General features: G+C 43.2%; 45 protein-coding genes and 3 pseudogenes. 24 read left to right on the forward strand and 24 right to left on the reverse strand.

The genetic code is table 11. The features are described 5' to 3' along the window. Positions 1 to 240 precede the first annotated feature (240 nt). On the reverse strand, positions 241 to 579 hold the full coding sequence (locus H6F41_RS13540) for a XisI protein (RefSeq protein WP_190404006.1): 339 nt from the start codon (positions 577 to 579) through the stop codon (positions 241 to 243). Beyond that, positions 567 to 986, reverse strand: coding sequence for a XisH family protein (locus H6F41_RS13545; RefSeq protein WP_190404007.1), 420 nt, complete (start codon positions 984 to 986; stop codon positions 567 to 569). The genes H6F41_RS13540 and H6F41_RS13545 overlap by 13 nt, the downstream gene beginning before the upstream one ends. Positions 987 to 1,180: 194 nt before the next feature. Between H6F41_RS13545 and psbE the strand changes: the two genes are divergently transcribed. From psbE to H6F41_RS13565, 4 genes are all read left to right on the forward strand, one after another. After that, positions 1,181 to 1,423 carry a cytochrome b559 subunit alpha gene (gene psbE, locus H6F41_RS13550; protein WP_190404008.1) on the forward strand — a complete coding sequence of 81 codons (243 nt, stop codon included), beginning with the start codon at positions 1,181 to 1,183 and terminating at the stop codon, positions 1,421 to 1,423. 100 nt (positions 1,424 to 1,523) lie between these two features. Further along, positions 1,524 to 1,658, forward strand: a complete 135-nt coding sequence (psbF, locus tag H6F41_RS13555) for a cytochrome b559 subunit beta (RefSeq protein ID WP_094534729.1) — start codon at positions 1,524 to 1,526, stop codon at positions 1,656 to 1,658. Positions 1,659 to 1,737: 79 nt separating this feature from the next. Next, positions 1,738 to 1,854: a photosystem II reaction center protein L gene (locus tag H6F41_RS13560; RefSeq protein ID WP_071590099.1), complete on the forward strand. Its 117-nt coding sequence runs from the start codon at positions 1,738 to 1,740 to the stop codon at positions 1,852 to 1,854. Between the two features lie 67 nt (positions 1,855 to 1,921). Beyond that, positions 1,922 to 2,041 (forward strand): photosystem II reaction center protein J, encoded by a 120-nt coding sequence (locus H6F41_RS13565; protein ID WP_009625496.1) that lies wholly within the window; start codon positions 1,922 to 1,924, stop codon positions 2,039 to 2,041. Between the two features lie 61 nt (positions 2,042 to 2,102). Here H6F41_RS13565 and cobM read toward each other — a convergent pair whose 3' ends face one another. From cobM to H6F41_RS13580, 3 genes are all read right to left on the reverse strand, one after another. Beyond that, positions 2,103 to 2,858: a precorrin-4 C(11)-methyltransferase gene (gene cobM / locus H6F41_RS13570; protein ID WP_190404009.1), complete on the reverse strand. Its 756-nt coding sequence runs from the start codon at positions 2,856 to 2,858 to the stop codon at positions 2,103 to 2,105. Positions 2,859 to 2,904: 46 nt separating this feature from the next. Next, the gene (gene cbiD / locus H6F41_RS13575) at positions 2,905 to 3,945 is read right to left on the reverse strand and encodes a cobalt-precorrin-5B (C(1))-methyltransferase CbiD (RefSeq protein ID WP_190404010.1); all 1,041 of its coding nucleotides are present in this window, start codon (positions 3,943 to 3,945) and stop codon (positions 2,905 to 2,907) included. A 109-nt stretch (positions 3,946 to 4,054) separates the two neighbouring features. Further along, entirely contained in the window at positions 4,055 to 4,600 is a 546-nt protein-coding gene (locus H6F41_RS13580) for a hypothetical protein (RefSeq protein ID WP_190404011.1), read from the reverse strand. Positions 4,601 to 5,184: 584 nt separating this feature from the next. On the opposite strand from H6F41_RS13580, the gene H6F41_RS13585 reads away from it, so the two are divergent. Both H6F41_RS13585 and thrC read left to right on the forward strand, forming a co-directional pair. Beyond that, positions 5,185 to 6,027 (forward strand): Npun_R2479 family HD domain-containing metalloprotein, encoded by an 843-nt coding sequence (locus tag H6F41_RS13585; RefSeq protein ID WP_190404012.1) that lies wholly within the window; start codon positions 5,185 to 5,187, stop codon positions 6,025 to 6,027. Positions 6,028 to 6,263: 236 nt separating this feature from the next. After that, on the forward strand, positions 6,264 to 7,367 hold the full coding sequence (gene thrC, locus H6F41_RS13590; RefSeq protein WP_190404013.1) for a threonine synthase: 1,104 nt from the start codon (positions 6,264 to 6,266) through the stop codon (positions 7,365 to 7,367). 157 nt (positions 7,368 to 7,524) lie between these two features. Here the strand turns inward: thrC and H6F41_RS13595 are convergent. Then, positions 7,525 to 7,683: pseudogene (locus H6F41_RS13595) on the reverse strand (transposase); the annotation flags it as partial. Here H6F41_RS13595 and H6F41_RS13600 point away from each other — a divergent pair. The 3 genes from H6F41_RS13600 (at position 7,666) to H6F41_RS13610 (ending at position 8,938) form a co-directional block, all read left to right on the forward strand. Then, positions 7,666 to 8,010 carry a DUF29 family protein gene (locus H6F41_RS13600; RefSeq protein ID WP_242023045.1) on the forward strand — a complete coding sequence of 115 codons (345 nt, stop codon included), beginning with the start codon at positions 7,666 to 7,668 and terminating at the stop codon, positions 8,008 to 8,010. The pseudogene H6F41_RS13595 and the gene H6F41_RS13600 overlap by 18 nt on opposite strands. Positions 8,011 to 8,014: 4 nt before the next feature. Further along, positions 8,015 to 8,182 carry a hypothetical protein gene (locus H6F41_RS13605; RefSeq protein WP_190404015.1) on the forward strand — a complete coding sequence of 56 codons (168 nt, stop codon included), beginning with the start codon at positions 8,015 to 8,017 and terminating at the stop codon, positions 8,180 to 8,182. A 297-nt stretch (positions 8,183 to 8,479) separates the two neighbouring features. Next, a complete protein-coding gene (locus H6F41_RS13610) occupies positions 8,480 to 8,938 on the forward strand; it encodes a hypothetical protein (RefSeq protein ID WP_190404016.1) in 459 nt (152 codons plus the stop codon). 323 nt (positions 8,939 to 9,261) lie between these two features. Here the strand turns inward: H6F41_RS13610 and H6F41_RS13615 are convergent, their stop codons facing one another. The 8 genes from H6F41_RS13615 to H6F41_RS13650 all read right to left on the reverse strand — a co-directional run bounded on the left by H6F41_RS13615 (position 9,262) and on the right by H6F41_RS13650 (position 15,859). Further along, positions 9,262 to 11,409 carry a WD40 domain-containing protein gene (locus H6F41_RS13615; RefSeq protein ID WP_190404017.1) on the reverse strand — a complete coding sequence of 716 codons (2,148 nt, stop codon included), beginning with the start codon at positions 11,407 to 11,409 and terminating at the stop codon, positions 9,262 to 9,264. A 14-nt stretch (positions 11,410 to 11,423) separates the two neighbouring features. Beyond that, complete coding sequence (locus tag H6F41_RS13620) at positions 11,424 to 11,813, reverse strand: type II toxin-antitoxin system VapC family toxin (RefSeq protein WP_190404018.1); 390 nt, start codon at positions 11,811 to 11,813, stop codon at positions 11,424 to 11,426. Further along, entirely contained in the window at positions 11,810 to 12,043 is a 234-nt protein-coding gene (locus H6F41_RS13625; RefSeq protein WP_190404019.1) for a type II toxin-antitoxin system Phd/YefM family antitoxin, read from the reverse strand. The genes H6F41_RS13620 and H6F41_RS13625 overlap by 4 nt, the downstream gene beginning before the upstream one ends. Before the next feature lie 56 nt (positions 12,044 to 12,099). Further along, positions 12,100 to 12,891 carry a PP2C family serine/threonine-protein phosphatase gene (locus H6F41_RS13630; protein ID WP_190404020.1) on the reverse strand — a complete coding sequence of 264 codons (792 nt, stop codon included), beginning with the start codon at positions 12,889 to 12,891 and terminating at the stop codon, positions 12,100 to 12,102. Further along, complete coding sequence (locus H6F41_RS13635) at positions 12,891 to 13,553, reverse strand: vWA domain-containing protein (protein ID WP_190404021.1); 663 nt, start codon at positions 13,551 to 13,553, stop codon at positions 12,891 to 12,893. The genes H6F41_RS13630 and H6F41_RS13635 overlap by 1 nt, the downstream gene beginning before the upstream one ends. 137 nt (positions 13,554 to 13,690) lie before the next feature. Beyond that, the gene (locus tag H6F41_RS13640; RefSeq protein WP_190404022.1) at positions 13,691 to 15,208 is read right to left on the reverse strand and encodes a UbiD family decarboxylase; all 1,518 of its coding nucleotides are present in this window, start codon (positions 15,206 to 15,208) and stop codon (positions 13,691 to 13,693) included. Positions 15,209 to 15,316: 108 nt separating this feature from the next. After that, positions 15,317 to 15,505, reverse strand: coding sequence for a tetratricopeptide repeat protein (locus H6F41_RS19185; RefSeq protein WP_190404049.1), 189 nt, complete (start codon positions 15,503 to 15,505; stop codon positions 15,317 to 15,319). Between the two features lie 30 nt (positions 15,506 to 15,535). Then, positions 15,536 to 15,859 (reverse strand): tetratricopeptide repeat protein, encoded by a 324-nt coding sequence (locus tag H6F41_RS13650; protein ID WP_190404023.1) that lies wholly within the window; start codon positions 15,857 to 15,859, stop codon positions 15,536 to 15,538. 189 nt (positions 15,860 to 16,048) lie between these two features. Here H6F41_RS13650 and H6F41_RS13655 point away from each other — a divergent pair, with 189 nt between their 5' ends. Further along, the gene (locus tag H6F41_RS13655) at positions 16,049 to 17,410 is read left to right on the forward strand and encodes an IctB family putative bicarbonate transporter (RefSeq protein WP_190404024.1); all 1,362 of its coding nucleotides are present in this window, start codon (positions 16,049 to 16,051) and stop codon (positions 17,408 to 17,410) included. Here the strand turns inward: H6F41_RS13655 and H6F41_RS13660 are convergent. Further along, positions 17,346 to 18,614 (reverse strand): BaiN/RdsA family NAD(P)/FAD-dependent oxidoreductase, encoded by a 1,269-nt coding sequence (locus H6F41_RS13660; RefSeq protein WP_190404025.1) that lies wholly within the window; start codon positions 18,612 to 18,614, stop codon positions 17,346 to 17,348. The genes H6F41_RS13655 and H6F41_RS13660 overlap by 65 nt on opposite strands. Positions 18,615 to 18,757: 143 nt before the next feature. Here H6F41_RS13660 and H6F41_RS13665 point away from each other — a divergent pair, with 143 nt between their 5' ends. From H6F41_RS13665 to H6F41_RS13675, 3 genes are all read left to right on the forward strand, one after another. After that, on the forward strand, positions 18,758 to 19,867 hold the full coding sequence (locus H6F41_RS13665) for a sensor histidine kinase (protein ID WP_190404026.1): 1,110 nt from the start codon (positions 18,758 to 18,760) through the stop codon (positions 19,865 to 19,867). Next, positions 19,864 to 20,430: a hypothetical protein gene (locus H6F41_RS13670; protein WP_190404027.1), complete on the forward strand. Its 567-nt coding sequence runs from the start codon at positions 19,864 to 19,866 to the stop codon at positions 20,428 to 20,430. Before H6F41_RS13665 ends, H6F41_RS13670 begins: the two co-directional genes overlap by 4 nt. Before the next feature lie 170 nt (positions 20,431 to 20,600). Beyond that, the gene (locus tag H6F41_RS13675) at positions 20,601 to 21,575 is read left to right on the forward strand and encodes an alpha-ketoacid dehydrogenase subunit beta (RefSeq protein ID WP_190404028.1); all 975 of its coding nucleotides are present in this window, start codon (positions 20,601 to 20,603) and stop codon (positions 21,573 to 21,575) included. A 36-nt stretch (positions 21,576 to 21,611) separates the two neighbouring features. Here H6F41_RS13675 and H6F41_RS13680 read toward each other — a convergent pair whose 3' ends face one another. Beyond that, positions 21,612 to 22,187 (reverse strand): gamma-glutamylcyclotransferase family protein, encoded by a 576-nt coding sequence (locus tag H6F41_RS13680; RefSeq protein WP_190404029.1) that lies wholly within the window; start codon positions 22,185 to 22,187, stop codon positions 21,612 to 21,614. 120 nt (positions 22,188 to 22,307) lie between these two features. Here H6F41_RS13680 and H6F41_RS13685 point away from each other — a divergent pair, with 120 nt between their 5' ends. Together H6F41_RS13685 and H6F41_RS13690 are read left to right on the forward strand one after the other, a co-directional pair. Beyond that, positions 22,308 to 23,525, forward strand: a complete 1,218-nt coding sequence (locus H6F41_RS13685) for a chromate transporter (protein WP_190404030.1) — start codon at positions 22,308 to 22,310, stop codon at positions 23,523 to 23,525. A gap of 97 nt (positions 23,526 to 23,622) precedes the next feature. Continuing rightward, positions 23,623 to 24,348 (forward strand): Uma2 family endonuclease, encoded by a 726-nt coding sequence (locus tag H6F41_RS13690; RefSeq protein WP_190404031.1) that lies wholly within the window; start codon positions 23,623 to 23,625, stop codon positions 24,346 to 24,348. A 7-nt stretch (positions 24,349 to 24,355) separates the two neighbouring features. On the opposite strand, the gene dnaG is transcribed toward H6F41_RS13690, so the two are convergent. The 3 genes from dnaG to H6F41_RS13705 all read right to left on the reverse strand — a co-directional run bounded on the left by dnaG (position 24,356) and on the right by H6F41_RS13705 (position 28,909). Then, complete coding sequence (gene dnaG, locus H6F41_RS13695) at positions 24,356 to 26,320, reverse strand: DNA primase (RefSeq protein ID WP_190404032.1); 1,965 nt, start codon at positions 26,318 to 26,320, stop codon at positions 24,356 to 24,358. A 181-nt stretch (positions 26,321 to 26,501) separates the two neighbouring features. After that, positions 26,502 to 27,716, reverse strand: coding sequence for a 4-hydroxy-3-methylbut-2-enyl diphosphate reductase (locus H6F41_RS13700; RefSeq protein ID WP_190404033.1), 1,215 nt, complete (start codon positions 27,714 to 27,716; stop codon positions 26,502 to 26,504). Between the two features lie 98 nt (positions 27,717 to 27,814). Continuing rightward, positions 27,815 to 28,909: a patatin-like phospholipase family protein gene (locus H6F41_RS13705; protein WP_190404034.1), complete on the reverse strand. Its 1,095-nt coding sequence runs from the start codon at positions 28,907 to 28,909 to the stop codon at positions 27,815 to 27,817. Positions 28,910 to 29,419: 510 nt separating this feature from the next. Here H6F41_RS13705 and H6F41_RS13710 point away from each other — a divergent pair. Beyond that, a complete protein-coding gene (locus H6F41_RS13710; RefSeq protein WP_190404035.1) occupies positions 29,420 to 30,022 on the forward strand; it encodes a nitroreductase family protein in 603 nt (200 codons plus the stop codon). 59 nt (positions 30,023 to 30,081) lie between these two features. Here H6F41_RS13710 and psaK read toward each other — a convergent pair whose 3' ends face one another. Both psaK and H6F41_RS13720 read right to left on the reverse strand, forming a co-directional pair. After that, positions 30,082 to 30,354, reverse strand: coding sequence for a photosystem I reaction center subunit PsaK (psaK, locus tag H6F41_RS13715; RefSeq protein WP_190404036.1), 273 nt, complete (start codon positions 30,352 to 30,354; stop codon positions 30,082 to 30,084). A 167-nt stretch (positions 30,355 to 30,521) separates the two neighbouring features. Beyond that, positions 30,522 to 32,147, reverse strand: coding sequence for a transglutaminase-like domain-containing protein (locus H6F41_RS13720; protein WP_190404037.1), 1,626 nt, complete (start codon positions 32,145 to 32,147; stop codon positions 30,522 to 30,524). A gap of 534 nt (positions 32,148 to 32,681) precedes the next feature. On the opposite strand from H6F41_RS13720, the gene rpsN reads away from it, so the two are divergent. Continuing rightward, positions 32,682 to 32,987: a 30S ribosomal protein S14 gene (rpsN, locus tag H6F41_RS13725; RefSeq protein WP_190404038.1), complete on the forward strand. Its 306-nt coding sequence runs from the start codon at positions 32,682 to 32,684 to the stop codon at positions 32,985 to 32,987. 123 nt (positions 32,988 to 33,110) lie between these two features. Continuing rightward, positions 33,111 to 34,238 (forward strand): glycosyltransferase family 4 protein, encoded by a 1,128-nt coding sequence (locus tag H6F41_RS13730; RefSeq protein ID WP_190404039.1) that lies wholly within the window; start codon positions 33,111 to 33,113, stop codon positions 34,236 to 34,238. A gap of 123 nt (positions 34,239 to 34,361) precedes the next feature. Here H6F41_RS13730 and H6F41_RS13735 read toward each other — a convergent pair whose 3' ends face one another. Further along, a complete protein-coding gene (locus H6F41_RS13735; RefSeq protein WP_190404040.1) occupies positions 34,362 to 36,590 on the reverse strand; it encodes an NADP-dependent isocitrate dehydrogenase in 2,229 nt (742 codons plus the stop codon). A gap of 256 nt (positions 36,591 to 36,846) precedes the next feature. Here H6F41_RS13735 and H6F41_RS13740 point away from each other — a divergent pair, with 256 nt between their 5' ends. Further along, positions 36,847 to 37,095 carry a helix-turn-helix domain-containing protein gene (locus H6F41_RS13740; protein WP_190404041.1) on the forward strand — a complete coding sequence of 83 codons (249 nt, stop codon included), beginning with the start codon at positions 36,847 to 36,849 and terminating at the stop codon, positions 37,093 to 37,095. A gap of 44 nt (positions 37,096 to 37,139) precedes the next feature. Further along, positions 37,140 to 38,117 carry a DNA-methyltransferase gene (locus H6F41_RS13745; RefSeq protein WP_190404042.1) on the forward strand — a complete coding sequence of 326 codons (978 nt, stop codon included), beginning with the start codon at positions 37,140 to 37,142 and terminating at the stop codon, positions 38,115 to 38,117. Between the two features lie 28 nt (positions 38,118 to 38,145). Here H6F41_RS13745 and H6F41_RS13750 read toward each other — a convergent pair whose 3' ends face one another. Continuing rightward, complete coding sequence (locus H6F41_RS13750; protein WP_190404043.1) at positions 38,146 to 38,739, reverse strand: PDDEXK family nuclease; 594 nt, start codon at positions 38,737 to 38,739, stop codon at positions 38,146 to 38,148. 314 nt (positions 38,740 to 39,053) lie between these two features. Here H6F41_RS13750 and H6F41_RS13755 point away from each other — a divergent pair, with 314 nt between their 5' ends. From H6F41_RS13755 to H6F41_RS13770, 4 genes and pseudogenes are all read left to right on the forward strand, one after another. Beyond that, positions 39,054 to 39,275 (forward strand): hypothetical protein, encoded by a 222-nt coding sequence (locus H6F41_RS13755; RefSeq protein ID WP_190404044.1) that lies wholly within the window; start codon positions 39,054 to 39,056, stop codon positions 39,273 to 39,275. Continuing rightward, entirely contained in the window at positions 39,253 to 39,465 is a 213-nt protein-coding gene (locus tag H6F41_RS13760) for a ParE family toxin-like protein (protein WP_190404045.1), read from the forward strand. Before H6F41_RS13755 ends, H6F41_RS13760 begins: the two co-directional genes overlap by 23 nt. Positions 39,466 to 39,649: 184 nt before the next feature. Next, positions 39,650 to 39,856 (forward strand): hypothetical protein, encoded by a 207-nt coding sequence (locus H6F41_RS13765; protein WP_190404046.1) that lies wholly within the window; start codon positions 39,650 to 39,652, stop codon positions 39,854 to 39,856. Positions 39,857 to 39,873: 17 nt separating this feature from the next. Further along, positions 39,874 to 39,996, forward strand: a pseudogene (locus H6F41_RS13770) (type II toxin-antitoxin system RelE/ParE family toxin); the annotation flags it as partial. Positions 39,997 to 40,050: 54 nt separating this feature from the next. On the opposite strand, the pseudogene H6F41_RS13775 reads toward H6F41_RS13770, so the two are convergent. Next, positions 40,051 to 40,782: pseudogene (locus tag H6F41_RS13775) on the reverse strand (IS1 family transposase); the annotation flags it as partial.

A 40,782-nucleotide genomic window follows, 5' to 3' on the forward strand; every position in this document is an offset into this window, starting at 1 on the left:
GCTAAATATGGAATTTATCCCAATGATGGGCTGTCTGAATTTATATTTTCTGGAGAAGACAAACGTCCTTACGATAGAAATAAGGGAATATTATCAAAAGCAGATAAAACAAATGCAGTCATAAATTATAAAGTCGTACTTAAAGCCGATCAAAAATTTTGATAAGTTTATAGATAAAATGATAGATAAATAAAATCTAAAGTTGTTAAATAAATATAATTATTAGGCGATTTAAATGATCTAGAAAATCGCAAACTCTGTATATTGTCGAACTTCTGGTGGTTTGAATGCTAAGACAATCTGCTTTTTGGGTATTCCTGCCGCCACTAATTCATCGGCAATTCCCTCTTCTGTTCCGTCATGTTGAATCCAGAGCTTTCCATTAATTAGATCAATATGTAATAGCGTTCCATAAATGCGATAACCATTTTGCCATCCTGTCTCAACTAGCAAATAGCGATCGCGTTTTTCATCTAATATTAATTCAACTTGAACTTGGCGATCAGTGTCGAGAAATTTTGCATAGTCTTGGAGAATTTTTGCAATAATTTGTCGATATTCATGGGTTAAGGAATCCATCGTACAATCTCCTCTTGATTAGGATCAAAGCTAAATAATCGAATAATGCCATCCTCGATTAATGTATGACCAGCCTCTTCCTCAAAAACTGCTTTGCAAACGTTTTCGGTGACCGCTAAAAATAACTTATATTCAGGATAATAACGCATTAATAAATGAGCATACAAAACAAACTGTCCAACGGCTTCTTCAAGATCTTTCATCTCGGAAGGACGAGTAAAACTTTTTACCTCAACTGCTATTTTCTCTGTCCCTCGCTCTGCGGCTAGTAGCCTTTCTGCACCTAAGTCAACAAATAAATTTTTACCTCTGGCTAAGCGAATTCGCAAAGGATCATGGGTGACTTTCCAATTGTCTTTGATAAGTGCATTTTTTACAGCGTCATGGTAGATGTCTTTGGCTGGCATATAGATAGAGATAATAGCTAGCTAGAGCGATAATTTCTGGGAGGACGGTAACGGGACTAATCAACAATAATGACTTATATATGAAATTCTTTCACGGGTAGTGTATTGTTTTAGCTCTGCGATCGCAAGTAGGTACAATAGTAAATTATTATTTAAGATAAAGATTTTAAACATCGTACATTTAGAGGACTCTTATGGCAGGTACTACTGGAGAACGCCCATTTTCCGACATTATTACTAGCGTTCGTTACTGGCTAATTCATAGCCTCACCATTCCTGCATTGTTTTTGGCAGGTTGGCTATTTGTCAGCACAGGCTTGGCTTATGACGTATTTGGCACACCACGCCCCAACGAATACTACAGTCAAGATCGTCAGTCTGCCCCTCTTGTAACTGATCGCTACAATCCTTCCAAAGATATCCAATCTGGAAAATAGGACTTTTAACTTTGTTAATTTCTAAGCCCTAATTTTTGACTTGAAATTAATAAATCTAAGTTAACGCCCACAATCTAACGCATTCACTACCTAAATAACTATGGCAAGCAACAATCCTAATCAACCCATTCAATATCCTGTTTTTACTTTCCGTTGGCTAGCAGTACACGGTTTGGGCGTACCTACCGTATTTTTCATCGGTGCGATCGCCGCAATGCAATTCATTAGCCGCTAGTTTGAACTACTAATACTGAGATTTCAGATCTAAATCTTGCATAAACACAAAGTCAAAACCAAAATAAGAATCCTTAACTATGGCTCCTAAAAATCCTAATAGCCAACCCGTAGAGTTGAACCGTACTTCCCTCTTCTTGGGGCTACTTTTAATTTTTGTAACCGTTCTACTTTTTTCCAGCTATTTCTTCAACTAAATTTCGATTGAGCTAGTCTAACTAGCAACTCGTTTCATAAAACTATTTTTATCTGGAGGTTTAATTCATGCTTCAAAACGGACGTATTCCACTTTGGTTAGTAGCAACAGTTGCTGGGACTGGCGTACTAGTTGTTGTTGGTCTTTTCTTTTATGGTTCCTATGTTGGTCTTGGCTCAGCAAGCTAAAGATTTCTAAAAAAGAGAGGTCGCATTGCGACCTCTCTTTTTTTGTGGCAATAATTTGTGGTTAACGAAAAAGTCGATTGTAGTGGGAGCTGTATAACTGCGATCGCAATTTATCACTCTTTACATGCTTTAAGGCAGGACTAATCACAAATAGCGTCGTTCTGGTTAAGTTCTCTTTGATGGTGGTAGATGCCATATCTGCGAGGGGAACTGTCAAAATCTTTTCATCTTCCCAACCTAAGCGATAACAAATTGCCACTGTCGTATCCGATGGATAATGTTCCATTAACTTAGCTTGAGCATTCTCAACATGATGAGCGCTGAGATAGAGGCATAGAGAAGCTTGATGAGACGCAAGACTTGATAACTCTTCGCTTTCTGGAACTTGGGTGCGCCCACTAATGCGCGTGAGAATGATTGTCTGCACCAATTCAGGAACAGTGAGTTCTACTTGTAAACGAGCCGCAGCTAATTGGAAAGCACTCACCCCCGGAATTATCTCAAAGGGAATTTCCGCTTCACTGAGAGCGATCATTTGTTCTTGAATTGCGCCGTACAAACTAGGATCGCCATCATGCAAACGGACTACTAATTTTTGCGATCGCACCCTATCGATCATAATTTCTAAAATCTCTTCTAGGGATTTGCTTGCAGTAGGAATAATTTCCGCATCGGGGCGACAACATTGCAGCATTGTGTCAGGGATTAGGGAATTAGCATAAACGACCACATCGGCTTTGGCGAGCAAATTTCGTCCCTTAACTGTGATTAGTTCTGGGTCACCTGGCCCCGCACCGACGATATAAACTGGTTGCATTACAAAACCCTAAGATTAAAAACAACGCAAAGCGCTGTTTTTAATCTTAAACAACTAACTGCCCTAAGCGATCGCACAAAATTGTTTTGATTTCAATCTGGCGATCGCTGTACTTCTGCACATAGGCAATTGCCCTCTGAGTAATTTGATGAGCAATGTACTGAAAAATTTTGCGATCGCAGTTATGCGTCACTAGTAATTTATGGATGGATTCAGCAGTTTGAGAGTTTTCGATAGCCTGAATTAGTTCAACGGGTAAATGCTCATGTACGGCAGCCCTCACCAAAATGTCCACTCTGGCATCGGCTAAGTGACTAGAAGTATTAAAAATTCCCCCAGCTAATTTCAGTAATTTGCCATGATAGCCAACCAGTGTGAGCGAAGTCACACCTAAAAGTGCTGCTTCCACTAGCATTGCCCCCACCCAATTCGCGGTTTGGACTAGCTGGGAATCCTGAAATCCTAAATTGCGGGCAACTTGATAGCCATTTGCCCCAATGTAAAAGGCGAGTTCACGGCTATGAGCTGCCTTAATGCGGAGGTCTTGGCGAAATTCTTCAAGTTTATCTTCCACAGACAAAGGTTTAGAGATTGCCGAAGTTCCGAGTAATGACAACCCTTCTAAAATACCAAAAGCCTCATTAGAAGTACGTTTTGCCAAAGCTCGACCTTCGGGCAAAATAAATCTTATTCTTGCTGTAATCTCTTCTGACAACAATGGCAAAAGATTCACGGTTGCTAAATGTCGCGCTAGTTTATAGATTGCAGGCTCACCACTAGCAGTTCTGCCTAAACCTTCTCCTGCTTCTAAAATAATCTGCTCATCACTCAAGTCGCCCCGTTCTAGTCTGACCCATGCCCATACAGGTGTACCTGCGGTCAAATCTAGATTGTCTCCGGGTTCACTAATTGCGATCGCAAGGGCAGTATTTTCGTCAATAATTGCACTTTGCGAAATATCGACTTCGCCAATCCCAGACTCTAATAGATCAAGTTTGACTACCTTAGTGCTTTGTCTTTGAATGGTAAGAATAGCGGCTTTAGCGGCTGCGATCGCAAATATAGGAAGTGTGTAACCAGATTTCATATACTTCAATAATGATAAAAAAAGAGAGTCGAGGATTCTGCCCCGACTCTCTTTTTGGTTTTACAAATTTGTCTTTTACAAATCTTTTGCAAATCTTTTACAAGGAAGATTAAGACTTAATCTTGTCCTTGTGTTGTGGGCAGGAAATAACCACACTAGCACCAAGCACAAAACCTGTGTACTCTTTCAACTTGGTGAGTTTGTCAGCAGGAATGCTATCACCCTGTTTGTCAAATTCCTTTTCAAGAGTTTCAACTAAAGTATCAAGGGGAACACCTGAGTCTAAAGCTTTGCAAGATTCAGTCTCAACTAAAGCAATGTACTCAATACCTTTAGTTGCCTCATACATTTCCTTGTATTCAGCATTTTCTTTCACTACAGACTCAATAGCCTTGGTTTTTTCTGAAGCAGATGCAGCAGATGCAGTCGTATCACCTTCTTTTATTGCAGCAGATGCTTCAGGAGATGCAGAAGGAGATGCTGACGCAGTGGGGCTAGCGGTAGTAGTAGTGGTGGTTGTTGTCGTTGTTGTGGCTGGAGCTGAAGCTGAAACTGACGGCGAAGAAGTTGTTGTAGCACTAGGCTGCTGGCATGAGGCTACTGCCAAGGCAATGGATACAGGCAATAGCAAGCGACCAGCGAAGTGTTTAATCATATTTGATTTTTTGAGAGTTAAGATTTTATAAACATAGTCATATTACCCTAACTATATTGCTCATATATTACTTTTTAGCTTAACTTAAAAATATTAGATTTAGACACCTAAACTATCACAATCGAATGGGGATTAACTGAGCGCAAAAAAACTTGATAGTGTTAAACAACTAAGCTGTTTAAAGCTCTAGTCAAGGTTTATATAGATGCAGATCAATATTTTAAATCAATATTTTTTCAACTTCGAAAAGTTGTCTAATCTTATAGCAAAAAAAATTTTGCTTAAGACATAAAACCAGAAGACGATTGGCGGCGCTCCTCGCCGCCAATCGTCTTCTGGGGTTTTGATTTATACCAACTAACTCTTGCCTTGCTATACAAACAAAATCAGCTAATAGCACAATTTTTTGCGCTAAAGTTTCATCTGTGAGTCTTGTGTTTTTTAGGAAATTTATTTGCGATCGCATAAAATCAAAATTAAAACCTGTGGCGCACACGGGCAGCGTGCGCCATAGGTTTTATGTTTTTTAATTATGCCCAGCTACTTCGGCTTATTATTTAAGGTAGATAGTTACATGCTGATATATGTTTAACGCAACTGAGCTACTGATTGATAACTTTGTTGACCAACTCAAACAAGGATATCGCCGCACCTATGGCGGATCTCAACATGACTATGAAGAGATCATTGGCTGGGCTGGCAACATGGCTCTAGAAAATATTGCCAACAGCGATGCCCTCTACCACAACGTCGAGCATACGATTTTAGTAACCTTGGTGGGGCAAGAAATCTTACGCGGTAAACATATCCGTGAAGGTCGGATTGCCGCCGAAGATTGGTTGCATTTTATTATTTCGTTAGTGTGTCATGACATTGGCTATGTCAAGGGGGTCTGCCTTCAAGACAAGAATAATAAGTTTGCCACAGGCATTGGTGATGCCATGGTAGAGTTGCCCATCGGCGCGTCTGATGCAGCTTTGACTCCCTATCATGTTGATCGAGCTAAATTATTTGTCAATCAGCGCTTTGCCAACCATGCCTTGATTAATGCCGAAGCTATATGTCGCAATATTGAATTAACCAGATTTCCTGTTCCCAAAACAGGAGACCATCAAGATACAACGAATTTTGCAGGACTAGTCCGCTCCGCAGATTTAATTGGTCAGCTTAGTGATCCGCGCTATCTCAAAAAAATTAGTGCGCTATTTTATGAATTTGAAGAAACTGGCATCAATAAAGCTCTTGGCTATGCGAACCCCGGAGACTTACGCCGCAATTATCCCAAATTTTATTGGACAAACGTATACCCATACGTCAAAGATGCTTTGTACTATCTCTCGCTAACACAGCAAGGACAAGAAAGCATCGCCTATCTCTATTCCAATATGTTTGTAATAGAACATGAAAAAGTAGAATACAAGTTCTAACTAGCTAGACCTCTACTTACAGCAAAAAATCCGTAATCATGCAGAATCTTGTCTAGTTTTTATCACTGTGCTTTGCACTGTAAAGTAATATATAAGCTTATACTTGTTTGCCATTACCGAAAAATTTCCCAAAATTTTAAATCATTTAGCAAATTTCTAGATTGCTATTTAAAATTGGTATCAGGCTAAACTAGGTTTGACATTTTAATTAAGTATTTACATAGATAGAAGAAAGCGTGATTGATACCCGTCTCGATCTTTACCCTGCCTCTACAGTTCCCAATGGTTGGCCCGGACTGATATGTCGCTATGCGGATTATTTGCCAGTTACAGACCAGACCCCGATCGTAACTTTGCATGAAGGCAATACGCCGCTAATTCCCGCCCTTGCCCTCAGTGAAAAGCTTGGTCGGAATATCAAAGTCTTGCTCAAATATGACGGACTCAACCCCACAGGCAGCTTTAAAGATCGCGGTATGACCATGGCGATCTCTAAGGCAAAGGAAGCAGGATCTCATGCTGTAATTTGTGCTAGCACAGGTAACACCTCAGCAGCAGCAGCCGCCTATGCCAAACGTGGTGGGTTAAAAGCTTTTGTTCTAATTCCTGATGGCAAAATTGCATTAGGTAAATTGAGTCAAGCGTTAATCTATGGCGCTGAAGTAATTGCGATCGATGGTAACTTTGACCAAGCCCTAGAAATTGTGAGGGAAATGTCTGAAAAGTTTCCCATCACGTTAGTTAACTCCGTCAATCCCTATCGCCTTGAAGGTCAAAAGACGGCTGCTTTTGAGTTGGTTGAAGCAATCGGCGATGCCCCAGACTGGCTCTGCATTCCCATGGGTAATGCAGGTAATATCACCGCTTACTGGATGGGCTTTTCGCAATACTATGCTTCTGGCAAATCAACAAAACTGCCTCGGATGATGGGTTTCCAAGCAGCAGGTTCAGCACCTTTGGTGACAGGGCAAGTTTTTGAAAAGCCTGAAACAATTGCCACGGCAATTAGAATTGGTAATCCTGCGAACTGGGCAAAGGCGCTCAAAGTCCGTGAAGAAAGCGGTGGCGAGTTCAACAGTGTTACTGATGTCGAAATCTTATCAGCCTACAAGTTTTTAGCAAGTGAAGAAGGTGTTTTCTGTGAACCTGCGAGTGCGGCTTCGGTGGCTGGCTTATTAAAGGTCAGCGATCAAATCCCTTCAGGAGCAACAATTGTTTGTGTGTTAACTGGTAATGGCATTAAAGATCCTGATACGGCAATCGCCTGTGCTGGCGATGAAAAACTGCACAAAGGAGTTTCCCCTGACATTACTAGCGTTGCGAAGGTAATGGGATTCTAAATAAAGAAAGAACCTCACGCAGTGAGGTTCTTCCTTTTATGGTAAGTGTATCTTCCTCAAAGCCTGCAATGATGCGCTCTTCTCTTGTGGAGAGTTGATCACCTTGATCGAGTGCGATATCTTGCCCCAGTTCTTCTAACAAGGCTAGGGCGTGTCATCAATTAAGCCAGATAACGGAAGCAGTGAGATAAATAGCCCCCAGAAAATTCGTTGCCCGTTTATCGTAACGAGTAGCAATTGCTCGAAACTGCTTAATTTTAGCGAAAAAGTTTTCAATCAAATGTCGAGCTTTGTACAAATGCTTGTCATATTCCCGTTGAGGGGAGTTTCGCAAAAAAAAGAGTTGCTAAATCGCTTAATCACTTTGTTAGAGCATTTACTCAAGCGAATTTATGTGTCTTTACCCAATGATTACAACGGATGGGAAAGAACCATTCGCAACCAACGTAAAAAGTTAGAGGCGTTATTAGTGGAAGTACCGAGTTTAAAGACAAGATGGAACGTTAGTTTTAGTTCTGCTTGGAATATTGCGCTTAAAACTGTCAGGGATGAATATTCAAAAGTAGAGTTCCCTGATTCGTGGCAATTTTCATCGGATTTAGAACGAATGTTGGGTGATCGCTTTTGGCAAGAAGTCGAGTAATAAGGTGTCTGGAGTTAATGCGATTAGAGAGAAGCTGGCAAGTTTTGAGACGATGACTTGGCGGGAGATATTGCTGGATGCGAAGAAACAAAATCACAATGTTTCGGTGGATAAGTTAATTAAGGAGGCGCAGGAGCGTTTGCTTGAGATTTTTTCGGAGCAGTTTAGATGAGCTTACTTCTTTGAGTTTAACGGTTAAGGGAAGGGTTTGGGACAAGATTGATGAGGGGGGGATGGATTTGCTATGGTGGGACGCTGAAAATCAGATTTGTCCATCGCATAAGAAGCATACTTAGTTAATTAACTGCTTTAGCAAAGAGATGAGGCGCGTTACATCTCATTAAAATACCATACAAGGTTTGCTTTTATTGTAAATCTCCCCCAAGAGTGTTTTGTTAATAGTTACCCTGATCTACAATTACTTTCAAACATAAACATAAAATCAAACACTAATAGAATAGAGAAACTTATGACTTTATTTACGTTGAATAATTCCAAAATAAATGACTTAAATAGTATTGTATCTCAATGGAATGGAAAACTAATACTAAAAACGAACGTTACAAAAATTAGTTTAGATAAATTTGGAGATATAAGCTCTATTGAAGATGAGACTATTTATCAGCCAGATTCTCAAGCGGCATTTCCATCATCGGAGCCATTTCACATTGACTCTCCAAAGATAGATTCAAATAGTTTTACTTATTATAATACTGATAAAAGTAAGACTGAATCAGAACAAATTAGTGGCTTATGGTTAGACCCACAAGGAGATTTCATGATAACATCACCTCAACCCTTAAAAGTTGAAGTAGATGACGCTCCTTACTCAGGTGTTAGCAAAACACACTTGGTACATAGTTCTGGAATGCTAGTATTTAGGTCTGAAAAAATAGATCTTAAGGGAATAAATCAAAAGCTTCCTTAATCCTTGAGATCCTGATTTGCTACTAGATCCTGTTTAAAAAGTTCTAACCCTCTAAATCCACAAGCTCTGGAGGAATTTGAAAAACTTCTATGTTTTTTGTTCCCCCAGAATTGGGTATTAGAGGGTACTTAATTTCTGTCTTTGTTAGGTTTTATAACTTGTGTGGACACGGTAGTCAGACTAACGCAATGGCTATATCATTTAGCCCTATCAAAATTTCCAAACATTTTGTCCTATACTTTTGGAAGTAGTTTTGGGGTTTACTTGCCATCAACTTTCCATAATCTGCCAGTTGTGTCCTAACTCCCTGTAGCGATGCGACGCTATTGACATAATCCCCATACGCTATAACATTTGCCATCTAAAGACCACAACTTGATAGTTTTATCATCACTTGCGGAGGCGATAATCTTTCCATCAGGACTAAAGGCGACGCTCCGAACAGAACCAGCATGTCCTTCCAGAGTTTGCAGTTCTTTGCCACTTAAAGACCACAATTTGACGGTGCGATCCAGACTGGCAGAAGCGATAGTTTTTCCATCAGGACTAAAGGCAACGCTAGTGACAGCATCACCATGTCCTTTCAGAGTTTGCAGTTCTTTGCCACTTAAAGACCACAATTTAATGGTGCGATCCAGACTGGCAGAAGCGATAGTTTTTCCATCAGGACTAAAGGCAACGCTAGTGACAGCATCACCATGTCCTTTCAGAGTTTGCAGTTCTTTGCCACTTAAAGACCACAATTTAATGATGCGATCCAGACTGGCAGAGGCGATGATCTGTCCATCAGGACTAAAGGCAACGCTAGTGACAGCATCACCATGTCCTTTCAGAGTTTGCAGTTCCTTGCCACCTAAAGACCATAATTTGATGGTTTGATCGGTACTTGTGGAAGCGATAGTCTGTCCATCAGGACTAAAGGCAATGCTAGTGACAGGATTACCATGTCCTGTGAGGGTTATTCCTTTGCCATACTGATATCCCAATTGGATAGTTCCATCCCTACTCGCGGAGGCGAAGATCTCTCCATCAGGACTAAAGGCAACACTAGTGACAGGAGCATCATGCCATGGGAAACCTACAATTTGGAGTCGCTCTTTGCTATCTATAGAGTACAAATTGATGGTTTTATCATCACTTGCAGAAGCCATGATTGCGTAGTTTGGATTAAAGACAACACTATTGACAGAACCTTTATGATCTTCTAGAGTTTTCACAGATTGAAAACCTTGGATAGTTTTGACAATTTGAGGCTGTGAAAAAAGAACAATGAAAATAAGTACGATGGCTGCTATAGCTATGATAGCCAATTTTTTCTGATATATAATTAAACTCTTCCAATGGGATACCACTGAAACTGAATTCGTAGTAGTGGGTAGTGAGTTAAATTTTGCTTGTAATGTTGATTTGCTCAGTCCTTTACCGATCGCCGCAGGTTTCAGATGTTGCCCCGAACTAATCGCACCCAACGCAGGAAACGGATCGCGTCCGCCTAACTTCACAGCCCTCTCACACCAAGGACAAACACCCAAATGTCCACTGTAAAAATGCTGACCATTTACCCCACATCTCACCAAACCATCCTCAGCCTCACCCAACGCCTTACTCCAAACCTCCGCCGTAGGACGTGCCGCAGGATTGCTATGTCCCTCCTCAAAACAAAGCAGAAAAAGCTCCTGCAAAGCCACAGGTAACATCTGAAAAGAAGGAGCCAAAGGCATCGGCTTATAAGGAATCCCAGACCGACCATGAGGGAAATGTCCCGCCTTAATCCGCTCCTTTAGCTCAGGCGCTTCACCCTGCCCCGTAAACACTCCACCAAAAGGATGCGTCCCCTCCATCAACAACTGATAAATCAACACCCCCAACCCAAACAAATCATGCTTCACCGAGCGATCCACATCCCGAAAACTCATGCCCTGTAACTCAGGCGGCGTATACTCAGGCTTACCCACCGTACAGCGATAAACCGTATTTCCATCATTCACCTGAAACGAATCCGTATCCACCAAAGTCACGATCGCATCATCGGCAACCAACACATTCGACTCATTCACATCCCCAATCACATAGCCCCGTGAATGCACCGATCGCACCGCCCGTGCCAAATTTCTCGCAGTTCGCATCAAAGAAATATAGCTAAATCTAGGACTTTCCTTACGTCGAGTGGAAGGATTGTAATATTGAAAAATTGGCTTTGCCTTGCTCGTATCCAGTTTGGGCATCAAAAAGCCCACCACCCGATCCAAATCCGTTACCAACTCAGTCGCCCAAGCAATAGAAACCCTTCCCGAACTTGCCAAAGGATCGACAGGCGGATTTGCCACCATAAACGACAACTTTCGCGCATAGTCCCCATGCGGCTGATGATAAACCTTCGCTACCAGATCAGGTCTAATCCGCACTGTATAAATATTCGCCTCACCACCCGATCCAATGGGAGATTTTAAGAAAATGTAACTTTTATCCATGTGATACTGCGCTTCTAGCTAATGGCTTGTAACCAAGAAAACCCTGTCAGATTTTGATCCACAGTCGCCAACGTGAGCTTGTAGAAAATAGCCGTAGCCGCAATAAATCGATCTGCAGGATCTTGATGAGGCAATGCAATTTCACGACTCAAAATCGCAATTTCATGATTTAGCACAGCTTCACGGGTTTCTAATTTCTGAAGTGACAAGTTGATCCATTCATTCGTATTAGGTTGTAAAGATATTCGCCTTTTCTCAGCGAGAATGACCGTCTCCCAAATACTAATCGGACTTAACCAAAGCTCAGTGGTTGGGTTTGCAATCAGTGATTGTAGTTCACCAGATAGGCGATTATCTGCGAGTAAATACCATAGCCAAATATGAGTATCGAGTAAAAGTTTCATTGCAGCACTTCCCAAGCGCTTTCAGGTAATGCTGGAGCAACTATATCTCCCAAAATTTCACCACTGCCTTTCATGACACCAAAAGCAGGACGTTGATTTTGAATTATTTTAGGGTCAACATCAACCATCTCGCGTGATTTTTGCAAAGATTGAGCGATCGCACTAATTAATTCAAGGCGATCGCTTGGCGATAATTTATAAGACTGTTCTTTGAGTTCTTGTAACAGCATGAGAGTAACCTCAATCATTGTGAATATTTTAGTACAAGTGCTTGAGTATAATCACTCTAAGCCAATGAAGCCAACAGCAAAGTTAAATCATCATCTGTGCGATCGCAAACTCTCGGCGATCGCAAAAATCCTGTTAACTCCTGATGTGCCACATCCAAATCCTTTGCTTCCGCAATGAACTTAAATAGCGGTGCAAAAAATGGCGCATGAGCCACACCTTGAGGCATTTGCAAAGCAAGCATTTGCAACCCATCGGAAAACATCGCTAACTGAGCAGGTTCCCCTTCCCACAAACAAATTTGAGCCGAATCAATGCCATTAGCTGAAGTTATAAACGTGGCTAAATCTAGAGATTCCTCAATGGGAGGACTAGTTAAAGCGATCGCCGTTCCCTTTTGATTCGCAACCACAATCGCTCCATCTCCCACCTGAATCGCCGCTACAATCTCAGGAGTTGCTACTACGATTAACAATGTCGTTGATAGCTCACGCACATTCACTTGACGTGATTCCGCTTCCGTTTGAATAGCTACTAAAGCATCTTCTAAGCCACTATTAAGCAGCACTTTCCATCCTTCATCACTATCAGGAAGTGATGACTCGGCTATTTTAGAAGCAATTCCCTTTACCGCAGTCTGTACCGCCAGCAAAGATCCCACATCTGAGAGCGAGACTGATCCTGCTCCATCTGCAACACCCGCCACTAAAATCCGATCGCCTACCACTTGCCAAAAATGAGCATCCTGACAGGGCAAATCACGCTTTTGATGACTAGTTCCCTCAAGAGAAACTGCTACCACTGACCATTGATCGGCACTTTCTGATTTACAAGAATCATCAATATTCATCAAACTGACATCCAATCTGTAGGAGGTGCTAAAGGAACTTGTTCATCAGGCTTAGAATGGGAAACTCTCTGCATACTTGCCGATAGCCACACAAACATCTCGCGGAAACTTAATCCCTTCAGTTTAATCGGCGATCGCACAGACATCGTTTGCAACTGATTCATATCTGTACCTTCCACACCCACCGCAAAAAAGGCAACCCGTTTATTTGTCTCCTCTTCCTTCACCCGTTGCGCCGCCTGACTCAATACATAGGCATCTTCCCCATAGGGCGCACCATCGGTAATCAAAAACACCCAAGGACGATAGTAAGTAATTCCATTATCCTTATACTCGCGCTTACGTGCTTGCAACAAATCAAGAGCTTTATTAATACCCGCAGCCGTATAGGTCAAACCCTGTGCCGTTAAAGTTGGCGTATGGAAATGTTCAGCCGTAGCAAATTCATGCTCCACGCGCACCGTCGTATCAAAAGCCACGACTGCCACTTCCACCCGTTTACTCGCCAAATTATCCTGCAACAAGTCATCTCGAAAAGTTTGTAACCCTGCATTTAAGGCGGCAATTTTTTCCCCACTCATCGATCCAGAAGTGTCTAAAAGCAACACACAAGGGCAACGTGGCTCTGGATTCTCCGCAAACTCGATCGCATCAAGGGTCATAGCACTGAAATAAACCTAAAGTATTTATAATTAAAGCATATCTAGATAGCTGATTATCGGATAAATTTAGGAGTGCGATCGCAAATCTGTAAATCAAAAAGAGAAGAGAGTTGCGCCACAACTCTCTTCTCTTTAATTTAGCGAATGTCGTAACCAAATAAATTAGGATCGGCTCCATCTAGTTTAATATCTGCCAAACCATACTCCGCCCAGCGACGAGTTACCTTATCCGCCACCTCTGGATCACTCTCTAAGGGATCTCCCCAATCGCGATCGGTTTCAGGATAGATTTTTGTTGTCGCATCAATACCCATTCTGCCGCCCAGACCTTCCTTTTCACAGGCAAAATCGAGGGAGTCAAAGGGATTGTCGGGCAGGATAAAGACATCGCGAGTGGGGTCAACCTTAGAACTGAGCGCCCATACAACCATGCGTGGGTCGCGAATATTGATTGTATGGTCAACCACAATCACAAACTTGGTGTAGGTAAATTGCGGTAGAGCGCTCCAAAAGGCGAGGGCAGCGCGGCGGGCTTGTCCGGGATAGGCTTTCTTAATGGAAATAATTGCTGCTTTATAGGACAGCGCTTCCATTGGTAAAAAGAAGTCGGTAATCTCGGAAACCTGTTGCCGCAGAATCGGTGTATAGATTCGATTTAAGGCAATTGCCATCATTGCTTCTTCTTTGGGAGGTAAGCCGCTAAAGGTAGTCAGATAAATTGGATCTTTGCGGTGAGTCATGCAATGGAAACGGATTAACGGCGCTTGGTCATTAATGCCTCCGTAATAGCCCATATGGTCGCCAAAAGGACCATCAGTACCGACCTCATGGGGAGTAATCGTTCCTTCCAAAACATATTCCGCACAGGCAGGAACTTCCAAATCAAGGGTTTTGCATTTGGTCAGTTGTACGCCTTCATTACCATAGAGACCTGCAAAAATCCATTCCGATAAATCGACGGGAATCGGAGTTGCCGCCGCCATGATTAGCACTGGATCAACGCCGATTGCGATCGCAATTTCTAGTTTCTTGCCTGCCTCAGTTGCCTTGCGTAAATGTCTTGCGCCACCTCGCACCGATAGCCATTGAACCGTCATCGTGTTTTTTGATTGCTGCTGCAAACGGTACACACCAACGTTAGGAATACCATTCTCGACATCTTTGGTAATTACGAGCGCAAGTGTGACCGCCCTGCCACCATCCTTGGGATAGGGTTTGAGAATCGGAATCTGATCAAGATCGACATCATCACCTTGCAAAATTACTTCCTGACAAGGAGCATTGCCAAAGAGAATCTTTTGGGGACGTGACTTGACGACATCAAAGAGAATCTTGCCAAACTCGATCGCCTGTGAAATTTTCTTCGGAGGTTTAGGGCTTTGTAGTTTGCCCAATTTTGTACCCAGCACCTCTAATTCTGACTGTTCCTTCATCCCCATTGCCCAGCAGACCCGCTCAACCGTGCCAAGCAAATTTACGGCAACGGGTGTGTTATAGCCCTTGACATTCTCAAATAGTAACGCTGGCCCTGCCGATTGCAAAAGGCGATTGCTAATCTCGGCAATTTCTAATTCAGAATCAACTTGGGCTTTGACGCGATGGAGTTGTTTGCGTTCTTCGAGCAGCTTGAGAAAGGATCGCAGGTCACGGGTCATAAAAGTTTGGTGGCGCTTGGGCAATTGGTCAGTAACCTATTGTAACTAAATGTTACGTTGATCAAACCCAAAAAAGATTAGAGTCGATGCAATGCACCGACTCTAATCTTATAGCCCTAACCTCTTGGCATATTCACAGTCAGCATTTGCGCTCTCAGCATCTCCCAGTTTTGCCTTGGCTAAACCACGATTAAAATAGGCAGGAGAAGCGTCGGGGGCAAGTTCAATCACTTTGTCATAGTCGTTGATTGCACCTGCATAGTCCTCTAGCTCAGAGCGATCATACCCAAAAAAGATTAGAGTCGATGCAACGCACCGACTCTAATCTTATAGCCCTAACCTCTTGGCATATTCACAGTCAGCATTTGCGCCCTCAGCATCTCCCAGTTTTGCCTTGGCTAAACCACGATTAAAATAGGCAGGAGAAGCGTCGGGGGCAAGTTCAATCACTTTGTCATAGTCATTGATTGCACCTGCATAGTCCTCTAGCTCAGAGCGATCATAGGCACGGTTGTAATAGGCTTCGGCGTAATTAGGATCAAGAGCAATCGCTTCTGTATAATTTGCGATCGCACCTGCAAAATCTTCTTGCTCAGCAAGTTCCATGCCACGCTGGTTATAGGCTGATGCGGAATCAAGTTTGTCCGTCATTGCTTTCAAAAATAGTTACTGGCTATGATTTTCTTCTAAGATACAAGATGCGAGGTCTGTTAAGCAGTTTAGTATGAGTAAACTGAAAATCCAGAAGCTTGTGTCGCCCGCGTAGCGGGCGACACAAGCTCTGGTTGTTAACTATGCTGAACTGCTTAGACCAAATCCTTAAAAACCCCAGTTCTATCTATGAATTCCAAGCTCAAACTACCATTTGTCAATTTCTACCATAAATTTTTGCAACTAATTAGCCCATTACAGGCTTGGCGCGAAGGTAGTTGCTTGGTTAGTACAAGATTTCTGGGCGTTTTATTGGTTGTCCTCATTGCTAGTTTGCCCTTTTTAGAAAATGCTCAAACTGGTGTGATTGGCGCAGCCGTGGCGATCGCATGGCTGATGCTGTGGCTTAGCGATCGCCAAGAAGATCAATCAACACCGATTTGGACAGCGATTCATTTACCTCTAATTGGTTACTGGGCGATTGCCTTACTGGCTACCTTAATTTCACCTGTGCGTACAGCCGCCCTCGATGGCATGGTAAAGCTAACTATTTATATGTTGGCGTTTGTGTCGATGAGTCGAGTTATGCGTTTGGGTTGGCGGTCGATCTTGGTGAGTGCATACCTCGTTTCCGTCCTCATCGCCAGTGCCTACGGTGTGCAGCAATGGTATCTTGGCGCACCCGAACTTGCTACATGGACAGACCCTACCTCAGAGTCCGCAGGAATCACCCGTGTTTATAGTTTTCTTGGCAATCCCAATTTATTTGCAGGTTATCTAATGCCCGCCTTACCCTTGGGCGCAATCGCTGCATTGCGTTGGCAGGGTTGGGGGATGAAAGCATTGGGAGCAATTACGGCGATGATGGGCGCATTTTGTATTGTCCAAACCCAAAGTCGTGGTGGGTTATTGGGGCTAGCTGCCACAGGTTTTGCCCTTGTGCTGCTCTTGGTCTATTGGTGGGGCAAGCGATTGCCAACTTGGACTTTACCTGCGGCGTTGGGTGGGACTGCGGGAGCAATCGCCTTGGGGACTGTGGTGATTCCCGCTTTACGCACCAGAGTTTTCAGCATTTTTGGGACGGCGGACAGTAGCAATGCTTTTCGGGTCAATGTTTGGATTTCGGTTTTGAATATGATCAAAGCAAAACCTGTTTTGGGAATTGGGCCGGGGAATAAAGCCTTTAACCTCATTTATCCGCTATATCAACGATCGGGCTACAGCGCTCTTGGTACATATTCCGTGCCGTTGGAAATTACGGTGGAAACAGGAATTGTCGGCGTGATTTGCTATGGCTGGCTTTTGGTCACAGTGTTGCGACAGGGCTGGTTGATTTTGAATGATCTGCGGCGCGATCGCAATGCTGATGGACTATGGATTATTGCCGCGCTTGCCACTATTGCAGGGATGTTTGTACATGGTCTGTTTGACACAGTTTGGTATCGTCCGCAGGTGCAATTACTGTGGTGGCTGGCGATCGCCATTATCAGTAGCTTTCTCTTATCCCCTGAGCCGCAATCCAAGCCGTCGTCCACGCATTCTGAAAATTAAATCCGCCCGTTACGCCATCGATATCTAATATTTCTCCTGCAAAATATAGACCTTGGCAGAGCTTACTTTCCATCGTCTGAAAATTGACATCTGGTAAGCGAATGCCGCCGCAAGTCACAAATTCCTCTTTGAACGCACCTTTGCCTGCAATCGCATATTCACTGGCTGTCAACACATTCACAATTTGCTGAATTGATTTATTTGAGATATCTGCCCAGCGTTTATCTGTTTCGACTTCGGCTTTATCGAGTAAATATGTCCAGAGACGCAATGAGATTTCCACGGGACAGTAATTAGAGATAAATTTCTTAGGTTGATCGGTTTTCGCTGTTAATAGAATTTGTTTAACTATTTCTGGTTTGAGGGAGGGAATCCAATTAACGGCTAATTTCGCTTGATAGTTGCAATCATGTAATTCTCGCGCCGCCCAAGCTGATAACTTCAAGACGGCGGGGCCACTTAGTCCCCAATGCGTAATTAATAGCGCCCCTGATTGTTCTAAAGAATTGCGGGATTTTTTCTTGTCTGGATGAGAATTCGTCATTAAAAGTTTGACATTGGCAGGATTAACACTCACCCCAGCCATTGCCTGAAGCTGAGAATCTTTAATATTAAAAGTAAATAATGAAGGGACAGGCGGCTCTAATTCGTGACCGAGGGATTTTGCGATCGCATAGCCCGATGGACTGCTACCCGTAGCTAACAAGAGCCGATCGCAGATTAAACTTTCACCATTTTTGAGAATCACCTCAAAATTGCGATCGCAATTTTGATCCTCTAAGCGCTCAATTTTATGAACCAAAACATTGTTACGCAGCAACACGCCAGCCTTTTTCGCAGCAAACATTAACGCTTCCACAATCGTTTCCGAATCATCGGTAACGGGAAACATCCTGCCATCAGCTTCAGTTTTTAACTTCACTCCTTCTGCATTAAACCAACGCACCACATCGAGCGGTTGAAATCGTGAAAATGCTCCCCGTAAAGCCTTGCCACCTCTGGGATAGTTCTGGACTAATTGCGAAGGTTCAAAACAGTGATGGGTGACATTACAACGCCCACCACCTGAAATTCTGACCTTGGCGAGTGGTTGCCGACCTGCTTCTAATAAAGTAACTCTGGTATGTGGTGCTTGAGCAGCATGAATTGCCCCAAAAAATCCTGCTGCTCCGCCACCGATTACTACAACTTCTAAATTTGCCATATTATTTTTTGTGCGATTCTCGCCCCAAGCATGGCAAGTTCATGCCCTCAAAAAAGTGGATTTCTATCATCAGGATGACTGCGTTGATTGCGATTTCATGACAACATCTTAATATAATGATCCTGTTCTGTCTGAGCGTTTGAATGAAATCTCCTGACCGTTTACTAATTGTTGATGATGTCCCAGACAATCTATTCCTTGTGCGGACAATTCTGGAGGAAGAGGGATATGAGATCATCACATCATCAAATGGTCAAGATGCTCTCAAAATTATTGAGTCAGAACCACCAGACTTAGTATTACTAGATGTGATGATGCCAGTAATGGATGGCTATGAAGTCACCCGCCGCATCAGAACAATGAAAGATTTACCATTTATCCCGATCCTCCTGATCACTGCCTACGATCGTGCCAATGCGGTAAAAGGGCTAGATCTTGGCGCAGATGAATTTATTCGTAAGCCGATCGAGGCTGATGAGCTATTAGCAAGAGTGCGATCGCTATTGCGTCTCAAGCATAGTATTGCGGAGCGCGATCGCATTGATCGCCAAAGACAGGATTTTGTATCGCGACTCACCCATGATCTGCGAACGCCACTCGTTGCCGCCGATCGCATGTTAGGACTATTACAAGATGGAGTATTGGGGGAGATTTCGCCAGAAATTGGTGAAGCCCTAACGATCATGACTCGCAGCAATCGCAATTTGCTGGAAATGGTCAACAAATTGTTAGATGTTTATCGCTATGAATCGGGTAGTAAAACCATTAATTTACAGCCCCTAGATTTGCGAGAATTAATCGAGCAAGTCGTCCAAGAACTCAACCCGATCGCAATTTCTAAAAACCTTGAACTAATCACCGATATTGATCAGGTCGATACTAATCAAAGCGATCAAGGGCATACTCAGATCAAAGGCGATCGCCTAGAACTATTGCGTGTGTTTAATAATTTGATTGGTAATGCTCTCAAATTTACCGAAGCAGGCAGTGTGCACGTCAGCTTAAGATCAGATCAATCTGAAGCAATTATTGCGATCGCAGATACAGGTGCAGGGATTCCCCTCGAAGAACAACCATTCTTGTTCCAAAGATTTCGCCAAGGCAATCACCAAAAGCAAGGTAGCGGCTTGGGTCTATACCTATCGCATTACATCATTAATGCCCATAACGGCAAAATCCTCGTCCAGTCTCCCAACTCACCATCCCAAAAAGGTTCTACATTCTTTGTGCATCTGCCGATCATTACGCCATGAGTACCCTGCAACTTCAGTACGATTCGCTGCTCAGTCATTACAGCAACCCTCTCGAAGCGATCGCCCTTTTAAGGGAATATCGCCCCTATTTTGAGCTAATTCCCAGCCTGCGCCGCCCCACCGAAAGTCTGATCTCGATCCCCTTCCCCGTTGTGCAACTGACTAGCCCCAACTTGACCCAGAGCAATATCCAGTTACAATGCGATCTAGCGTTGATCATGTGTGACCCTGACTGGAAAGTGAAAACTGGTCAAGAAATTTTTGTATTTATTCATCGCCCCAATGAAGATTTTTCGGCACTTTTACAGCGCTGGCGGCAGGTAGAAGTTGCTCTTGGCGAAGAATATTATTGGCTTTTACCTTGGAAACATCGCAGCATCATTAGCGATCGCGGGGAGCATCACTATCCCCTATTTGTCACCCTAGACTATTCACCAGTAAGAATCACCAAAGGACTAGAGGGTGCATCATTACCCCATGTAAGGGCATCAAGTTTTGCGATCGAAATTCCCCCCGACCTTGAAGAAAATCAGGAAGATTCCATTTGCGACTCTACCAACTAACCTTGAGATACAAAACCCAAGAAGTGAGATGCGGCGCGAAGCGCCGCATCTCACTTCTTGGGTTTTTAATCGCCGAATCATAATATGAAGTTGTGTTGAGAAGCGCCCCAAAAGTTATAATTACAGCTCATGGCTTGTTTACATAATCATAGACACAATCACAAATTCATATGGCAGAGGTTACTTTTTTTAACGCCCTCAGAGCAGCAATCGATGAGGAAATGGAGCGCGATCCAGCCGTTTATGTTTTAGGCGAAGACGTGGGGCATTATGGCGGCTCCTACAAAGTAACCAAAGACCTGTATAAGAAATACGGTGACTTGCGCTTATTAGACACTCCAATCGCCGAAAACAGCTTTACAGGAATGGCAATCGGCTCAGCAATGACAGGCTTACGCCCGATCATTGAAGGGATGAACATGGGCTTCCTGTTACTTGCTTTCAACCAAATTTCTAACAACGCAGGGATGTTGCGCTATACCTCTGGTGGCAACTTCAAAATCCCCATCGTCATTCGTGGTCCTGGGGGCGTAGGTCGTAACCTTGGCGCAGAACATTCCCAACGCCTAGAAACCTATTTCCAAGCAGTCCCTGGCATTAAAATGGTTGCCTGCTCAACTCCCTACAATGCAAAGGGCTTGCTCAAGTCGGCAATTCGTAACGATAACCCCATCATCTTTTTCGAGCATGTGTTGCTCTATAACCTCAAGGAAGATATCCCCGACGAAGAGTATCTACTCCCCCTCGATAAAGCCGAGATCGTGCGCGAAGGTAGCGATGTCACCATCTTGACCTATTCACGGATGCGTTATCACGTTTTGAAAGCCGTAGAAACTTTGGAAGCTAAGGGCTATGACCCTGAAGTGATCGACTTGATTTCGTTGAAGCCACTCGACATGGAAACGATTGTCACCTCATTACGGAAGACTCATCGAATGGTGATTGTCGAAGAAGGGATGCGTTGCGCTAGCATCGGCTCAGAAATTATTGCTTCGATTAATGATCATTACTTCGATGAGTTGGACGCACCGATAGTGAAATTAGCCGCCTTAGATGTCCCAACTCCCTATAACGGCACATTGGAGAACCTCACTATTCCCCAACCCGAAGATGTCGTCGCCGCCGTCGAGAAGTTATTAGCCTAAATAGCTTTCACCGCCCGCATAGCGGGCGGTGAAAGCCTAACCATACTGTCGTTGATGGTAAGACTGCAAGCGATAGATATGATAGAACAATTGCCAAAAATATTTTTCAGTTAAGCCACAGGTTGATGCCCCGCGTAGCACGACATTGGAATACCAATCATTGGGGGCAAGTTCGCGAGCAAGCTTATTCACGACACTATAGGTTCTCACATTGGCATAAATCTTGTGATCAACAGTAACGGTGATCAGTTCGTGCTGATAGCCACCATGCGATACATCTTCTCGAATATCTAAGCGATCGCTTAATCGCATCGGTAAGCAATATAAAACCCCTTCCACATAAGAATTGGGATCTTTCACAATATCTAGACAACCACAACCACGATGCGGCGATCGGTAATAAAAACCAAGCTTATAGCCACTTAACCTTGCCACCCCGACAACATAGTTATGGGTTGGCTCACCCAATGTTCTCTTTAAATCGACAGGACACATACAGGAGCCGTAGGCAAAGTAGTAAAACATCGGCTCAGATTGACGGCACAACTCCAAATCAAGATTTTCTGAAGTCTGTAACTGCTGTATCTGCTGTGATTTAAGCGAATCTACCATATCTGTTGCTTGGCAAAAACTATTGAGTATTCTGGGATACTTACAAGAAGTATAGGGCTTTGTGTATGCTCATCTGATGATTTTGCTAACTGAGTATGTCGCACATAATTAGAAAAAAATATGCCTGAGTATACAAAACAAGATGCAGCATCAGAAAATTCCTTGGATGATCAAGCTCAGGAGACTCAGTTACCGAAAAAGCCTTCCCTATGGGATTTAGCGATAGTCTTTAGCCAGTTAGGAACGATCGCCTTCGGGGGGCCAGCCGCCCATGTTGCTCAGATTGAATTGGAAGTAGTCCAAAATCGTCGTTGGCTCAGTCGTGAAAAATTGCTGGATATGTTAAGTATCAGCAATTTAATTCCCGGACCGAACTCGACGGAGCTTGCCATTCATGTGGGTTTAGCGCAAGCAGGATGGCAAGGGGCGATCGTGGCGGGAGCTTGTTTCATTATTCCTGCGATGTTGTTGGTGTGGGGATTAGCGATTATTTATGTGGAATATCAAACAGTTCCTACTGTCGGTTGGCTGTTGTATGGGGTCAAACCTGTAATTATTGCGATTATTGCTCAGGCGCTATGGAAGTTAGGCAAATCAGCCTTGAAAAATATCCCAACTTGGTGTGCAGGACTCTTAGTTTTAGGTCTATATTTTCTCAAAATCAATGAAATTGCACTGATGTTAGGGGCTGGTGTAGTTGTCAGTCTAGTTCGGAATCTAGCCGCTTCTAAAAAGAATAAATCCCTATCAATTTTCCTTTTTCCTTTTTCCTTTTTCCCTTTAGGAGCGATTGCTGCCGAAGCCCATCCTAAAACTTGGACAGCCGTATTTCTCAGCTTTCTCAAAATTGGTTCGGTTCTCTATGGTGGTGGTTATGTATTGTTAGCCTTTGTGCAGCAAGAGTTTGTCGATCGCACCCATTGGCTGACTTCTCAACAATTACTCGATGCTGTGGCGATCGGGCAGTTTACCCCTGGCCCCCTATTTACAACGGCGACATTTATTGGCTATCTGGTAGCAGGGAACTTAGGCGCGATCGCTGGCACAATTGGCATCTTTTTACCAGCTTTTATCCTCGTTCCTGTTCTTAATCCCTTTGTCTCCCAATTACGCAAATCACCTTGGACAGCAGGTTTTCTCGATGGCGTAAATGCGGCTTCTATTGGTTTGATGGCAGCTGTAGCTTGGGATTTAGGACGAGGAACTTTGATTGATATCTGGACAATTATTATTGCGATCGCAAGTTTGGCTATTCTCCTAAAATTCCCTAAAGTTAATTCAGCTTGGTTAGTCATCACTGGTGCTGCGATCGGTTGGCTACTTAAATTTAATCAATAAAAACTAATGATGTCCTGCACTCCGATCAGGACATCATTAGTCAACGGTATACTAAACAAAGCAAATCACCTAAGTTTTGCGGTTGAGGTCAATTTTTATGGTTCTCCAAGTCTCACCCATCAAAATCGAGCCAAATATTACTTGGGAAGCTTTACCCGCCGACTTTGTATTACCTGATGATCCTGTGGAAAATATTCAACAACCGATTTTGGCGGCGGCGCTGACTGAGGCACTAGGAGCCGCAGGACTGATCCAGCCAGAAATGCTGATTGGTTCTAACTTTGGTTTAGTTGCTTCAGTCAATTCACGAACTATTGTCAAAGCCCCTGATTGGTTCTATGTGCCTAGGGTCTATTCCATTGGCGGAGAATTTACTCGGCGCAGTTACACCCAAAATCTAGAGGGTGAACCCGTCGCGATCGCGATGGAATTTCTTTCAGAGACAGAGGGAGGTGAACTTTCAATTAGAGCAACGCCTCCCTATGGCAAGCTGTATTTCTACGAAAGAATTTTGCAAGTGCCAACCTATGTCATTTACGATCCTTCTGTACCGAGTTTAGAAGTACGGTGCTTACAAAATGGTCGTTATGTATTGCAAGAAGCCAATACTCAAGGACAGGTATGGATTCCTGAATTAGAATTGTTTCTAGGAATTTGGTCAGGCGCGAGACTGGGACAATCCATCAACTGGTTGCGTTGGTACGATCGCGCTGGCAAGTTACTATTATGGAGTTCTGAGCAAGTTGAACAAGAGCGCCAAAGATCTGAAATACTAGCAGCAAAGTTGCGTGAACTTGGTGTTGATCCCGATACTCTGACTTAAATTAATTTTAAAACTCGATCGCATTTTTATCACTCGTGCTAGTACTAGTACCAGAAAGATCAAGATAGTTAACTTCTATCTGTTTACGGATTTCGGCTTTACGTTGTCTTGCTTCCTTGATTTTAGTTTGACATTCATAACCAAAATCTGGATTAGCAATCACATCAACAGTTTGATATTTACTGAGCCAGTCTTTTTCATGTTTTTCGCACATGATGTATTGAATTTTTGCGATCGCAGTTCTGACAACAATTTGTGGGCGCAGCAAACCGATGCGCGAGTTTTCATCCAGCCAGAGTAAATGCTGTAATTGCTGAGCAACATCTTCATTTTCGGCACAGAGAATCTGTAATTGTTGTACTAGATGATCGGGATAGGGTTCTTCGGCAGCAAGGGATGTTTTATTGGCTTGGAGCAGATTGAGAATTGTTTGCCAAAGATAGCGATGATTTGATTGCGTAAATTCAATATTTTCTTCTTCGGCAATCTCTTGATATAGATAAGCGCGATGTTGCGGGAAATGTAGATATATTTGCAACAGTTGAGTTTCGGCAATATGTAAGGCGTTGGTGGTAGTGGTTAGGGAAGGCGCGGGCTTGTTACTGTTCCACCGTGTATTGCGTAACTGGCGGCGAAGATCTTGCTCTAGGCGCAATGCCAGATAGGAATTACCTTGAGATAATTTTTGAGCAGAAGTATGGATGTAATGAGTACGAAAGAAGGAATCAACAGGTAAATTATTTAATAGTTGCGCGATTGCTTGACTACTTTTTTGAAAACGATCGGCTTGATTTAAGTCTTGTCCCGTGAGGATTTGATCGATCTGCCAATCAAGAAATAGTGGCGCATTTTTAAGCAAATCTTGATATGCCTCAGCGCTATGTTGTTTGAGATATTCATCGGCATCCTTACCATCGGGTATCGTTAGCACTCTTAGTTGCACCGTGCCATTAAAGACTAATTCCTTAAAACCTGCGATCGCCTTTTCTGCCGCCGTGATTCCCGCCTTATCCGCATCAAAGTTCAAAATTACATTTTTAGTTTCGGTATAGCGCAATAACTGCTTCATTTGGTCAGCATTAAGGGCGACACCCATCGTGGCGATCGCCTGACTAATTCCTGATTGATGCAAGGCGATCGCATCAAAATAACCTTCTACAACTATTGCTTGATCGGATTTGGATATCGCATCTCGCGCCTTATCCATTCCAAACAGAACCGTACCCTTGCTAAAGAGTTCCGTTTCAGGTGAGTTTAAATATTTGGGTTCTTCATCACCAAGGGAACGCCCACCAAAGGCAATCACCCGACCGCGAGTATCGTGAATCGGAATCATCAGACGATCGCGAAAGCGATCGTAAAAGCCATTGCCTGTTTTGCGTGGAACAATTAAACCTGCTTCTTCTACTAAATTTACAGGGATTTGCTTTTGCTGTACCAGATAGCCCATCAGGGTTTCCCAACCCGCAGGCGCATAACCCAGTTGAAATTTTTGGATTGTCTCTTTGCTCATTTGCCGCTTGTCGGTGAGATAGGCAAGAGCTGCGCGCCCCTGTGGTGCGTAGAGTGCGTGCTGATAAAAACTGGTCGTCAATGCCATCACTTCATAGAGGCGATCGCGATGGGAGATTTGACGTTGAATTTCCTTGGCTCTTTCTGGCTCAACGGTTTGAATGGGAACGTTGTATCGTTTCGCCAAATCCAAAACTACGTCAGAGAAAGATCTCTTATCAATCTCCATCAAAAACTTGACTGCACCACCTGCTGCCCCACAGTTAAAGCAGTGATACATCTGTCGTGAGGGATTAACCGTTAAAGCTGTGGCATTTGTCCCGTTGTGAAAAGGACATGCTCCCCGAAAATTTGCCCCACTTTTTCGTAGCACAACCCGTTCAGACACGATATCGACGATATCGGCCCGTTGACTTACTTGGTCAATAGTATCTTTGTGGAGCTGAAACTGTGCCGCCATAATCGCGATCGCCTATTTGTAAATCGCTGGATGCGTAGCTAAACTGTCAAAATTCTAGTTAATTTATTATCCTGTAAGCTTGGTTGCGATCGCAGTTTTAAAACTCTGATGTTGTGGGGATCACACAATTCTTACGAGGTAATGTAGTGGCAATTCATGAATTGCCACTACATTACGTCACTTATAGAGAATTTTTGAGTGCAAAAATCCTGTTAATCACATCCTCAACTACGCGATCGGGAGTAGAAGCGCCAGAGGTAATACCAACCTTGATGTTGCCTGTGGGTAACCAATGATCAGCTTTTTCGATGGCTTTACCCAATGGCTTATGCTCAATTGTCTCCGCCGAAATAATCCGATGCACATCATCAATGTGATAGGAAGGCAGATTTCGCTCGATCGCAATTTCCTGTAAATGGGTTGTATTTGAAGAATTGTAGCCACCGATGACGATCATCAAATCGATATCTTCTTCGACAATCTCAAACATGGCATCTTGACGCTCTTGAGTCGCATCGCAAATAGTGTTAAAAGCAAGGAAATGCTCATTGAGATGTTCCACACCATACTTTTGCATCATGGTTCTTTCAAACAATTTGCCAATTGCTTCAGTCTCACCTTTGAGCATCGTCGTTTGGTTTGCCACACCGACGCGCTCTAGATCTCGATCAGGGTCAAAACCTGCGGATATTGCCTTGCTAAATTTAGTCAAAAATTCTTGACGATCGCCACCATTGAGCATGTAGTTCGCCACGTACTCAGCTTCCTTCATATTTAGCACCACTAGATAGCGCTTGGCATAGGAACTCGTAGCAATGGTTTCCTCATGGTTATATTTACCATGCACAATGGAAGTAAAGTCAGCCTTCTTATGCTTCTCTACACGATTCCAAACCTTAGATACCCAAGGGCAGGTGGTATCCACAATCTTGCTGCCAAGACGATCGAATAACTGGGTTTCCTGCACACTTGCACCAAACGCAGGCAAAATCACCACATCACCCTGTCCAATCTCCGAAAAGTCCTTAGTTCCATCATCCTTGACGGGTACAAATTGAACTTCCATTTCCTTAAGCTTGGCATTAACGGAAGGATTGTGAATAATTTCATTGGTAATCCAAATCCGTTCATTGGGGAACTGAGTGCGGGTTTCATAGGCCATTGCCACCGCTCTTTCGACACCCCAACAAAAACCAAAGGATTTTGCCAAATAAATTGTCACATCACCCTGTGTATAAACATAGTTATGCTCACGAATAGTTTGGATGAGGTCGCTATGATATTGTGATCGCATGGTTGATTCGGCTTCTTCCCCATGCCCAAAACTTTGGCGAAAATAGTTGGGAGACTTGTGCAAAGCTCTCCGCATAGCTTGCGTATCGAGCGTATTGTCCATGCGCTTAAAATGACATCCTAGGTAATTGTGCTGAAAGTATTATAACGGGCAGCCGTGAAAATTCGCGCCGCCACGTTATCTCAATCAGGGGTTTGGTATTACTGACTGATAGTTTCGGCAAGCCGATTTAGTCGCTCATCTACAAATTTTTGCTCAAGGAAATTCTGGGCTACTGTTTCTAGATTCCGCAAATTCCCTTCGTTGGCTTGAAATGTAGAGACATTCTTGCTCTTGTCTTTATAGCTAGGAATTAGCGGCTGATAACGATCATAGCCATGATCCAACAACTGCTTGGCAATATAGTCAACCGAATCGGCTGAGCCATCAGAAAATACATCAAGGAGAGGAATTCCATTAAAAACACTGAGCCAGTCCAATGCGCCCCAAGTTTTTGCTTGGTGAGGAGTGATGCGATTTTCTAGCTGTCCTGTCCCAAACGATGCAACAAAGATATTCTCTAAACTCGCAGATTTTTGAGTTTCATCGCATTTACTCATTTTGATGGCTTCTGCGATCGCACATAAGGTCGGATTGTTAGCAACCACACCACCATCAATGATGGGAACACCCTTAACATCATCAGGAATAGCGATATTTACAGGATTCTTAATAATTGAATGGGTAGGGTTATCTTTTAAATTCTCAATGTAGTTTGGCTCAGTCAAAATATATCCAGCGAATGCTGTAGGCGCAGCCGAAGAACATCGACAAACTTCCCAAATCGGAATTTGACTAAATTCCATTTGATTGCTTTTAAAAACTACCGCATTGCGATTGTAAGTGTCATAGGCAACTACGATCGTGGGCGGTAGTGAACCAAATAGATCGTGGTCGAAAATTTGGGGACTTTGCAGTACAGACTCCAGTCCTTGCGATGGAAATAGAGGCAGAGACAAATCAAATTTCGTAATTCTTTCGATCAGACTATTCCACAAAAACGAGAGGCTAGTCATATTGGGGAATATGCTCATACCTTTCTCTCTGTAAAATCGACTGATTTCTGAAGCAGGTATGCCTCTGGCGATCGCACAGGCAATGATGCTACCTGTCGAAGTCCCTGCGAATAGGTCAAAATAATTGTTGAGACGTGAACCTAATTTCTGCTCCAATCGCTCCAATATAATCGTTGTGATCAGTCCACGAATACCGCCGCCATCGCAAGACAGAATTTTAAATTTGTGGGAGTTACTCATTAAATTTCACCTCTTATCAATCTCATATAGTATGCCACCACTTAATTTTCTAAGCAGATAAGTAACTGGGCGCAATTAAATATAAAACCCTAAAACCTGTAGCGCACGCTGCGCGTGCGCTACAGGTTTTAGGGTTTTAATTCTAGCTAAAGGGTAAATTCCCCGCTGCTCTGCGGCGTGAGTATATTCTGTCAAAAAAGAATTTAGATACCCCGTCCGCTTGCGGCGGGGTTATTCATTTATGCCTAGCTACTTATAGCCAAGTATTGTGGTTTTCAGTTGAGCATGGCACAAAAAAGTAGTGGCAATTCATGAATTGCCACTACTTTCTGTACTGTATTCATTTGTAAACTGCAATAAGTTAAGACATGAAAGCAAAATAGAGTTGCAGCGCGAAGCGCTGCAACTCTATTTTGCTTTTTGGTTTTGCCCTAACGTAGTTGGCTGTAGCTATAAAATAATGAGGAACTGTAAATTCATACTTATTTGTCTAGGAATGCTTAATTAAATATGGAAAAAGTTGCAATTACCAATCACGAAATTCATCCTTTAATCGCTAAAAGATGGAGTCCAAGAGCTTTTGATAGCAGTAAGCTTGTGGAAACGGAAAAACTTTCCCAAATTTTTGAGGCGGCAAGATGGTCAGCATCTTGTTTTAATGATCAGCCTTGGGTCTTTATTGTTGCCACCAAAGATGACACTGTGAACTATCAAAAAATGCTGGATTGCCTAGTTCCCTTTAATGTCTCTTGGGCGCAGGCTGCACCAGTTTTGGGTTTAGTAGTCGCTCAAAAAAACTTTAAGCACAATGGCAAGCCCAATGCTTTTGGGGAATATGATGCAGGACAAGCAGTAGCAACCCTCGTATTACAAGCCACGGCGCTCGATCTCGTCGCGCACCAAATAGGTGGCTTTGATGCCGAGATTGCGATCGCAAGTTTTCATATCCCTGAAACCGCAAAACCTGTTGCTGCGATCGCAATCGGTTATGCAGGGGAGGTCAGCAACTTGCCCGCAGATTTGCGAGAACGGGAGAACGCACCTCGCGAACGTCAGTCTCTATCTAGTTTTGTATTTACTGGCGAATGGGGTAATGCAGCTTCATTTGTTTAGCGCTTCAAATCAATAAAGGCGGCGCTTCGCGCCGCCTTTATTGATTTGAAGGAGAAAATTTATAGCAAGCCAGCTTGAGCAAGACCCAAGATCAAACCTGCGCCAAGAACATGACCAAAGCTAGTAACTGCTAGTAACTCTGGCAAACCAAAACCTGAAAATAACCCAGGTAATGCGACAGGTAAGCTAGGTCCAACACCCTTGACTTTGATGCCATAGCGAGCAACAACCAACGCAAAAACATTGGCAGTAATCATGATTAAAGCCACGTTTATAGACCAAACGGGGGTTGCAGGAACGGCGGCGAGAAGATTAAGAGAAATATTTGTCATAGGTCTAATTACTTATAAAAAATTTTATTTCCATAATCCTAAGAGGTATCAAGACATCAAAAAAATCTTCTTAAGTTAAATTTATGAAACTTAGCAATCAGTTACAGTTCACAAACCAGATCTTGTTCCGCTCGCGTAGCAGGCGGAACAAGATCTGCGGTTTTAAGTTAGATTTCTTCTAAAACTTTAAATCGAACATGATTGAGAGCTAATTCACCAATGGAATAGGGTTGAGGCTGAATTGTCTCAAAAAATATGCCTTTCCCAATCTCCACATGATACCAAGGCAAACCCATAAACCAGCGCGTAGGATAGGGACGATAGCCAGTATCGTCAGGATTAGACTCCATCGGTAACCAACCAATACTGGGAATATAAAACTCAATCCAAACATGATTGTAGTATTGATGCAACGGCACATTCATGACCATATCGCTCTCATGGGGGCATTTATAGCGTCCTACGGTGCGGCAAGCAATACCATTTAATCGCGTCAGCGCTAATAGTAAGCCCACATACTCGCCACAGGAGCCTGTACCTCTCTCAAGCACTTCTTCTGGGGGGGCAATGTACGGAGTCACGCGATAGGAAAGCTTGTCATAGACATAATCACGAATGCGGAGCATCTTTCGCAAAATGTTGGTTTCATCGCCCACTGCTTCCCTTGCTGCTGCTTGGATAATCGGATGATCCATACTCAATCCATCATCATCGATAAGATAAAGTTTCTGCATTTCTGGTGATAAATCAGGGACAAATTCCACTTCACTATCTTTAAGTTCATACTTAATGCCGCGCAGTTCCAAAGTGGCTTTCCATCCAAACATCCGCGCTTCTTCTGGTTTCAGATTGCCTAAATTGAAAGCTGCAACCCTTTGTCCATCCACAATTTCCTCTGAAAAGGGAATGCCGATTGGCTCGATCGTTAATAATTTTTGACGATAATTATCTGTGGGATAGGCAACGCGCCATGTGAGGTTATAGACGGAAGTTGGTTCTTCTGAAGAGAGTTCTTCTAAATAGATCATCTCAACTTTATAGCCATTGGTTAGCGTGTAGTTCAGCTTGCCATCTTGATATTGCGTAAACTTCAGCCGATGAATAAAGGTTTTTTCTCGCGAAGAGACTGAGAAGGGTTGATCTAAATCATTAGGATTCTCCCGAATGTAATTTTCATCGCTTGAGTAAACCACGTATAGGTCTTTTTCTAAAAATCCTAAGCCCACTGGGTTAGGGAATGGGGTCAAGCCACGATGGATCACTTCACCTGTTTTAGCGTTAAGTCGATAGACTGTTTCTTCAGTGCGATCGCAAACCCATAAATCTTCACCCACCAAGGTTAATGACTCAAAACCTGCACCAGGGGCATCCATAATCCTTAGCAAAGTTCTTGTGGCACGTCCAAACACAAAAATTTTGCCAACTTCGCTAGAACTGACATAGACCCCACCCTCAGACACCGCAATACCATCGATGCGATTGGGTAACTCCATAAATGGCTGTAGATCGAAATCAACTAGATCGCAGTAATAAATACTGTTGTCCTTAACAATCCAAAGTGTTTCCCCTGCGATCGCTAAGCCAGTGGCATCCCGAAATTGAAATGCAGTGTAATTATTAAGTACCGTTGCCCCTTCAGAAATCGGATCGATTTTGAGCAGATGTCCTTGGTAAGCATCCACACAAAGGGCATAGGGCTTGCTCTGATCATCATTACTTACATCAATTTGCCACACTAAACCATGAAGTTTGTAAGCGCCAATAGGGTAAATCGTGCTTGGTAAGCTAGGCATAGGGTATTTTGACTGGTGGATAAAAGATGAGGGCAAGAGACATCTTTGGACTTCCTGCAACTCTTGATCTGACTTTAAAAGTAATATTACTTCCGTAGCAAAGGTAACACTAGCCTAGAATTGTACAGGGCATTGGTCAGCCAATTAGTAATAGGTGCTGAAACGCAGGAATTCTCATTATGACTTTTGGGTATAAGTAACTAGTCGCAATTAAATATAAAACTCTAAAACCTGTGGCGCACGCTGCGCGTGCGCCACAGGTTTTAGCTCTGGTTTTTAATTCCTAGCTACTTACAAGAAATTAGATACTCCCATCCCATTGGAAGCAATAGCGTTGCGGCGCGAAGCGCCGCAACGCTATTGCTTGGCTTTATATGTCTATTTCTTCAGTGAGAAGGGAGTAAGAGATAAATTATTTTTCATTTCATAAAAAATTATGCTCAACAAATTGACGATTTAGGTTATGATCGGTAACTGTCGCGAATTGTATTAAATTTTTAGACTTTTACCTCTACATCACCTGATAGAACCGCAATGGCTAAGAAAAGCATGATTGAGCGCGAAAAAAAGCGCGCTAAGTTAGTTGAAAAATATGCAGCTAAACTCGAAGCACTCAAAGAAAAGTTTGCCAGCCCCGAACTGACACAACAACAAAAAGTTGCTGTCCACCGTGAAATCCAACAAATTCCTCGTAACGCCAACCCTACCCGTCACCGCAACCGTTGCTGGGCGACTGGTCGTCCTCGTGGCTACTACAAAGATTTTGGTCTATGCCGCAACGTCTTGCGTGACATGGCTCACCAAGGATTACTACCAGGCGTAGTTAAATCTAGCTGGTAATTTTTCCAAATAAATAGCAAAAGAAAAAGACTGGGCATTGCCTAGTCTTTTTCTTTTGGGTCACAGCTTACCCCGCTATAGTATGATTCTGTCAGCCCATAGCAATCGCTCCCCTTACAGTCTATGCGTATCGCCATCTTTACCGAGACCTTCTTACCCAAAATTGACGGCATTGTAACTCGCCTCAAATACACCGTTGAATATTTGGTCAAACTCGGTAATCAGGTGATGGTGTTTTCGCCCGATGGTGGTCTTACCGAATATTGCGGCGCTCAGGTTTATGGTGTGTCTGCCTTTGACTTTCCGCTATACCCAGAACTTAAACTAGCCTTGCCACGTCCCTCAATTGGTCATGCCCTAGAGCAGTTTAAGCCTGATATTGTGCATATTGTTAATCCTGCGATTTTGGGAATGGCAGGGTTGTATTATGCCAAATCCATGAACTATCCGTTGATGGCTTCCTATCACACCCATTTGCCCCAGTATTTGCAGCATTACGGTTTGGGATTTTTGGAGGGTCTGATGTGGGAGTTGGTCAAAAATACCCACAATCAAGCCAAGCTCAATCTCTGTACCTCCACTGCGATGATCGACGAATTGCGATCGCACGGAGTGGAAAAGCTCGATCTATGGCAACGCGGGGTAGATACAGTCCAGTTTCATCCGCGCTTTAAAAATGCCGAAATGCGATCGCAACTTTCTCAGGGACATCCTCAAGATCGATTATTTCTGTATGTGGGTAGGCTGTCGGCGGAGAAGGAAATTCAGCAAATTTTGCCAGTATTACAAGCCATTCCCAACAGTCGTCTCGCTCTAGTCGGTAATGGGCCCTATCGGCAAGAACTAGAGAAAATCTTTGCAGGTACAAACACTAACTTTGTCGGCTATTTACGCGGTGATGATCTAGCTGCCGCCTTTGCCTCTAGCGATGCCTTTCTCTTCCCATCACGCACCGAAACCCTTGGGTTAGTGCTACTCGAAGCGATGGCGGCGGGTTGCCCCGTGGTGGCAGCAAATTCGGGCGGTATTCCCGACATTGTGACCAATGGCGTTAATGGCTATTTGTTTGACCCCAATGACAGCAACGGTTTGGTCAAAGCAACTCAAAATCTATTGCAGGATCGGCATGAGCATATGTGCATTGAAGCGCGTCTAGAGGCAGAAAAATGGAGCTGGGATGCGGCAACGCGACAGTTGCAGGGGTATTACGAGCAAGTAATTGAGGCTTGTCAACCAGTTTTGAGTACATAAAAGCTTCTAAGCCCTCACCCCTAGCTACTCTCCTACGGGAGAGGGGAATAAGAAAAAATATCTTAGTTCCCCTTCTCGCAGACAGGAGAAGGGGCTGGGGATGAGGGCAAATCTTTGCGCGATTTACAGAGCTGCGATCGCAAGATTGAGGGTCTGGCTAGGACGCATGGCTTGACTGGTCTTTTCCGAATTGGTCAAATAATAACCACCAATATCAACGGGCTGACCTTGGACTGCGCTCAATTCCGCGATAATTTGGCTTTCTTGGTCGGCAAGTTGTTGCGCTAATTTGGTGAACCTTGCCTTCAGTTCCAAATTCTCATTCTGTTCCGCCAGAGCTTGCGCCCAATAGAGGGCAATGTAAAAGTGACTGCCACGATTATCAATACCCCCGATTTTGCGAGAGGGGGATTTATCGTTATTTAGATAGAGGCTATTCGCTTGGTCAAGTGCCTTAGCCAAGATCAGCGCATTCTCATTATTAGTTTTACGTCCGAGGTCTTCGAGGGTAACTGCGATCGCTAAAAATTCTCCGAGTGAGTCCCAGCGTAAATGACCTTCTTCAAGGAACTGCTGCACATGCTTAGGGGCAGAGCCACCTGCACCTGTTTCAAACAACCCCCCCCCTGCGAGTAATGGCACAATCGAGAGCATTTTGGCACTAGTACCAAGCTCCAAAATGGGGAATAAGTCCGTGAGATAGTCGCGCAACACGTTACCTGTTACCGAAATCACATTCTTGCCCACTTTAATTTGCTCACAGGTAAATTTCATCGCTGCCACAGGTGACATAATCCGAATATCTAAGCCTGTGGTGTCATGCTCTGGTAGATATTTTTTGACCTTAGCGATCAAATTAGCATCATGGGCGCGATGTTCATCTAGCCAAAAAATGGTCGGGTTGCCTGTGGCTTTGGCGCGACTGACCGCTAGTTTTATCCAATCTTGAATTGGCAAATCTTTAGTTTGACACATCCGCCAGATGTCACCTTTAGCGACAGAATGCTCAATGAGTACCTTGCCCGTTTCGTCAATGACGCGCACTAAACCATCAGCAGTAATTTCAAAAGTCTTATCGTGGGAACCATATTCTTCAGCTTTTTGAGCCATCAAGCCCACATTGGCAACATTGCCCATCGTGGTGACATCAAATGCGCCATGCTCCTGACAGAATTCGATACAGGCTTGGTAGATCGTGGCATAACTGCGATCGGGAATCATCGCCTTGGTGTCGTAAGCCTTGCCATCTGCCCCCCACATCTTGCCAGAGGAGCGGATGGCCGCCGCCATTGATGCGTCAATAATCACATCGCTAGGAACGTGCAAATTGGTAATCCCCTTATCAGAGTTGACCATCGCCAGACGGGGTTGCTTCTCATAAACCGCTTGCAAATCTGCGGCGATCGCATCCTTCTGCTCATCAGGTAAAGATTGAATCTTGGCGTAAACATCCCCCAATCCATTATTTAGATTGATTCCCAATTGCTTGAAGATATCAGCATATTTCTCAAATACATCTTGATAATAGACCTTCACCGCATGACCAAAGAGAATCGGGTCAGAGATCTTCATCATTGTCGCCTTGACATGGAGAGATAGTAAAATATCTTCTGACTTCGCCTTAGCTATTTCCTGAGCATAAAAATCTCGCAGAGCTTTGACACTCATCACCGAAGCATCAATTACTTCACCTTCCAATACAGTCGTTTTTTCCTTCAGAACTTGGGTGGAACCATCGGCTGTGATTAATTCAATCTTGACTACGCCCGCCTTGGGAATTACCACCGATTTCTCGCTACCGTAGAAATCCCCCTCCGTCATGTGCGCCACATGGGTTTTAGAATCCTTTGACCATGCGCCAACGGAGTGGGGATGCTTTTGAGCAAATTCCTTAACAGCTAAAGCAACACGGCGATCGCTATTCCCTTCGCGCAACACAGGATTAACCGCACTGCCCAACACTTTAGAATATTTTGCCTTAATCGCTTTCTCTTCGTCGGTTTGAGGATCGGCAGGATAGTTAGGAATGTTATAACCCTTAGCTTGTAACTCTGCGATCGCTGCAATCAACTGTGGCAGAGAGGCGCTAATATTTGGGAGCTTGGTGATATATGCTTCAGGAGTTTGCGCCAAAGCGCCCAGTTCTGCAAGGGCATCGGGTTGACGCTGCGCTTCGGTTAAGTATTCAGGAAAATTCGCAATAATCCGCCCAGCTAGAGAAATATCTTTGAGTTCCACCTCGATGTCGGCGGCTTTTGTAAAAGCTTGGACGATGGGCAGTAGGGAGTAAGTGGCTAGGGCTGGAGCTTCATCGGTAAAGGTATAGGTGATTTTTGAGGTTTGATTGCTCATATCGATTGGGCGGATTTCTTGCGGATCTATTACAGATTAAATGATACATGGCTTAGTTAACCTGATTCGTATCGTTGCATTCAGAAATTAGCCTTACAGCAAAGCACAGAATAATCAATTTATATGCAATCGCATTAACTGTTACCGTGTCTTGTTATCTGGCTGGCGCGCTCGTCTTTCGTAAAACATGAGGTAGGCTTAATTATATAACTTTAAGAATTGAATTTAGGCATCTAAAAGAACTAAATCCTATAGTATGAAAAACTCCGATTCAAGCGCCACTCCTGATTTGCTTTCTGTAGCTCAAACTGCTGAGAAACTTGGCGTAACCCGTCAACGGGTTCATGACCTGATCAAGAATGGTCAGATTATAGCTCGCAAGCTGGGGCGCTATTACTACATAGAATCTAGTGAGATCGAGAGATATGGGAATCAGCCAACAGGGAAACCTTATCAACCGAGAAGTACAACACCTCAAATAGACTCTATTGACAAACGACAATAGAGTATGTAAACTTAGACTATATCAATGTTTTAAATGTTAAATCAATGCTTCCTTTTCAACTAATTTCAACGGATATTGCAAGGCAAAAAGAGTTGCATCAAATATATATGAGTGAGTATGGCATTCTATATCAAGGAGATTGTCTTCAGCTTTTATCAGCGTTACCTAATGAATCCGTAGACCTTATATTTGCTGATCCACCCTTTAATCTTGGTAAAGATTACGGTGAAGGGATAAATGACCAAATGGAACTAGACAAGTATCTAAACTGGTCGCAACAGTGGCTTAGTGAGAGTATTCGAGTGATTAAGCCTGGTGGCAGTCTATTTGTGTTTAATCTGCCTAAATGGTGTGTAGAATATGGAGCATACCTAAATCGAAAAGGAATGTGTTTTCGGCACTGGGTCGCTTGCCGAATGCCAAAAGCTTTTCCTAGAGGTAAAAAGATGTCTCCTGCTCATTATGGGTTACTCTATTACACTAAAGGAGAACCAGCGGTCTTCAACAAGGTCTATACACCTATTCAAGTTTGCAGACATTGTGGCGGAGAAATTCGAGATTATGGTGGGCATCGCAAAAGCCTTAATGAAAAGGGAATTAACTTAATGGATGTTTGGGATATGCCAGAAGATGTTTGGGAGAATGTTCCTATAGCCGATCCTACCGAAGTCCTTTGGACATTGGCAGAGGAGATGTGGACTGATGTTCCACCAGTTCGACATAATCGGCACAAAAAAAGAGTTGCGAATGAACTTGCTCCTATCATGCTAGAGAGGATCATCGCAATGGCATCTAATCCAGGACAGATTGTGGTCGATCCGTTTGGAGGCTCTGGTACTACATTCTATGCAGCAGAAAAATTACATCGCTACTGGATCGGTTCAGAAATAGGGGGAACTGAAGCAGCAATAGACCGACTAACTGATTTGAATAATGGAATAGTAGAGGAATGGGAGTCAGCAAGAGGGCGCAAAAAATTGAAGCAGTCCAAAACAACTACCTCACAACTATCAATTCTTTGAACCACATGATATTTTTGTGCAGAAAATTTCAGATCAATGCACGTCCATCAGTGCCTTTCGCAATTGTTGGGATACTGCTGTCTAATTGATCATGTTCAATCACAAAGATTGCAAGAAATCCATCTTTGATTAGAACTGATCGCCAAACATCAAAGTATGGCTCTAGCTCCTCGTAGTTACCGATTCGATCAGTTAAATAAGGGTAAAGTTTCCTGCTAGGGAGTACCAACGCAGCACCTAGAAAAACACCTCGTAACAATCCAAGAATCATTTTATTGACTGACCGATGACTTGAGGATATATTCCCTGTTTCCCATTCAAGTGCGAAAAGATGATTATCAACTACTTTTGTTGCATCAATTTTTCCTGGTGATCGGGTTGCATAATTAGTTGTAGTTTCGAGATTCCATCCAAATTTATCCCTCAACGCAATCATGCAAGCTTCTTTGATAGGCTTAACCCCATTACCATGTTTTATTGGATTGATTGTGAAGGAGGATGCACCAGGAGGATAAACAATTAAAGAAATCGCCTCACGAACTTCAGCGCGAATCATAGACCAATCGCTTGACTTTTCAAAATTTCCAACACTGATTAGAGAAATCTCTTGAACAATTTTCATATTGATTAATCACATAACTTTGCTAAGCAAGAGTAGTACGGATTTGTCTAATTGTGTCGAGTATACGAAAATATTTTCAAGTTGAGCCGCAACCACATAAGTTTTTAGCTCTGATACCAGACTGAGCCAGAGAGATTATTTTAATTTTTGGATTGGTTTCATCTCGAATCAATCATCTATCACCTAAAGATACGATCATAATTTTGGATGTTTAGGGGGCGATCGCTGTTTGATTTTTGTGGAGTGGAGATCTTTTTACCTCATGATAGGATTTAACAAAGTAAACATACTTGTAATCAAAAATTAATTCTCTTATGAATACCCTATTAGAGATTAAAACAGCGATCGCTAGATTGTCTGATGACGAAACATCAGCATTACTATCGTGGCTACAAGAACGCGCAGAAGATGACTGGGACAAGCAAATCAAGAAAGACTCTGAGCAAGGTAAATTAAACAAAGTCATTCAACGCGCCAAAGCCCATATCGCTGCCAATCGCGTAAAGAAACTAGATGAAGTCATTAACAACTCCTGATTTTTGGGAAGCTTACGCAGCTTTGCCGCCAGCCATCAAAGCACAAGCCAAAAAAACTTATCAAATCTGGCTAAGTGATCGCTTCTATCCATCCCTACACTTTAAAAAAGTCAATCAAAATCTATGGTCTATTCGCATTAATAGAGAATATCGAGCTTTAGCCCTAAAAGAAGGAGATGATTATTACTAGTTTTGGATTGGGTTGCATGACGAATACGAAAGATTGATTGATGAAAGTTGATTTTGAGAAACTGAGATCGCTGTTTGTTTTTTTGTAGAGGCGATCGTGATTTTGGGTGATGAGAGGGCGATCGCTCTACAACCCAAACCCAACTCTATGTTAGGATTTTAGATATTTTAGCGCCTAAAATTATATGAAAAGCCAGTTATTACAATTAGCTTTTGAAATAGAGATTCAAGACGGAGAAAAACTTACAATACCTAGCTCCATAATAGAAGAAATCGGCAAAGGTAAATGGCTTATTACCATCCAGCCAAAATCAGAAATAGACGATCGCGCTCATGATGCCTTTTTAAAAAGTTATTCGCCAGAAGATGAAGGGTTGTATGACGACTATTAAGGCAGGAGAAATTTGGGTTGCATCAATTAAGCGGCGATCGCGAAGGTCAATATAGCATTCGGATTAACAATCAATGGCGTATTTGTTTTGAATGGCAAAATGATGACGCTTTCAATGTGGAAATTGTTGATTATCATTGAGGAATTCAAATGAACGAAGATAAACTTAACCCAATTCATCCTGACACTGGTCAGTTAATTAGTGAGGCAATAAAATCCCCTTGAGGATAATAATTCCAGAATAGAAAGGGGACGATGAAAAAGTCCGATTGCCATAGCAGGGGTCTTGTTCTTGCCCAAACCCACATGAGGTCGTACCCAATTGTGAATTAAGCGTTGTACTGTAATAGCTCGTTGCAAGCCCTCGGTATTTTTAGCATATAGATTTTGTCTGCGACGATAAGCGCTACATCTCCTTCTTAAAGCACTGTTATTTGCTTCATTATGATTGGCATGAACGTCACTCTTGTCGCTAATAGCCGTATATGGATGCTCAGTTTTGAGCCATTCGACTCGACATTTTCCCTGTGAGCCTTTGATTTTGATAGCAACTTCCAAGCCATGTCGCCATACCTTCCAATGTCCATACTCACGGCTTACTTCATTAGATTTGAGGTACACATTTGCCATTTGCCACAGTTGCTGAGCGTAGCGTCTTTCACCATCGGTAAACCATCGAATGTATTGACTTGCCTTTGTCCATTCCCATGCTGTTTTTGTGGCTTTTGCAAATAGTTCTGTGGTTTTGAGTCCTGCCCTTGCCTCAATCCAATAGCGACTTTTACGCTCAATGAATGTCACTGTCCATCCTTTTGACTCACTGGGGGGGAAGGTTCTCGCCTACGCGAGTATAGACTTCATCTCCTTCGATGATGATATCTCCTCCTGCTGGTGCGGTGGGACTCCATTGCTCAGATTGGGTTGCTA

Origin of the sequence: Pseudanabaena mucicola FACHB-723 (assembly GCF_014696385.1) — a bacterium.
Classification (GTDB): Bacteria; Cyanobacteriota; Cyanobacteriia; order Pseudanabaenales; family Pseudanabaenaceae; genus Pseudanabaena.

Bases quoted from the DNA above. Each gene is read 5' to 3' on its own strand.
- H6F41_RS13540 (WP_190404006.1), bottom strand. From the start codon at position 579: ATGGATTCCTTAACCCATGAATATCGACAAATTATTGCAAAAATTCTC.
- H6F41_RS13545 (WP_190404007.1), bottom strand. From the start codon at position 986: ATGCCAGCCAAAGACATCTACCATGACGCTGTAAAAAATGCACTTATC.
- psbE (WP_190404008.1), top strand. From the start codon at position 1,181: ATGGCAGGTACTACTGGAGAACGCCCATTTTCCGACATTATTACTAGC.
- psbF (WP_094534729.1), top strand. From the start codon at position 1,524: ATGGCAAGCAACAATCCTAATCAACCCATTCAATATCCTGTTTTTACT.
- H6F41_RS13560 (WP_071590099.1), top strand. From the start codon at position 1,738: ATGGCTCCTAAAAATCCTAATAGCCAACCCGTAGAGTTGAACCGTACT.
- H6F41_RS13565 (WP_009625496.1), top strand. From the start codon at position 1,922: ATGCTTCAAAACGGACGTATTCCACTTTGGTTAGTAGCAACAGTTGCT.
- cobM (WP_190404009.1), bottom strand. From the start codon at position 2,858: ATGCAACCAGTTTATATCGTCGGTGCGGGGCCAGGTGACCCAGAACTA.
- cbiD (WP_190404010.1), bottom strand. From the start codon at position 3,945: ATGAAATCTGGTTACACACTTCCTATATTTGCGATCGCAGCCGCTAAA.
- H6F41_RS13580 (WP_190404011.1), bottom strand. From the start codon at position 4,600: ATGATTAAACACTTCGCTGGTCGCTTGCTATTGCCTGTATCCATTGCC.
- H6F41_RS13585 (WP_190404012.1), top strand. From the start codon at position 5,185: ATGTTTAACGCAACTGAGCTACTGATTGATAACTTTGTTGACCAACTC.
- H6F41_RS13600 (WP_242023045.1), top strand. From the start codon at position 7,666: ATGCTTGTCATATTCCCGTTGAGGGGAGTTTCGCAAAAAAAAGAGTTG.
- H6F41_RS13610 (WP_190404016.1), top strand. From the start codon at position 8,480: ATGACTTTATTTACGTTGAATAATTCCAAAATAAATGACTTAAATAGT.
- H6F41_RS13615 (WP_190404017.1), bottom strand. From the start codon at position 11,409: ATGGATAAAAGTTACATTTTCTTAAAATCTCCCATTGGATCGGGTGGT.
- H6F41_RS13620 (WP_190404018.1), bottom strand. From the start codon at position 11,813: ATGAAACTTTTACTCGATACTCATATTTGGCTATGGTATTTACTCGCA.
- H6F41_RS13625 (WP_190404019.1), bottom strand. From the start codon at position 12,043: ATGCTGTTACAAGAACTCAAAGAACAGTCTTATAAATTATCGCCAAGC.
- H6F41_RS13630 (WP_190404020.1), bottom strand. From the start codon at position 12,891: ATGAATATTGATGATTCTTGTAAATCAGAAAGTGCCGATCAATGGTCA.
- H6F41_RS13635 (WP_190404021.1), bottom strand. From the start codon at position 13,553: ATGACCCTTGATGCGATCGAGTTTGCGGAGAATCCAGAGCCACGTTGC.
- H6F41_RS13640 (WP_190404022.1), bottom strand. From the start codon at position 15,208: ATGACCCGTGACCTGCGATCCTTTCTCAAGCTGCTCGAAGAACGCAAA.
- H6F41_RS13650 (WP_190404023.1), bottom strand. From the start codon at position 15,859: ATGACGGACAAACTTGATTCCGCATCAGCCTATAACCAGCGTGGCATG.
- H6F41_RS13655 (WP_190404024.1), top strand. From the start codon at position 16,049: ATGAATTCCAAGCTCAAACTACCATTTGTCAATTTCTACCATAAATTT.
- H6F41_RS13660 (WP_190404025.1), bottom strand. From the start codon at position 18,614: ATGGCAAATTTAGAAGTTGTAGTAATCGGTGGCGGAGCAGCAGGATTT.
- H6F41_RS13665 (WP_190404026.1), top strand. From the start codon at position 18,758: ATGAAATCTCCTGACCGTTTACTAATTGTTGATGATGTCCCAGACAAT.
- H6F41_RS13670 (WP_190404027.1), top strand. From the start codon at position 19,864: ATGAGTACCCTGCAACTTCAGTACGATTCGCTGCTCAGTCATTACAGC.
- H6F41_RS13675 (WP_190404028.1), top strand. From the start codon at position 20,601: ATGGCAGAGGTTACTTTTTTTAACGCCCTCAGAGCAGCAATCGATGAG.
- H6F41_RS13680 (WP_190404029.1), bottom strand. From the start codon at position 22,187: ATGGTAGATTCGCTTAAATCACAGCAGATACAGCAGTTACAGACTTCA.
- H6F41_RS13685 (WP_190404030.1), top strand. From the start codon at position 22,308: ATGCCTGAGTATACAAAACAAGATGCAGCATCAGAAAATTCCTTGGAT.
- H6F41_RS13690 (WP_190404031.1), top strand. From the start codon at position 23,623: ATGGTTCTCCAAGTCTCACCCATCAAAATCGAGCCAAATATTACTTGG.
- dnaG (WP_190404032.1), bottom strand. From the start codon at position 26,320: ATGGCGGCACAGTTTCAGCTCCACAAAGATACTATTGACCAAGTAAGT.
- H6F41_RS13700 (WP_190404033.1), bottom strand. From the start codon at position 27,716: ATGGACAATACGCTCGATACGCAAGCTATGCGGAGAGCTTTGCACAAG.
- H6F41_RS13705 (WP_190404034.1), bottom strand. From the start codon at position 28,909: ATGAGTAACTCCCACAAATTTAAAATTCTGTCTTGCGATGGCGGCGGT.
- H6F41_RS13710 (WP_190404035.1), top strand. From the start codon at position 29,420: ATGGAAAAAGTTGCAATTACCAATCACGAAATTCATCCTTTAATCGCT.
- psaK (WP_190404036.1), bottom strand. From the start codon at position 30,354: ATGACAAATATTTCTCTTAATCTTCTCGCCGCCGTTCCTGCAACCCCC.
- H6F41_RS13720 (WP_190404037.1), bottom strand. From the start codon at position 32,147: ATGCCTAGCTTACCAAGCACGATTTACCCTATTGGCGCTTACAAACTT.
- rpsN (WP_190404038.1), top strand. From the start codon at position 32,682: ATGGCTAAGAAAAGCATGATTGAGCGCGAAAAAAAGCGCGCTAAGTTA.
- H6F41_RS13730 (WP_190404039.1), top strand. From the start codon at position 33,111: ATGCGTATCGCCATCTTTACCGAGACCTTCTTACCCAAAATTGACGGC.
- H6F41_RS13735 (WP_190404040.1), bottom strand. From the start codon at position 36,590: ATGAGCAATCAAACCTCAAAAATCACCTATACCTTTACCGATGAAGCT.
- H6F41_RS13740 (WP_190404041.1), top strand. From the start codon at position 36,847: ATGAAAAACTCCGATTCAAGCGCCACTCCTGATTTGCTTTCTGTAGCT.
- H6F41_RS13745 (WP_190404042.1), top strand. From the start codon at position 37,140: ATGCTTCCTTTTCAACTAATTTCAACGGATATTGCAAGGCAAAAAGAG.
- H6F41_RS13750 (WP_190404043.1), bottom strand. From the start codon at position 38,739: ATGAAAATTGTTCAAGAGATTTCTCTAATCAGTGTTGGAAATTTTGAA.
- H6F41_RS13755 (WP_190404044.1), top strand. From the start codon at position 39,054: ATGAATACCCTATTAGAGATTAAAACAGCGATCGCTAGATTGTCTGAT.
- H6F41_RS13760 (WP_190404045.1), top strand. From the start codon at position 39,253: ATGAAGTCATTAACAACTCCTGATTTTTGGGAAGCTTACGCAGCTTTG.
- H6F41_RS13765 (WP_190404046.1), top strand. From the start codon at position 39,650: ATGAAAAGCCAGTTATTACAATTAGCTTTTGAAATAGAGATTCAAGAC.